The sequence below is a fragment of the Oceanobacillus profundus genome, from assembly GCF_003515705.1.
Lineage (GTDB): Bacteria > Bacillota > Bacilli > Bacillales > Amphibacillaceae > Oceanobacillus > Oceanobacillus profundus.
In genome coordinates, this window is record NZ_QWEH01000001.1 from 1 (window position 1) to 57,671 (window position 57,671).

Sequence of the window (57,671 nt, forward strand, 5' to 3'; positions counted from 1 at the left end):
GTCCTCTCTCATTGATAGTTTGGTCACTTTCAATAATAAGAGAGGTTATTAAAATTTGGAATCGAGTGGCTCATTTTTTATGCGATCAATACCCTAAAAACGGCTCAATTTTAGATTATCAAATACACACGGGTTTATTAAAAAAAGAGAAGTATTCACATCAAGAGGTTAGAAGACTTCAATTATTACTAAATGAACCAGATAAGGCTAAGAATGTATTTTTTAAATCCCCTAGAACAAGTGAAAAGAAAGTTGATAAATATGGAGTTGTTTTTAGCTAATATGACTTACTACACTAGTTATAACAAACTAACTATATATGCATCTTTTCTGAGAAACCATTAAAAGAAGGACTTATTAGTCTGCCTTTGATGTTTTTTTAATATAATTTAATTTATCACTGGCGCGTAATTATGTTAGGTGCATATATATAAATTTAAATTGAGCGTTGAAATTTGTTTTTAAGTGTTATATACTCAAAATAACAAAAACGCGCCAGTGAATATTTATTAACAGTAAAATGGGGGGTTTCGCTGAAATGGATAAATCTATGGTGAAGTATTGGAGAGTGATTTGTCGTTATGGTCATGTAGGAAAAAGAAATGAAGTAAGTGTTTCTAGATACCTACAAACAGAGAGCACTTGCAATTTGATTGATGTTTTAGCTATTGTTTCCGAAATGCCCGGAGTTAAGAAAGGGAATAATATTGTTCATTCAGTGATAAAAGCAGAAAGGATTAACAGAGAACAATATGAGAACGGAAAAGAAGAGGAAGGAAAAAATTTATATTTACAAAAATTAATGGCCTTTAAACCAAGAGCAACAACAAATATTGCCTAAGGAGCGTGGATTGCAGTGAATTTATCGGAAATAGAATTATTAGAACGGGTAGAGGAAGATTTAAAAAGAAAGGGACTTCCTATCGTAAAGAAAGACGTAAAAATTGGTCGACTTCGACCAGACATGGTTGCTTATAAAGTAAATGAAAATGAGGAGTTATCTGCTGAAGTAGTTGTAGAGATTAAGTCAGATTCCAGTTTAGTGATGATGGCCCAACAGCAACTAATGAAATATGTTAAAGAATTAAATACATCTTATGCATTATTGGTGACTAATGAAAAAAATTATTGGTTTGATGGTAAAACATTTTTACCCATTGATGAGCCTGAATTTGATAGTCAATATCTTATTAATGATGAAGATATGGAACAGGTGATCAGAGGAGTTATCGATAAATTTAATGGTCACATGAGATATGAACAAATAGCAACTGTGTTAGCGTATAATCTGCTGATTAGGTCTTATCTTAGTGATAATAATCAGATGGATCTTTGGTGGAACATTAAAAATGAGGATGATTTAATCGGTTGGATTAACGAAGCAAATAAATTTTACTCAATAGATATTAATCCACTAAAACAAGGATTAAACGAAGAATTGGTTCAATTTTCTATAACAAACTTAAGCGCATTGCCTCCTAAAAGTGCAGTTATACAAAATGTATTTTTGAAAGTCTGGGAAATCAGCAGAACAACTGGTCAATATTTATCGCCGGACCACTTGAGAAAACTTTTTGCGAATATAATAAAGCATTTATCGTTTGATAAAGATAAAGTAGTTGATCTTGCAGCAGGATTAGGGTCAATAGCCTTAGAAGTAATGAAAGTTAATAAAGTTAATTATATGGTGGCTTTTGAAATACAAAAGGAAACATCCAATCTTTTCAAGATCTTATCAATTATAAGTGGTTATGGTCAGATTAACACAGTTTTAGCTGACTCATTGCAAGAGAATGAACTTTTACAGGATAATACCTATGCGCTTTCGTTGGTCGATCCACCACTACGATATAAATATAAACTATCCGAGGACCAAATCAGTAGGTTTCAAGTAGCTAGTAATCGAAAAAATGTGGATATAAATGATTTATTTATAGAAAGAGCTATTCAGGTGACAGAACCGGGCGGGTATATCTTGGCTATTGTACCAGAAAACGTTCTTTTCTCTGTACCTTCTCAAGTAACGAGAGACTTAATAAAAGATAAGACTATTATCGAAGCGATTATTAGCTTGCCACCGCATACATTAAAGCCCTATGCAGCAGTTAAATTGAGTTTATTGGTATTGAGAAAGAAGAAAGCTACTGATGAAACAGCTAATGAGTTGTTTATAGCTATGGCTGAAAGTATTGATGAGTTCGATGAAATTGTAAGTGGATTTTCTGTTTGGAAAAAAGGAGGAGATGCTCGTGGTTAAAATGGGGGCTTTACCGTATAATGTGCTAGATGTAAATGAATGGCCAGTAACCGCACTATTTGCTGAAGAGGAAATAAACGTATTAGATGGAACTCCGCTAAAGGAAATAGCTGATTTTAATCCTGAAGGAATCAATCTAGACGAAATTCAGTCTGACATGGTATATCGGTATATAGATTTGACCTGCATCTCTTCTGATGTAGGATTAATAACAAAATTTAAAAATATAAAAGGTGAAGAACTTCCTGCTAGAGCTAAATTAAGGGTTCGGGAAGGCGACATACTTCTTTCCACTGTAAGGCCTGAGCGTAATTTAATTGCGCCTGTAACAAAGGATTTTGACGGTTGTATTGTTAACACATCTTTTGCAGTAATACGCCCGAAGGAATTTTCACAAGCTGTATTGTATTTTATATTACGTAACCAGACAATAAAGGAATTACTGAATGCAAAAGCGAAAGGAACTGCAGTCCCAACAGTGAAAATAAAGGATTTAAAAGAAATAGAAATACCCCTAGAACACTTGAATGAAGATAACATTGATAAATCAGAAAAGATGTTTTATCAATGGGTTGAAAATAATCGTTCAGTAAGAACAGTAAAAGATATAGTAGAAGACCAATTTATAGAAAACGAAATCATCAGTGGATCTTATACGGAACAACAAAAAAGTAATATTATTATTTTCCCGTATGAGAATCTGAAAAACAGACTGGATGTCGCCTGTTACATGGATAAACAATCGCAGGACTGGCTAGTTCCGGTTCATTCATTATCTGATATAGCTAAAGATTTCAGATCTGGCATCGCTATACCAGCTAAGGAATATAAAGTTGAAGGTTTAGCTTACGTGCGAATTAAAGATATGGATAAAAATAAGATTTCACATGAAGAATTGGTTTATGTTGATAAGCATTTTAAAGATAAAAGTCCAAGTAGCAATCTGACCTTAAATGATGTATTGATTTCACGGGTGGGGACAATTGGGAAAGCAGCCCTGGTTGATAGGAGTATGGATGGGTCCATCGTTAATCAGCATATAACTATTGTTAGAACAGATGAGAAAATTATTATTCCTGAGTATCTAGTTTATTATTTAAATACACGCTGGGCTCTGGAACAATTTGAACAAAGATCGGGCGGTTCAGCCCAACGATTTATTAAACTTGGAGATATAAAGGAAATTAAAGTACCTTTACCTTCAATAAATATACAAGAGGAGATTGTAAAAAGAGTGAACTTTGAGATGAAACAAAATGATAACTCAAGTCTAGAACAAGAAATTAATACATTAATAAAATCAATATTAGTCTAATTTGTCTTATTATTTCGTTTAAAAATTTTTATCAACTTTTATGATAACTAATTAAAAAAATGGGGGAATATTCGTATGTCAAAAAAAGATATTGAAATTCTAAATCAAATTGAAAGTGAATTAAACGATGAAGAAGAGAACATCACAGGAGATGATGAGGAAACCAGCGAGAAAAAAGCAGCAAAAAAAAGAAAAGCAGACGCTTTATGGAAGGCTGTTCAAATGGGAGAAAATAAACATTTGACTACTAGGGTAGCTAATATATTGAATAGATACCCTGAAACCAGAAACTCAGATATTACACTTCAAATAAAGTATTGGCAAGTTTATGATCAGTTAACTTCTAATTTTTTAGATTTAACAAGGTTATATAAGTTGGAGCGTTTGACTTCAATCTCAAGGGCTCGTGCGAAAATTCAAAATGAATACAAATTATTCATAGCAGATTCTGAGGTTAGACGGAAAAGAAGAACGTTAGAAGAAGATGAAAAGGAAGCCCAATTATTAGATAAGCCATCTTATGGAACAATAAATGTTTTTGCAGATGAAACAGGTAAAACAGAGAAATTTGTAATAGTAGCAGGAGTTTGGTCACTTAGTGAACAATTAGCATCAAAAGTCTATAGGGATTTTATTCAATGGTCACGTAGAAAAGAAGAACAAGGCATAAAGTTACCGGAAGAGTTTCATTTTAAAAATTTAAATAATAAGAATAACCAAGAGTTGGAGCTTTATAAAGAATTTTTTAATCTCATAATAAGTAATGGAGAAATGATTAGCTTTAAGGGAGTGGCAGTTAATAAGAGTAAGATTAACAGAATTTCTATTACAGATTTGGTAATAAAACTTTATTATCAGTTCATCCGACTAGGTATTAACCATGAGATAAATTCTAATAGAGTTCAGTTACCAAAAAAGATCAATTTAACAAAGGATGAAGAAGAAGGAGAAAGTGCATTAGTCCTTGAGACGGTAAAGCAGAATTTAGCAGATAATTTTAAAATTCACCATGATGATAATTTAATAATGGATCAACTAATTTCTATGCCATCTCATAAGCATATATTTTTACAATTTGCTGACTTATTTGTAGCAGCGCTTAATAGAAAATATAATAATCCTGGGAACAATAACAAAGATAGACTAGCTGAATATATTTTGGAAACTGTCCAGCTAAAAGAGGTAAAGTTTTCGGCAAGTCAAGTAGAATTAGATGAAGAAAAAAATACAGAGGATATTGACCATTCAGTATTATTTATATTTGATTAATAAGGGGACAATTAGCTATTGACAGGAGATTGTCGGGATAGAGGTAATTGTGGTATTATTTCCTAATGTAACGGTCCTCTCATTATTTACTGCAATCTTATGGAATATAAAATAAAGAAAAATGTGACTTATAATTATAATTAATACTAACCCAACGATTAGAAATCTATCAGTTCTTTGACCAAATGCCGAATTTATTCTCAACTAATTCCACTTTCCTTTTTAGCTTTATCTCATTTAATGGATTTTCATTAGAGAAAAAGAAGAATAAAATGAGAACTTGATGAGAATATAAAACTCATTACTTCACTAAACTAACCTTCTCATTTTAATATAAAAACCCGTCTAAATTTAGACGGGTTTTATTTCCATAATTACGGTCATTTTAATGTCATTTGGGTTGTATTTTTTGAAAATGCACATCAAAACGGAACCCTTTACTTGAAAAGGTCGTTCTTTTTTACAAAGGCTACGTTAAAAGGTAAAATTAAAAGTTGAATACAGTTTTTATACTAATATTTATACTAACAATATTAATGTGATGAACTTTATATCGAAAAGAGGATGAAGTATGCAACTATCAGATATATTAAAGGATTCGAACTACAAGTTAACACAGTTCAGCCAGGATAAAATAGATTTTATTGAGAGTCATATTTTTGAAAAAGAAGTACGTGGAAAAATTGTCCCATATTTTAACTGCCATGTCAGAAAGAGGGAAATTAAACTGACATCAGAAGAAGTTATACGCCAATTATACATAATGGTCTTAACACAAGATTTGGGCTATCCAACAGACAGAATGGAAGTAGAATATGCTGTTTCTTTTGGAAGAGAGAAGAAACGAGCAGATATCGTAATTTTTGATAAAGATCAAACTACATCTCCTTACATAATGGTTGAATTGAAAAAACCAAAATTAAAAGATGGAAAAGAACAGCTAAAGTCATATTGTAATGCAACCGGTGCGCCTATTGGTGTTTGGAGTAATGGTGAATCAATATCTTACTACCATCGAAAAGATCCAAATTATTTCGAGGATATTCCAGGGATACCAAGAGCTGACCAAAAGCTTTCTGACATATTAGAAGAACGCTGGACTATTGAGGATCTAGTGGAAAGAGATAAGCTCGTAACGGAACGTAAATCATTAAAGGATTTAATTTTAGAACTGGAAGATGAGGTTTTGGCAAATGCCGGTGTTGATGTATTTGAAGAGGTATTTAAGTTAATCTTCACTAAGTTATATGATGAAATGGAAAGTGGTAGAAACCATAATCGACATTTAGAATTTAGAAATTATGGTGATACAGAAAGTGAATTAAAAGAAAAAGTCCAACGATTATTTAATAGAGCCAAAAATAAGTGGGAAGGTGTATTCACTCATGATGCACAAATAATGCTCACCCCTTCTCACTTATCTATTTGTGTTTCATCATTACAAGATGTGAAATTATTTAATTCTAACCTTGATGTAGTAGATGAAGCCTTTGAATACCTAATATCCAAAAGTAGTAAAGGAGAAAAGGGACAATATTTCACACCTCGATATGTTATCGATATGTGTGTGAAAATGCTCAATCCACAAGAACATGAGACTATGATTGATACAGCAGCTGGTAGTAGTGGGTTTCCGGTACATACGATATTCCATGTTTGGGAGCAAATTATGAAAGATGAAGGTTTGGATAAGAGTCATCTGTTCACATCTGAAGTAAAGTCACCTCGTTGTGTTGATTATGTTGAAGATAATGTTTTCGCCATTGATTTTGATGAAAAAACCGTTCGTGTTGCTAGAACGCTGAACTTAATTGCTGGAGACGGTCAAACTAATGTCCTACACTTAAACACATTAGATTATGAACGTTGGGACGAAAGAACAGATGATGAACACTGGCAAGATATATATTTTAAAGGATGGAGAAAGTTAAAGAAACTTAGAGTTAAAAGAGATAGTAATCGTGATTTCGAATTTGATGTACTTATGGCTAACCCACCTTTTGCCGGTGATATTAAAGAGAGTAGGATTATCTCAAAATACGAATTAGGTAAAAAGCCAAATGGTAAATACCAAAATAAGGTAGGACGAGATACTCTGTTTATTGAACGTAATTTAGATTTCTTAAAGCCTGGCGGTAGAATGGCTATTGTTTTACCACAGGGCAGGTTTAACAACAGTGGTGATAAGAGAATTAGGGAGTATATTGCAGAACAATGCCGTATTCTTGGTGTCGTAGGATTGCACGGTAACGTATTTAAACCCCACACTGGAACAAAAACAAGTGTTTTACTTGTACAAAAGTGGGATGATGAATTATGTCCAAAAGTAGAAGACTACCCAATTTTCTTTGCAACTATGCAAGAACCAAGTAAGGATAATAGTGGCGATAAGATTTTCGTTCGTAAAAAGGATTATCCTAACGTAGAGCAAAATATTAATGAAGCAGCTAATCCAACAGATAGTTACAATGATGTATCAGAAGACTTGGACCAATATTTGTTAGATAGTCATGGCCACTTGATTGTTAAGCACGATCTATTCAACCATGATGGTTTAACACAGGACGGTATTGCCGAGGCATTTATTGAATTTGCTAAGAAAGAAGGACTTTCTTTCTGGGGAAAGTAGATAGCCCTTTCGATGAAGAGGAATACAATGCTTTTGTGGAAGGGCTTGAAGTAAGTATCATTAATAAATCTGATTTAGAACGAACACTAAGGTTTGATTCGGAGTTTTATTCCGAAGAAAATTTAGTAATTCAAGATATACTAAATAAACATAAGACTGCTAAAATATCAGATCTGACATATGTTTCAGATGGGAACCACATGAGTATCAGTGACCGATTTGCAGAAAAAGGGATACCATATTATAGAGGGCAAGACATTCATAACTTCTTTATTGAGCAATCGAATCCAATCTGTATTGATGAGGAAGCATATAATCTTCCAACTATGAAACGCTCTCACTTGAAAAAAGGTGATGTTTTACTCTCGATTGTCGGAACGATTGGTGGAGTATCATTAGTAAGTAAAGAAGAACCAGCTACATGTAATTGTAAGTTAGCTATATTGCGCCCTAATCATATCGATGGATTTTATCTTTCTGTATTTTTACAGTCAAAATTTGGGCAAAACCAGATTAAAAAGTTTACACGAGGAGCTGTACAAAAAGGGCTAATTTTAGAAGATATGGACCAAATATTTGTTCCGGTCCTTTCTATAGACTTCCAGAATGAAATTCATTCATTATTAGACCTAGCATATAAAAAGTTAGAAAGATCTAAAAAAATATATAAACATAGTGAAGATGTAATATTAGATATAATAGGATTAAATAGCAGTGAACTAAACAAAGATTCTTTAAATATTAAGAACCTTAAGGAATCTTTTCTCGAATCTGGAAGATTAGATGCTGAATATTACCAGCCTAAATATGACGATTACTTACAATTGATTTATAATTATTCAAATGGATATAAACCTTTGTATGAAGTATGTAACATAAAAGATAAAAATTTTAAACTGGTGGATAAAAAGCAATACAATTATATTGAGTTATCCGATATTGGAAAATCTGGTGAAGTTAAAAGTTGTACAACTGATTTTGGCTCTGAATTACCTACGAGAGCTAGAAGAAAAGTAAGTACAAATGATGTAATCATTTCATCGATTGAGGGATCTTTGGAAAGTTGTGCTTTAATTTCAAGCGAATATGATAATGCTCTTTGTTCGACTGGATTTTATGTAATTAATTCTGAAATAATCAATGCTGAAACGCTATTGGTACTATTTAAATCAGAGCTAATGCAGAATATCTTAAAACAAAATTGTTCAGGGACAATTCTCACATCTATTAGTAAAAATGAATTTATAAATATTCCAGTACCAATTATTGATGAAAAAACACAAGAAAAGATCCAATCAAAGATAACAGAGAGCTTCCAATTAAGAACAGAATCAGAGGAATTATTAGAAGCTGCAAAACAAGCAGTTGAATTAGCAATTGAACAAGGCGAAACAGCTGCAACTGATTTTATTAATAACAATTATGGGGATAAATTCTGATGGTAATCAGGTATGGATGTATCATCACGAAGTAGAAGAAATAGATCTTTCAGAGGAAATATTACTGCTAGCAGGGAAAGAAGGTTAATAAACAAAGGGTGCATTAACAACAACAGGGTTTGTCAAATTAGGTGTGTAGTTGAAACTAACACACTTAATTTGACAACCCTATCTTTTAGCTTTTCGTAGAGGAGGAGTTGGTTCATAACCATTGACCTGCTATTTTCTTATAGATCCCTGACACTTCTGGTTTAGAAGGATAGAATTGGCTTAAATAAGAAGCTAGAACTAGAAAAAGTAAATCTAAAAATGTGTCAAGGAAATAGAAGTGACTTTTTAAGTGTTTTTAACTTGATTCTGGACGCAATTATAGATGTTAGTTAATTATCTTAAATTTGAATACGGGAAAATTAGCGCTTTACTTTAAAAAACTATATTTGCATGAAAAGAAAATCAATTTTTAGGTGGTGAAAAATATAAAACGACTTTTGAAGGGGGAAAACAGTGAAAGATGGTTAAACGTGAACAGGAACAGGAACGTCTAAAATCTTAGAACAAACGCTTCTTGGCGCATCTGTATTCCATTGAATTTGAAAGAAAAATAATTAGGCCAATCATTTTCAATTTGATTAAGTTATACCAACAAAATCTGGAAGATAGCTTACTTAGATTCCAAAAAGTCATCAGCCTTGATCAGCACAATCCCTGTAATAGAGGAGCATCCCAAATCCGGAATGATCCTCCCTTTAAACTTCCAAGAATTCAGGATAAACAACGAAGTCCACATATTATCAAACATCATTCTCCCTATACACAGAAGGAGAATACCCCGTCACTTTCTTAAACACCCTTCCAAAATACGAAGCATCTTTATACCCAACAATCCAAGCAATCTCATTAACCGGCAGGCTTTCTGTTCTTAATAAATGCTTCGCTTGACTGATTCGAAGCTCTTGCTGATATTCCGTAATCGTCATCCCTGTTTCTTTTTTAAACCTTCTTGATAAATTTCCTGGGTGCGTGTGGGATAATGCAGCTAATTCGGCTTTATCTATTTCCTGATCATAATAGCTCATTACATGCTCGGTGACCTGTTGTATCATCTGGGAATAATTCCGCAACGAGTTTGACTTTACTAAGTCACAGTATTCTCGAATCATATCATCCTGAATGGTGCGTAACACGGCTATATTTTCGCCATTTTCAATGTCAAAGGAAAATCGTTCAGAGATACGATGGATTAATATCGCTGGAACATGACTGTTTCTGGCGGCACTGCGCAATAAAGTATTCAAAACAATGTTTAAATTTTTTACTCGACGCAAGGGCTGATTGGGAAACCGCTCGGAAAAAGAGAATAGCGTATTATCTGAACTGATTAGTTTTAATGCCTCTTCTTTATTCCCATTTTCAACTGCATGCATAAAATCTTTTTCAATACGGTACCTCCGTGTCACCAGATCCGCCTCATTGTCCACTTTAGCATCCCTATTTTTGTTTCTTCCTTTCTTTTCCTTGGAGTAAATCACCAAAGGGTTTGTTTCCGCTTCTTTCATCGCTTCAAACTGTTGAAGCACTGCCTCATAACTGCTTAATTGCTCAGTGGTGACAACGTTTACCTTTTCGAGAATACTTCTCAAATCAGCGCTTTCTTGCATGGTGAGATTGTATTGCAGTACTAACCCGTATACATCCGGAATGACTTCAAAATACGGTCCAATGATGATAGCGTAAAAGTCGCCTTCTTCCAAAAAAGAATAACCTAAATAGGATAGTCCCCAAGGATTAATATAGGTATAGACTTGATTTGTTTTTTTCATCTTATAGTAAAACTCTAAAACATCCTTTTGCTTAGCGCCGGGCATGTACGCAGGTATGGAGACTTTTTCATCATGATAGACGAGATCTCCATCCTTAACTACTACATATGTATTTAATTGCGTAAGATGTGAAATTTTTATTGCGGTAGAAACGATTTTTGAGTACACCATTATTTTTCCTCTCTCATGAAAAATACATCAAATGTGTGATTTTTATCCGTTCAATGTTAATTATATCCTATGAATAAACAAAAAGTAGATTTAAAATAGAGATAATTTCAGAATACAATTTTAATCTATATTAATTGTATTTCATAAAAAGTACTACTTTTTGATTTGTAAGCGCATTATTTGGGTTGAGAAAATAGCAAATTAAATATCCTTGCTTCTCCATTCAAGTAGGAAAGAAAGGAGCAACACGATGAGTCAGAATGATGTCGAAAAAAAGGAATCGAAGTTATCTAAAGTTCTTGAAGTGATCTCCGGAAGTTTTGCCCCAATTATTGGTGTACTTGCTGGTGCAGGATTGTTAAAAGCAGCCCTATCCGTCTTAAGTCAACTTGGCTGGCTTTCAAGTGAAAGCGGTACCTATATCGTTTTATCTGCTGCTGGGAATTCTATATTTTATTTCCTTCCCGTTTTTCTTGGTATTACCATTGCAATAAAGCTAGGCGGAAATGGTTATGTCGGCGGAGCAATTGGAGCAGCTCTTTTAACTCCTGAAATTATTAACCTTGTCGATGCCGGTGTTGAAACCGTTAACTTTTTAGGTCTACCAGTCAACTTGGCAGACTATTCATCAACTGTATTTCCGATTTTTATTGCCATGTTTGTTTATGCAGCATTAGAGAAATTTTTGAAAAGAATTATATATAAAGATATCCAAATGTTTATCAACCCGCTTGTCTCTTTAGTTATCCTGGTTCCATTAACGATGCTTATCTTTGGTCCTTTTGGTAATCTAGTTGGAGAAGGTCTTGGTAGCATTATAACTTTCCTTAGTGATAAAAGTGGACTGTTGGCAGGAGCGGTTCTCGGTGGTACATGGACATTCCTTACAATCGCAGGATTGCACTGGACAATCATTCCACTTGCTATTGCCAACCTGGCGAATGGTCCTGATCCGATCATCGGCATGGCAGCACCAGCTGTATTTGCTCAAATCGCGGTCGCAATCGCCATCTTTATCAAAACGAAGGACAATAAACTGAAGTCACTTGCTGCAAGCTGGATTCTGCCAGGTTCACTTGCTGGTACGACAGAGGCAATTTACTACGGAATTCTCTTGCGCTTCAGAAAAACGATTATTTATGTCGTTATTGCCGGTGCAGTTGGAGGAGCAATTAATGGAACATTTGGTGTCGTGATGAATGACTTTGTTCTTCCAAGTGTCCTGTCCATACCCGCATTCTCGCCTATCAGTCAGCATTTAGTCGGAATCGGAGTAGCCTTTGTGTTAGGATTAATCTTCCCATTTATACTGGGTTATCAAGGGAAAAATGATGTTACTGCTCATCTGAAAGTAATCAAGCCAGAAACAATTACTAGTCCATTAAAAGGGAATGTTATCCCTTTAACGGAAGTAAATGAGCAACTCTTTGCTACAAATACAGTCGGAAAAGGAGCTGCAATCCAGCCGATCGAAGGGAAAGTCTATGCCCCTGCGGATGGCGAGGTTACGACTTTATTCCCTACACAGCATGCGATTGGAATCACGTCGAACAATGGCGCGGAAATTTTAATTTACGTCGGTATAGATACCGTGAAGCTGAATGGGCAATATTTCAATGTCCACGTCAAGCAAGGGGATCAGGTGGAAAAGGGTAATCTATTATTAGAGTTTGATATAAAAAACATTGAAAAAGCTGGATATGACATCACCACACCTGTTGTCATTACAAATACAGAGGAATATACCAATATCGATGTTACCAAAGAAGCGTCCGTATCATCGGAAAGCAGTTTAATGAAACTGGATCTATAACAAGATGTTGAATGGGACTTCTGCGATTAGACGATGAAACTGTTTATTTTAACTGAATCGTATTCAAATCAGAATTAAAAAATAGAGGAGGAAATTCACATGGCACAAAAACAACCTAAACTAGAAGTGAGAAACAAGCAGCTTATTGAAGAAGGCGGTTTAACATTCAAAGATTTAAATAACAATGGAAAGCTTGACCCTTACGAGGATTGGCGATTAAGCCCTGAAGAGCGGGCGAAAAATCTAGTTTCTTTAATGAATATCGATGAAAAAATTGGGATGATGCTAATTAACACGCGCAGGATGGGTCTTTATCAAGAGGATAAGAGCAAAACAAGTCATGATGGTGTGTTAGATGAAGCTATTGTGGAAAAGGGAGAAAGTATCTTTGCCACCAGTAAAGTATATGGAACGACCCATACAATCGAGGATAGACATTTACGTCATTTCATTTTACGAGATAATTTTAGCCCAGCAGAAACAGCAGAATGGATTAATACGATGAATGAAGTTGCAGAGGAAACACGCTTAGGCATTCCAGTTATCGTTACGTCCAACTCAAGAAACGAAAATGGTGAATCTATCTTTGGAATGAATGATGCAATTGGTATTTTCTCTACATGGCCAGGCACATTGGGTCTTGCAGCAGCAGCGATGGGTGATATTAAAAAGGGCGAGGATGCTTCCATCATCAGTGAATTTGCCAAAATCGCCCATAAGGAATGGAATGCTACCGGTTTAAGGAAAGGGTATATGTATATGGCTGATGTTGTCACAGATCCAAGATGGCAGCGGACATACGGAACATTTGGTGAAGATCCAGAATTTATCGCCGACGCCATTGGCCGAATTATTGAAGCATTCCAAGGAAAAACTTTAGGCAAAGACAGCATTGCGATGACAACCAAACATTTCCCTGGCGGTGGACCAAGGGAAAATGGATTTGACCCGCATTATAAAGAAGGAAAATGGAATCTTTACCCAACTCCGGGAAGTTTAGAAAAGTATCATCTTCCACCGTTTAGAGCGGCTGTTGAACATGGAACGTCTTCCATCATGCCATATTACTCAATTCCGAGCATAAAGAAGAGTGTGTATCAGGAATTTGAAGGTGAAGATATTCCATTCGAAGAGGTTGGATTTGCATTCAATCATTATTTCCTTCAACATATTCTGCGCGGGAAACTGGGCTTCAAAGGCTATATTAACAGTGACAGCGGTATTGTTAACAATATGAGCTGGGGCGTTGAGGATTTGAGTGTGGCAGAGCGTTTTGCTAAGGCTGTTAATGCAGGAACAGATATCATTGCAGACACAAATGATATTGAAAACCTGAAAGAAGCAGTAGATAATGGCTGGATCAGTGAAAAGCGGATTAATGAAGCAAATGAAAGATTGCTTACCGAAATGTTTGCATTAGGTCTGTTCGATGACCGTACGTACAATGCACCAGAAAATGCGGATAAGGTAGTAAGTACACCTGCGCACTGGGATGCAGCGTATGAAGCACATAAAAAATCAGTTACCATTTTGAAAAACTCAGAAGAAACACTGCCATTAACAGCGGACAAGCTGGAAGGTAAAAAAGTGTATATGAAAGCCTACCATAAGGACACAGAACATGCTGCGACGTATACGGAGCAAGCATTGGCTGCTGCAAAGGAATTGGGTCAATTTGAATTAACGGATGCATATGAAGAAGCGGATATCGCTATCTTGTTCCTGCAGCCGAAATCTGGAACTTATTTTAATGCAACACCAGGATTGCTGGAGCTCGGTTTATGTGAAAATAAATCCTTAAAAGCGTTGGATGGTGCTCCGTACACAGAAACGACGTTAAGTGAAATCGAGCATTTGAATAAAGTAGCAGAGAACATCCGCAGCCGCGGCGGCAAAGTTATTATCAGTGTCAATGTGATCTTGCCATGGATTCTTGGAAATGTAGAACCATTGGCAGATGCCCTGGTTGCCGGGTACGATACATTCTTCAAAGCACAGCTTGAAGTAATGGCTGGAAACCATCAGCCAACAGGTGCCCTGCCTTTGACATTACCAGCAAGTGAAGAAGTGATTGCCGTCGATGAAGATGGTAATTGTACATCAAGAAATGATGTACCTGGCTATGACAAGGATAAATATATGCCAGAAGGAATGAGCTATGCCTATAAAGACAGAGACGGAAATGTGTATAAACTAGGACATGGTTTACAGTATAATGGATGAGGATAGTGAGAGGGGCTGACCGGTTCAGTTCCCCTCCACGAGTTTAAATAGCTGCAGATTAAGCAAGAGTAAATCGTATTGTATAGAATACGGTTTACTCTTTTTTGGTAATAAATTATTGTAAAAAAACAAACATTTTCACATTTGCCTATTGAACCAAACGTAACGTGTTGTTTTATACTTAAGATAAATAAAAAGGGGTGAGGAAAATATACACGATTGGGAAACTATCCAAGAACACAGGGGTAACCGTCAGAACACTGGATTACTATGATGAAATTGGTTTGATCAAACCATCATCAAAAACGAGTGGAGGACATCGTTTATACAATGAAGATGATGTAATGAAGTTAGAACGAGTTTTAGCATTGAAATATATGGGATTCTCGCTGGACCAAATTAAAGATATATTGGAGAATTCAACGTCGAACTGGCAGGACTCAATCCAACACCAATTAGAACTGGTTAAACGAGAACAGGAACGTTTAAAAATGTTAGAACAAGCACTTCTTGGTGTATCGTATTCCATTGAATTTGAAGGGGAAATCAATTGGCCAGTCATTTTCAGCATTATCCAGTTGTATCAACACGATCCCGGAGATGTCTTAGAGCAATATAAAGCATACCTAAACGAAGATGAAATGAAGAAGATTATCGACATGAATGCTGCAAACATGAGTGAGGAAGACATCAAGGAATGGTTAAAGGTTATTGGTGATATCCGAAATAACCTTCATCTTGATCCAAACTCAGAAGAGGCGGAGCAGCTCGTCCTATGCTGGGCAAACCAAGCAGATAAAATGTTTGGGCAGGATGAAGAATTGCTTGGAAGCATGTGGGAAGCGCTGCAAAACCTACAGGAGGGTATCGCATTTTATCCAATGGACAAAGATGTGATTGATTTTATTAAACGTGTCGCTATTGTAAAGGGGGAGTCAACGAATGATTCTTAATGTAGAGGCTGTAACAAAAGGATATACAGGTCGTCGGAAAAACAAGATGATCGCTAATGATAATATCTCCCTTCATATTGATGAAGGTGAAATATATGGGCTTCTCGGCCAGAATGGAGCGGGGAAAACGACGTTAGTGAATCAAATTTTAGGGCTAATCACCCCTGATTCTGGTGATATTCAGCTGTTGGGGAAATCGGTACTTCAGTCACCAGCAAGGGCACGATCCATTTGCTCTGTCCAGCCACAATCCCAAGTACCACTCGGTTTTCTTACCCCGAAGCAGGCAGTTACACTGATTGGAAAAATGCGTGCAGGGAAAAAGTTTGACGCAAAGCGTTTAGATACACTTTTTGAGGCATTGGATATGGGGGAGTGGGCAAATAAGGAAGGCGAGAAATTATCGGGTGGTGCACGAAGACTGACGGCTTTTTGTATGGCAGTCATTGCCCCTGGTAAATTAGTGATTCTGGATGAACCTACAAACGATGTAGACCCAGTTCGCAGGCGTTACCTTTGGCAGGTGATACGCAATCTAACCAATGATGGCACTTCGGTTATTTTAGTCACGCATAATGTGCTGGAAGCTGAAAAAGCGGTTGATCGGGTGGCAATCATCAATAAGGGGAGAATTCTCACGCAAGGGACACCTTCTGAAGTGAAAAGTTCAGTAAGTAACCAAATGCGTATCGAACTAAGTTTAGCTAGTGAGTTAGATATCGAGATTCCTAGCTGGGCGCTTTCCTCTCATAAGAATGGCTCTCGACTATTTTTTGCTATAGATCCTCAAGAAGTAACAGCAACGATAGAATGGGCAAAGCGGCAAGTTGATTTAGGGCTCATTATAGACTATTCCTTGTCTCCTGCGACAATTGAGGATGCTTATATCGAGTTGACTTCTAAAAAGGCGGTGGGATTATAATGAATGTATTAAGCCATTACAAGTACGTTTTTCAGATGCAATTTCTTAGAAACGCAGGTTTTTTAGTGTTTATGATTCTTATTCAAATCTTGATATCCATCGGCATTGTGATCGGCTTTACCTATCTTCTCCCAGCCCCAGATACAAATTCGATTCTTTTTCTAGCTACAGGAGCACCAACGATCATTCTAATTTTTACGGGCTTAGTAATTTTGCCACAGCAGGTTGGTACTGCCAAATCAGATGGCTATATGGAATTTATGCGTACATGGCCAGTTAATCGCGGTGTCATTCTTGGAGCAGATACAACTATTTGGCTAATCATCACGCTGCCAGGAATTATCATTTCATCCATTGTGGCACACCTCATGTTTAGTCCAGGGTATGACATCTCTTGGACGGTAATTCCAGCCTTACTCATGATTGCATTAACATCTATTGGTGTTGGATACGGATTTTCCTATCTCTTGTCACCGACAGCTTCCCTTGCTCTTTCACAAGTCATTGTTTTTGGAGCACTCATGTTTTCACCGGTAAATTTCCCATTGGAGCGGCTGCCAGAATGGCTTCAAGCCCTTCATCAGGTACTTCCGATTTATTCGATGGCAGAAGTAATGCGGGCGTCGCTTGCTGCTTCGACCTTTGAGGCGACGGCAGGAAATTATATTAACTTATTGATTTGGTGTGTGCTGGGGTATGGTGGAGCTATATTTATTTTGAATAGGAAGTGATGTGCTTAAGGTTGTGATTATTCGATTCGGCTGCCAAGCTTGTTATGACGTGCTTTCCATGTGAGTTTTTCATCATTAAATCCCGAAAATACGTCACCTTCACATTTTTATTAGAGTATTGTATAATGATAACTGTTAATTAGATTTCAATGAATAAAACGATAAATTAATTCGAGGTGCTTTTTGTGAGTGCGGTAGGTTCTAAATAGGAAAAATTAAATGAAATAAGTTTGTGGACTAAAGGGGATTTTTTTAGAAATCAGACCCTTCGTTTAGTCATGGATTTATTTCAATACCTATGAAGATACCTACCATACTTTATAAAGCGTGTAATATAGGAGTTAGCTATACTTTTTTAGATAGCTTATTTCCATGTATTTGCATATTACACATGCCTTGTAAATGTAAAGAAAGCTGCGGTATCTCCGCAGCTTTTTTGTGTTTATTTTTATTATGTAAAGCTTCATTGAAATCTAATGGGTAGGTATCTTCATGTATGATAAAAATAAGTCATAGTGAGGAGCATGGAAAGTGAATAAGATGACGTTTGAAAAACTGCAATATAACGAGTTAAAAGATATAATTAAATCTTATTGTGTAAGTGGATTAGGGAAGAAAATGTTAGATAAGTTGAGACCAAGCTCAGATATGAAAGTAGTTAAAAATCGTTTAAATGAAACGACTGAGGCACGCGCAATATTAGATGCAGTAGACCATGTGCCATTTTTCGGGGTTTCGAATATTGAGCATATCCTTCAAAATCTCGAAAAGGGCATGATTCTTGATCCGAGCGAATTGGTTAGTGTATCGGATTTCTTAAGAGGCTGCAGGAAAATTAAAAAGTTTATGCTGGATAAAGCATTTTTTGCACCAGTAATCGCGTCGTATGCGAATTCAATGTCCGAGTTCAAAAATGTGGAAGAAGAGGTTGATTATTCAATCAAAGGAAATCGTGTAGATTCCGCTGCAAGTAAAGAATTAAGACGAATACGAAGAAGTATTGAATCAGTCGAAGAGAAAATTAAAGAGCGCTTAAATAAGTTTTTAAATAGCAGTACCAATAAAAAGTATATTCAAGAAACCTTTATTAGTAAGAAAGGCGATCGATATACAATACCAATTAAAGCTTCCTATAAAAATCAAGTACCAGGGACAATTATTGAAGTTTCTTCTAAAGGATCAACGGTCTTTATAGAACCGGATACAGTGACAAAATTAAACGGAGAACTCGCAAGCCTGCAAGCTGAAGAAGCAATCGAGGAATACCAAATATTAGCTGCTTTATCAGGAATGGTCTTAGAGAACATGTATGAGATCAAGATTAATCTCGAACTTATCAGCCAATATGATATGGTATTTGCAAAAGCAAAATTCAGCAAACATATTGGTGGAGTAGAGCCCAAATTAAATGATTATGGGTATATCAAATTAGTTCATTGCAAACACCCACTTTTATCAGGAGAAGTTGTACCGCTTGATTTTGAAATCGGAGAAAATTATCGTAGCTTAATTGTTACCGGACCAAATGCTGGCGGGAAAACGATTGTCCTCAAAACAATAGGATTATTAACTTTGGCGACGATGTCAGGCTTTCACATTAATGCAGATAAGCAAACGGAAATTTCGGTTTTTGAAAACATCTTCGTAGATATTGGTGACAACCAAAGTATAGAAAATGCACTAAGTACATTTTCATCTCATATGAAAAACCTATCGGAAATAATGATGGGATCCAATAATCATACACTTTTACTATTTGATGAAATCGGAAGTGGTACGGAACCGAATGAAGGAGCGGCACTTGCAATTTCTATTTTAGAAGAGTTTTATCATATGGGTTGTATCACGGTTGCGACAACACACTATGGAGAAATTAAACGCTTTTCGGAAATGCATCATGACTTTATGAATGCAGCAATGCAATTTAATAGTGAAACATTGGAACCAAAGTATAAGTTAATGATAGGTAAATCAGGGGAAAGTAATGCCCTTTGGATTTCTAAAAAAATGAATATACGAGAAAGTGTCCTGCAAAGAGCGAAAGACTATATGGAAAATAAAGACTATCGTTTAGAAAGTTTAGTTGAAAGTAAGAAAAGGAAGCCAAAGATTGATAAAGAGACAACCAAAGAGAAGTATGAATATAAAAAAGGGGATCGTGTAAATTTATTGGACCATGATGACTTTGGAATTGTATATGAAGGGATAGACAATTTCTATAATGTTGTCGTGTTCTACAAAGGGGAATTTATGAAAGTAAATGTGAAGCGCCTCTCCTTAGAGCTACAGGCGCAGGAATTATATCCAGAAGGATATGATTTAGAAACATTGTTTAGCGATTATAATACACGAAAAATGCAGCATGATATAGAGCGTGGTTCGAAAAAGGCACTTCGCAAAATCCAAAAAGAAATACGACAGAACAGGGAGTAATTTAACATGAATCGTATGATTAGACAAGAACTTCCAAAAGATTATAGAACGACAGAAGAAGTTGTAAAACAAGCATTTTTAAATGAACAATATAGTGACGGGAAAGAACATCAACTTGTAAATCGAATTAGAAAATCAAAGGCATTTATTCCTGAGCTTTCATTAGTCGCAATAGATGAAGACAAGGCGATGATTGGTCACATTCTGTTATCTAAAATTTCTATTGTATATAATGATCAATCGGTGGAATCGTTAGCACTTGCTCCCGTGTCTGTGGTACCTCAGTATCAGAAAAAGGGAATCGGAAGTCAATTAATTCACGAGGGGTTAAAGAAAGCAAAAGCACTTGGTTATCATTCAGTTATTGTATTAGGTCATAAATACTACTATCCAAAGTTTGGATTTAAACAAGCACAATTATGGAATATAAAAGCGCCATTCGAAGTACCTGACGAAGCATTTATGGCTTTAGAACTAACGGAAGATTCTCTTGAAACGGTTCAAGGTGTCGTTCATTATCCGAAAGCATTTTCTGAGTAAATGATCATAGAGTCAGATTCTAAATCTACAATAGTTTAGAATCTGGCTTTAAACAAGGATTGACAATCAATCGACATTAATATCCTCGTCCCAATAGGATTGATTAGACTTGTTAAGATTCTTGGTTAACAGTTCAACCAAGAATTGAAAAGGAAAGAATTGGAGAATCAGAAGCTGTCATTCGATATAGATACGGATTTTCCTTTTTATTGAGTTATTTGTATTTCAACTATGTATCTATCAAATTTCTTTTTCAACAGAACAATATGCCTCCCCCGCCGCAAAGACACCATTCTCGAAATTAACGCACCATCTCCCGTCGCTAAGACACCATACCCAAAATTAACGCACCATCTCCCGCTACTAAGACACCATACCCAAAATTAACGCACCATCCCCCGTTGCTAAGACACCATACCCAAAATTAACGCACCATCTCCCGCTACTAAGACACCATTCTCGAAATTAACGCACCATCCCCCGTCGCTAAGACACCATCCCCAAAATTAACGCACCATCTCCCGCTACTAAGACACCATCCCCAAAATTAACGCACCATCTCCCGCTACTAAGACACCATCCCCAAAATTAACGCACCATCTCCCGCTACTAAGACACCATACTCGAAATTAACGCACCATCTCCCGCTACTAAGACACCATCCCCAAAATTAACGCACCATCCCCCGCCGCAAAGACACCACTCTCAAAATCAGCTCCTACCTTTACATCTATATTTCAATTCTATTAAAGCCTACAGAAGAAATACCCTGCTATGCGTATTCTATATTAATTACACATAGGAGGCATTACAATGAAATACTTAACACTAATCACACTAGTAACTTTAGGATTAATCTTATTTACGAACGAAGTACATGCAAGCAGTCAGTATACGGTGCAATCAGGAGATGTTTTATCCGAGATTTCAAGGAATCATAATGTAAGTGTGGATTCATTGCTTGAATTTAACACTTTTCTTTCAGACCCAGATATCATTTATGCGGGTCAGACGCTTACCATTCCAGATGCAAAGGGAGAGACGTTTACAGTAACTGCTTATACAGCAGGCTATGAATCTACTGGAAAAGAACATGGAGATCCAGGATATGGTATTACAGCATCCGGTACGGAAGTGCAGGAGGGTCAAACAATCGCCTGTCCAGATTCATTATCATTCGGAACCAAGTTGTATATTCCTTATTTTGATAAAACATTTACATGTGAAGATAGAGGAAGTGCTGTTACTGAAGGTCGATTGGATGTATATATGGAAGATTTAGATGAAGCATTAGAGTTTGGCGTTAAAGATTTACAAGTACACTATTAGATTAACAGTTGGGGAGAAGTAGACTTTTCCATTTAGTGATGGTGAACATTTCTTAATTTAAAAAATTCATCATTTAGGAGTTGGAATTAAGCTGACTTGGCTTCATAAGCCTCGTCAACTTTTTTATGTTAAAAAGGGCAGGGGAATGACAACAATTGCCTGAGCAGGCATCAGAATCTGTTGGAAATGCTTGATGAACGAATGTTTACAGCTATCCAATTGAACCAGTGCTGCCCATACCCTTTTTAATCCTTGCTCCATATCCGTGTGTTGAGATTCAAGTCATTAATGATACGGAAGAATAATATCAAATCATCATAAACAAGCTTAGACTGCTTTTCCATTGAGTCAAAAATACTCGGTTCGAAATAGTCCTTTTTATTGTATAAAAATAAACTGATAAATCGTTTTTTAAAAGCTATATCAATTGGGTTTCGATTTCTTTTTCGAAATGCAACTAAATCTTCCATTAAGTTGGCCGAAAGAATGTAGCGTGCTTCGAATTCACTTGTCGTTCGTACTTTAAAGTACTTATTGAATTCATCATTTTCCATTTTAATCGTAATTAATTTCTTTCCGCTCAGCATACGGTGGAAATGGTGCCTGAAATAACGCTTTAGATGCTGGAAACTAAAAAGCTTTCTATCACGTAAGACGGTATGCCCTTTAAAATGTTTATGGAAGTCTGCAAGATACAGGACGCCTTGATATCTTGTTTTTAACTTCGTATTTGATCTTCCTCTATAGTCCCTTACTTGTTTGAAGAGCTTTAGTTCAGAGAAATAGAAATCAGTAGAGCCTATTTTACCCTTTATTAAATCTTCACCAGATACGCGATCAATCCGATTTAAATAGAATAAGCCAGATTCACCAATTAAGAGATTATTAATTTTACCTTGGCTGGAGTATCCCCATTTCATCTCATAATTAGGGTTATCCTCTGGCAGGTTAGCAGTTTCAAATAACGCTTTTAACAGACTCCTTACTACTTTGCGTTTAAAGGCCATACGAAACGTTCCTAGTGTTTTAAAGAAACTAACAATACTTGCTATCGTTCCGAAGAAAAAAATAAAAGCAGCCAGCCATTGGATACCTGCGTTAGGAATAGAGAGGCCAAAAATAGCAGGGATGATAATACTAGCAAAAAGGAAAATCCAGCCAAATATGTACTTTAGTAACGTTTTGAATCTGATTTTATTCATTTCATTTATATCATCTTTTAATAGATAAGAGATTTCATCATAGCTAGAAAACATGTGGTTAACCCCTTAGAATTTTGGCTATATCAACATCTTGCTTTTTGCTGTTATCAATGTGCAATAGCTCTCTTTTTTCTAGTTTCATGAAGAATTTAAATAGATTTGTAGGAAACTGCTGCAACATGGTATTGAATTTCGCAACCCTTGCGTTAAAGGTTCTTCTCGATGCAGCCAGCCTTTCTTCCAGTTCATTAATACTTTTCTGTAAGTGCAGATAATTTTCATTTGCCTTTAATTCCGGATAATTTTCGACTTGAACTTGTAAACCACTTACAAGTCTTGATAGTTCATTTGACGTTTTTACTTTTTCATTCTCATTTTGGTTGTCAAATTGACTGCGGAGCTTTGCTACTTCTGTATGGACTTCTTTTTCATGTTTCGTATAAGCGGCAATCGTCTCTGCTATTCTTGTGAGGGAGTCAAAACGCTGTGCTAACGTAATATCAATATGTTTAAAGGATTCTTCTATACTGTTTTTTAAGGAAATAAAACGGTTATAGGTAAATAGTGCCCATAATAAAACAAGAACGGCAATAGCTGTGCCTATCATCCACGGTTCAATGTTCAAGAAATTTCAGCTCCTTTTTTACTATTTACAACTATTATATAGTTATCGTTTTGTACTATCCAGTTACTTTTGATTCATATCTAACACAAGATAAGTATCTCATTGCACAGTATGATGATTGACAAAGGGAGAGCAGCAAACCCTGTCAAAGGTAGTAAGGGATGTGTCGCTGATTCCGATGTGTAATAGATGCTTTTTAAGGGATGAAACTAACTGGTTCTGTTTCCTGTCACAATTTCTCCAATTTAATGTTTATTCCTATGAATACCGGGAAGGAAATTAATAACAAATCTTTATAAAAGTGAAGCGTAATAATGAGAAAGTTTGTTGTAGGTTTACTAGCCCGTACTCTACTTCTAGATGTAAATTTCGGTTTTACAACTAATGCATAAACTGCGACAGGAGATCCGGATAGCAAGAAAAAGAAGGAATGGTTACTTACGATGTATATGAAATCAATTATTATTTCTCACCAAGCAAAACTAAAGAAATCGTTCAACATTATGAAGACAGAGATAACACGACAAACCAAGTTATGAGATATATTGAAAGTTCCCATCCAGTTGTAGGTTTTATGCTTTTGGCTGGGAGCATTTTCATCTGCTGATATGATAAACTTTTCCAATTTGCTGAAGCATAAGGTAAAGGAGTTAGAACAAAATATGAATATTGGAAAGGAAACATTATCAAAATTTAAATTTAAACTAAAACAAATCATTATTCTTTTGTTTTTTGTTGCAATAGCAGTAACTTTTAGAATTACGTTAGGGTTCTCACCTCTAGTAGATAATCTTGTTATGATTTTCTTTATCTTATTAGGGTGTTGGTTCACTTACCAAAATTATAAAAAAAAAGAGACAGAGACTAAACGTCACGGAATTGAATGAAAAAATAAGTGTGCTATACAGCATACTTATTTTTTTATTTCAAAAGGTATTCATTACTGTTTAATAAAGCCTTAACATGGTCCTTTACTTCATCCGTTGCTTTTTCATAATCAAAATAGTCTCCAAGGAGTACCCTGAATTATAAGCTCCTCCGATTAATCTGCAACGGTGAATACTTTGATAGGTCTATGAAGGAAAGGTTGAGAATATCCCGTTTATTCCTGTCTGATTTAGGGGACACAACTTATAAATGCTGATAGAAGGATGTGAACCAAATGAAGGCCGTAACATTTCAAGGTGAAAAAGCGATGGAAACAAAAAATGTTGATGACCCGAAAATTCAGGAAAACAGTGATATGATCGTACGAATTACCGCGAGCGGCATCTGCGGATCAGATCTTCACTTATATCATGGCGGAATTGTCCCGAAAGAGGATTACGTCGTTGGACATGAGCCAATGGGTATTGTCGAGGAAGTTGGTTCAGATGTGAAAAATCTCAAAAAAGGTGACCGTGTCGTAATTCCTTTTAATATTGGGTGTGGAGAATGCTTCTTCTGTAATAATCAGATGGAGAGTCAATGCGATAATTCCAATCCACATGGTGAGCCAGGTGGATTATTCGGATTCGCTGATGATTTCGGTAATCACCCTGGTGGTCAAGCAGAATATTTACGTGTTCCGTATGCCGATTTTACGTCCTTTAAAGTTCCGAAAAATAGTGAATTGGATGATGAGCAGGTATTATTCTTATCGGATGTCATCCCGACTGCGTATTGGAGCGTGGAGCATGGGGGCGTCAAAGAAGGGGACACGGTAATAATTTTAGGGAGTGGTCCAATCGGGCTCATGGCTCAAAAATTCGCTTGGCTGAAAGGCGCAAAGCGTGTTATTACCGTCGACCAGGTAGAGCACCGACTAGACCATGCGAAGAAAACGAATAATGTGGAAACGTATAACTTTAAAGAAAACGAAAACATCGGCGAACTTTTGCATGAAGAAACAAAAGGTGGAGCAGACGTCGTGATTGATTGTGTTGGGATGGATGGTACAGTTCCGCCAAACACAGAATTCGGATCAAAAGGCGATAATCAATTCGGAACCATCAGTCCAATCATTACCGCATCGCAAGCTGTACGGAAGTTCGGAACGGTCCAAATAACCGGTGTTTATGGTACAGAGGCAAATGGCTTCCCACTAGGCGACTTTTTCACTCGAAATGTTTCATTGAAAATGGGACAAGCTCCTGTGATTAACATTATGCCAAAACTGTATGACATGATTGAGAATAAAGAGTTTGATCCAACAGATATTATTACACATCGCGTTAATTTGGATGATGCTGCAATAGCTTATGATATTTTTGATAAGAAAGAGGATGAATCCATTAAGGTGATTTTCAAGCCTTAATATTAATGAAACAAATAGATGTAATATAAAATGGTCCACAGGGATGAGCCGTGGACCATTTTATATTACCGAACAACAATAGATATCATCACCATAATATATACATTCACCACGAACAAGCAGCTTATCAGAAAAGTTACCACTATCGATGCCTTTTTGTAAATCGATAATAATATTAATCCTACTAATAATAGAGCTAGGAAAAAGAAATAAACGATATCTAGGTTGATCGTCAAGCCGACGGTGCTGCTGGAATCAATGATGCCGCCATGAAATAACTGGAATAAAGGTGATATTGCATCATCCGTTAAATAATTTCCGTGAGGAGGGGATTGCTGGGTGAAAAAAGCTGTCATCGCAAAAATGACAAATAAAACAATACCCTCTAAACGAATCCATGGAATTGGATTAAACGCAGCATCTTTTGACAGGAAATATTTCACAACCAAGCCGTTTAATAAGGCATAGAAAACGAGTGGAATCAAGAATAGGTGTTTGATTAATAATCCTTGTCCATACGAAACCATCCATGAATCTGTATACCCATCGACCATGACATCCATCAGTAGGATCCCGCTAAGTCCTGTAGCAACTAAACAGCCGATAGCGACCTTGGAAAACCAGCTTAAAAATGTAAGCCAATTATCATGGTTGGTTGCAAACCAGCCGACAACAAGTACAACACCAACCCAAATGCTGATCGCAGCTAGATGGACAAAGTGGCCGGTAATTCCCTTGAATGGCTCCATAGCGCCTGCATGGCTTGACCAAGCAATGGTTAACATGAGTCCGAATGTTAATGCCAATACGATAGAAGTAGAAATACGATTTCCCATAGACCGCATTAATACAATTATGAGTACTAATAAAATAGAACCAATAAGGGTAAAGTTCCACGCGTTTCCAACCGTATAGGTTAGTAAAACGACTTTTAATGCTTCACCAAACCCTAGCCGTGGGGCGATAAATAAGGTAGTATCAAGAACCGGAATGAAAGCAAAAATCGGTACCATGATGGAGCTGATCAAAAAGTAATACGGTGCGATTTTTATGTCCGGACGATAGGTGCTTGGAATAAGCAAAAGCAGAAAACCTCCTGCTAAAACCGCAAAGCATACATATAATAGCACCTGACTAATCATTACGAGTATGTCCATTTACTATCTCTTTCTTTTCATAAATAAGATGTAGCCAACGATTGCAAGAATAGCTAAACCAACAATGACCATAATCATGGTGGAAGATGATTCTTCGCCTTCATCTATTTGTTCAGCGGATTCTGTTGCTGAATCATCTTGGGTCGTTTCTGTTTCCGCTTGTTCTTCGGGTTCTTCATCTTCAACTGTTTCTGTTTCAGCCTGTTCTTCCTCTTCCACAGCTTCAGGAACCTCGGCATCAACGGTAAATGTGAATTCACCTTCTAGTGGGTGACCATCTGCACTAATAATACTCCAATTTACTTGATATTCATCATTTGCAAGCGGCTCAGCAACCGTACCTGTTAATGTACCTTCACCGATCTCGATATCTTGTACTTCCACAGCTTCACCTGCTGTCGTTGTTACCTCTATAAAACTGCCTTGTTCAATTCCACCATCAAATTCAAGAACAATTTCTTCCAATGGCTCTGTTACAACATCGCCATCTGCTGGATTCGATCCTTGAATATGTGAGTGAGCAAACGCGCTAGTAGAAAAGCACGTTACGAGTATGACTACTATTGCCGCGCTGAATATTCGTTTCATTAACATAATTCCTCCCTTACATGTCTCAGTAACTACTTCTAAAATAGGATGCGAGTTACCTGTGTATATTATAAATCCAATGCTAAATCTTGCATAATACCTCGAAGGAGTGATTTTAACGGAAATTTGCTATAAAAGGGTGATTAAATGATAAAATATAGACACATTTTATATTTAGAAATGCGGTGAAGATATGAAGTATAACCAAATTAAATGGCTTATTTTATTTTTGCCAACGATTACAATCGCCCTTTGGGAGTATGTTCGGCATGAATTTCTCCTTTCATACATTTCCATGGACATGGGGAACTTTCTTTCTCCTATATTAGTCTTTATTGTCACGCTTGTCTTTTTGCGGCATTTATTTTCCATTTTAGAAAAAATGCAAGAAGAGTTAAGAGCGGCAAGGGCTAAGAAAGCAGCGCTTATCGAGAGGGAGAAGCTCGCAAGGGAGCTACATGACGGCATTGCCCAATCACTATTTCTATTGTCCGTTAAAATGAATAAGTTTGGCAGAAAGAATGATCTGGAGCAGGATGCTGATTTTCAAAAAATAAAGCAAACCTTACAGCATGTCCACGAGGATACACGTCAGGCGATTACAAACCTGAAATATGTACCAAATGAGGATACGTTTAGCTGGACAGAAACGATCTACCAGTATGTAACGGAGCTGAAACAACAGCATTTTATGGATGTTCAGCTGGAATGGGGAATTCCAGAAGATGCATTGTCATCGAAAGAGAAGGTAGAGCTGTTCGCCTGTGTAAAAGAAGCTGTGATGAATGTTATTAAACACGCAAAAACAAATGAGGTATGGATTGTAGCAAAGGAAATAGAAAATGGATGGATATGCCAAATTAAGGATCGGGGAATAGGATTCACAAACGATACGATTCAAGATAGTACAGGCTATGGACTTCAGATTATTCAAGATAGAACGATAGATATGGAATGGGAATTTTCGATTAATAAAATTGAGAATGAAACGATCCTGGAAATAAAAAAGGAGGGAAACTAAATGCAACCTTTTCGAATCGTAATCGTGGATGATCACGCGCATGCAAGAGAAGCCATCCGGGAAATTTTAGAGGAGCACGAAGATCTTCTTATTGTAGGAGAAGGGAAGAATGGCGAGGAAGCGATAAAGCTTACGGAAGAATTAATGCCTGACATTATTCTGATGGACATTCAAATGCCGGTGATGGATGGGCTAGAGGCGACGAAACGTATCAAGCTTCACTTCCCTTACGTCAAGATTGTGATGATTACCGTTTCGGATGATATCACCGATTTGTTTGATGCATTAAAACAAGGAGCACAGGGCTATTTATTAAAAAATATCCAGTCGGAAGCATGGGTCGATCATTTAAGAGCCTTTGCCGTAGATGAAGTCCCAATGTCTAAAGAAATAGCCTTTCAAATTCTTAAGGAATTTCCACAAAGTAAAGCAGTTACAAAGGAGAATACGCCTTTATCTACAAGGGAGTTAGAAGTGCTGCAATTGGTCGCGAAAGGGATGTCCAATCGGGAAATTTCAGATACCCTGTTTATTTCAGAGCATACGGTGAAAAGTCATCTGAAAAACATTTTGAGTAAGCTGCATTTAGATAATCGGGTGCAGCTGACGAGTTATGCGTTTCAGAAAGGGCTGATGGATTAATGGGAGATTCCTTCTGTGGGTCTGGCAATGACTGGACTAATAAGCAAGAACGAGCACAATGTCCTTATTCTGGATTTGTGCTCGATTCTTGAACAAGACAAAGGATTTCAATAGCCATCTGATATTTTTTTAAAACCATCCATGCTGCTGGACCAATACGCTATCAGAAAAAGGAATAGATAAATAAAAAAGTCATAAATAGTTGACCATCCTTTTGGGTTATAAAAATCAATCATTTCAAAAAAGTTCATGCCTATGAAAGCTCCAAGAGCACTAAATATAGCTCCTTTTAAAAGGGGATTAGCTTTTGGCTTAATTTGCAGTGTAAACATAATGGCAACAGGAGCTAAAGAAAAATGGTAGGGGAGAAATAACAATGGGCCTATAGGTGAGAATATCATTGGGTAAGACCAAAGCCCGCTCGATAAGGCAATAAGGTCAATCATTAAGGATAAAATGATGGTGATAAATCCCCCCATAAGAAGTCTGCCTGTACTTTGCCTGTTTCTAAATAAAACCCATATAAACCAAGGAATAATAAATAGTCCAATCCCAAACCACCATTGCCATGTAAACATAAAGGCGTTAATCACTGTTTCGGACATCAATCTATCCGCATCTATTAGCTGTTCATTGATCCTCTCAACTTGTTTTATACCTTCTTTAAATGTCATTCATGAACCGCCTCCATTTATACCGAACATTATTGATGTGCTTTATGAGTATCTTTTGTAATTTATTTACGTTTTATGTGTATAAAGATTTATAACGGTTTCTATACTTACGCTGATTGATTGTAATTTCAAACGATCCTTTTATACTTTCCATATCAACAAATAAAGGGTGAAAACGTGACATTTGAAGAATTTTTACCGTGGAGAGAAGATTACTCGCGAAGGTTGGCCAGACACAGAGTTATATGTGAAATTAGTTGGCGAAAGTGAAGTAGAAAAGGAGAAAAAGAGATCTAGCCCTAAATTAAAAACCCATGCAGCAATCTGTACATGGGTTTTGTGCTACTATAAAAACATTATCATAGACAATATAAACATAAATATTACACCGGATAGGATTGGAACGGAGGTTCTCTTAATAATATTAATTGGATCGACTTTCAGGGTTGCTGCAATAATTAATACTACAGCAGCGACTGGAGAAACCGATCGAAACAAGTTTCCGGCTAGTCCCATAGGAATACTAACTGCGATTGGATTAATTCCAGCGGCTTCGGCTAAAGGAACCATCAGTGGTATCATTGCAAAGAATAAAGCAATGCCACTTCCACTTAGTATTACAATTAATGCGGTAAATCCGACCAGAACCAATGGTAATACATAATCAAAGCCTTGTCCTTGGATGTTTTCCATTGATGCTTGCAGTGTGTCAATCAGCCCAATAGACTGCAAACCTGCAACAAATACTGAAGCAGCTACTAAGAGAACCACAACTGAAATCATACTGCCCATACCTGTAAAGAATTTTTCCGTATTGGATAACACATCTTTACTATTTTTATTGCGAATAAGCTCACAAATGATTGCTAAGATAAATGAGATTAATACTGCAATTTCAACACTAATTGAAACAGATATCTGGGTTGTGAGGTCTAATATAAATGATACCAATAAAATAATAATTGGGAATACTGGCAAGATAGCATAGACGGTTTTAAATAATATACTGCCTTCTATTTCCTTGAAATCTTCTAATTTAACCTCTTTAGCAGATTCTGTAATCTCAGCTTTTTTATCCATTCTCTTTTGCCAGAAGTAGTGAACGATCGCCATGAATAATATGGTTGGCAATGAAACAATGGCATGGTAGCTAAAAACATATTGTGTAACCGTTAAATCACTAAATGCTGCATATTTCGCTAACTCCTCTGCAATTGCCACATTATCACTTCCAAGTGGAGTAGGAATGATTGTTGCAGAAGTAGCTATAACTGCTGCTATACTAAGAGTAGACATGCCTGCATTTTTCATTACCGGATAAAGTGTGGCTAATAATAAGATAGCTAGTGTAGAAGCACTCGGTATAACCAAGGATAAAACGTTACCTAATAAAAATATAATAGGAACTAGCAGATAGACAGATTTTATTTTGCTAACTGGTTTTGTTAACATTTGAACGGTTAAATCGTTAGCTCCGATTGATGACATATAGGCTGTATATCCACCTAGTATTAAAATAATTAGCCCTGCTGAGGACAATGTTGACTTGAATTGCTGCACAACAACTTGCAAAGGGTCTAAGAGTGCAGATCCGGTCGGGGTAAAGTCACTAAATACAATCTCGTTACCCATTACGATACTAATTAATAGTAAAATGATACCCATAAGAAATAAGGGGATTTTAATGTCCATTTTCTTAATAAGCATATAAACAATTACTGCAACCGCTAACAAAGCTGAGCTATACATGATAAGGTTGTCCAACATCGATGATTCCTCCCTGAAAAATGGATAAATGCTTACTTACATTTTCTTAAATTTTCCATTAACCACTTTTTAAACGCAGGTGCATTAATATCTACACAAACTTTTACATTGCTTTCTTGCTTCATATAACCTTTTAAATCTACTATTGTAGCTCCTTTTGTCAATCCGCCGTTCAATTCAACATCTACGTAGGTATCTACAGTTGTAAATAAATCTGGTTTTAATAGATAGGCTACTGCACAACTATCATACATTTTTAGTCCGCTATTAAAGCTACCGCCTCTATATTTTTTGAATAAATGATAAATCATATTACCAGTATCATTCATTCCTTTCAGTACTTCACTATCTTCTGGATAAACCAAGGCTTTCATACCGACATCGAGTCCAGCCATCACGATTGGTAAGCCGCTTGAAAATACGATTTTCGCTGCTTCGGGATCAGCATAGATGTTAAACTCTGCCATAACAGAAGCGTTTCCGCGACCTGTCGAACCACCCATTAAGATAATTTCAGCTATGTTTTCTTTAACTTCAGGATAAAGTTTAAAAAGCAGAGCAATATTTGTTAAAGGGCCGATTGGAAGGAGCGTGATTTTCTCCTTACTACTCATAATTTCTTTATACATAGCATTTACGGCGTGCTCGTCCAATAATAAACTTTCATCAGGTTCTTCAAAGTTGTAGCCATCCATCCCTGTTTCACCGTGAATATCACTTGCATCAACTGGATCTACGATTAATGGCGTGGAGGCACCTTTGGCAACAGGGATTTCTTTATCAAAAAACTTTAGAAGTCGTAACATATTATAGGTTACTTTTTCAAGACTCACATTTCCATTAACAGTTGTAATTAAGCGGACATCCAGTTCCTCGCTAAATAATGCTATTGCTAATGCCACCGCATCATCAATTCCTGGATCTGTATCAATAATTATAGGTTTTTTATTCATATTCGTTCCTCCTCGTTTTTGCTTTTTCAATAAAGGTTATAATTTCCTTCCTATCGGGAATACCACCTTGGGCACCAAATCGTTCTACAGATAAAGCTGCTGCTGCATTAGCAAACAGAATTGATTGATCTAAATCTCCTGTTCTAGCTAACTCTGTTGCCAGAGCACCGTTAAAAGTATCTCCAGCCCCAGTTGTGTCTTTGACATTTACCTTAAATCCAGGTATAGTTTTCGGTTCTCCAGACTTTGATATGAATTCAACTCCATGCTCTCCTTTGGTTATAATCATTTTTTCTTTAATTGATTCTGTTAATGGCATTTCAGATAGTGATACAGATTCAACTTCATTTGGTGTTAGATACGTTACTTTTTCTAATATGTCTTCTGGTATAAATTGAAACGGTGCAGGATTGAGAATAACAGGTATTTTATGTTTATAAGCAAATTCAACAGTATATTGCACAGTTTCCATTGGTATTTCAAGTTGTAATAGAATAATGTCACTAGCTATAATTACGTCTTGAGCTTCATCAAGTATTTTGGGATTCACTTTTGAATTAGCACCTGGAGAAACAATAATTCGGTTGTCATTTTCCGAGACTGTTATTGCTGCAACTCCCGTAGAAATGTCTGGTACAATACTAATCCCTTTTTGGCTAATACCTTCTGATTTGAAATGTTCTAGAAGGGCTTTCCCAAAGGTATCGTTTCCAACTGCACCAATCATCGATACATCTGCCCCTAGTCTAGCGGATGTTACTGCCTGATTCGCCCCTTTTCCACCGGGAAAAGTTTCAAATCTCTCTCCTAATACAGTTTCACCTTTCTTAGGTATTTTTTTAGTTGTAGTCACTAAATCCATATTAATGCTTCCTATAACGCAAACGCGGGGATGACTGTTCATCATCTTAGCTCCTTTTCATGTTGATTCTCTAGTAGTTAATTTAACCTTGTGCTCTTCTGATTTAATAACTGTATTAGGATGTTCAATCTTTTGAATAAGTATCTCAGCTGCTCTTTTCCCAATACTATAAATCGGTTGTGCCATAGTAGTTAGAGAAGGAGATGTGATGTTTCCCAGCTCTATCCCGTCAAATCCAATAACGGATAACTCATTTGGTATCTTAATCTTTAACGATTCAGCAGCCTTTAACACACCAACACCCATTAAATCATTTGCTACAAAAATTCCGTCTATTTCAGGATTCCTCTTTAACAAATTCTTTGTTGCTTCAAAAGCTTCATTCACAGCATAATTTCCTACACATATGAAGTCACTATGGAACCATTCTTCATCCCTAACTTCGTCTAAATAACCTTTAAATCGTTCTCTGGCATTACTTATATTCTCAGGGCCAGAAACGTGAGCGATTCGTTTGCAGCCTTGATTTTTTAAATATTGAACTGCCTGTCTGGCTCCTTCATAGTTATTTACGGTAACAGAAATTAAATCGGGATTGATCTTTCGGTCAAGTGCTATCACTGGGACTTTCATATCTTTAACTTGATTTGTTGTCATCGTACTTGAAACTAGAATGATGCCATCAATAGATTTTTGCAAAAGAGCATTAAGGTAAGCTATTTCTTTATCATTCTGATTATCTGTATTACATAAAATAAATGTGTAGCCATGCTTATTGGAAATGTCTTCCACAGCTCGAGCTAATTCAGGGAAGAAGGGGTTCATAATGTCAGGAACAAACAAAGCAATCATCTTTGATTTACCTTTGAAAAGACTGCGGGCAACATCATTTGGACGATAGTTCAATTGCTCAATCGCCTGTCGAACTCTTTGCATGGTGCTTTCATTAACATAACCATTTTTATTTATCACTCGAGATACTGTTGCTACTGAAACATTTGCTAATTTAGCAACATCTCTAATAGTTGCCATAAGCATACTCCTTTTTAAGTAATATATGTAACGGGTTACATGCCGGATAAAAATAAAAAACGGAATGTGTAACCCGTTACATAAATAATAAAGCGATTTCATTATAAAGTCAATAGGAAATAAAAGATAATTTCATCATTTAATTGCTATAACAATGATTTTCTATATTAGATGTAATCAAAATGCGAGATTAAACAGTATAAAAAAGGTTTTGCAACCAAAACTAAAAAGAAAAGGAAGGGGAACCTCAGATTGGAATGGCATTTATTATGTTATGGAAGGCCATAATCATTATCGTTGGCGGAACATTTTTATTACGAATTGCAGGTAGAAAATCAATCTCCCAAATGACGCTCACACAAACTGTAATCATGATTGGAATTGGTTCATTACTTATACAGCCAATAGCAGGTGAAGATATATGGAGTACGTTACTCGTTGGGCTAATCCTTGTTTTGACATTGGTTGTAATGGAGTTTCTTCAAATCAAAGGGGATGTATTCGAAAAAATTATTACAGGTAAATCGAAAGTATTAATTAATAATGGTATCTTACAAGAACAGAATTTAAAAAAGTTAAGGATGACAGTTGATCAGCTAGAAATGGAATTGCGCCAACAAGGTGTTCAACGATTGGATGATGTTCAATGGGCGACATTAGAACCGAATGGGCAGGTTGGATTAGTCTTGAAAGAAGATGTCCAGCCAGTGACAAAGAAGGAATTTAAGCAATTAACAGGCTTGATTGAGGACCTACAAAATCAGCTGCATCAACAAATACAGTACAATGAACAACCAAGACAATTAAATAGGGAACAACTATCACCCGAACAGCAAGAAACTATTTTTGCTGAATTACAAAAGAAGTCACATAAAAATACCCTACCTGAACATTTACGATAGTTGATGTCTTTCAAAGCAACCACTATAATAAGGCTATCTAATGTTGAAGGGACTGAATTATGCGCAGATGGCAATATTTTTTCATCCAACTGATTTAAAATTATTGGAGGTAAAAGTATTGAAAAAAGAACTATTCACGAAGAGGTTGCATTTACGTAAAATAAAAGTGTCCGATTCAGCAGCCTTATTTAACATCTGGACTGACGCAGATGTTACAAAATTCATGAACATTTCTCGTTTTACAAATGAAACACAGGCAAAAGAAATGATTGAATTACTCGATGAATTATCTCAGACAAACCAAGCGATCCGCTACATTATGATCGATTTAAAAACCTATGAAATTATTGGAACGTGTGGTTTTAATTCTATTGATTTCGAGAACGCCCGAGCAGAAATAGGGTATGATATTGCTAAAATCCATTGGGGGTTGGGCTATGCACCGGAAGGAATTCGGGCATTAATAAACCTTGCTTTTGGAAATTTACAGCTCAATAGAATAGAAGCAAAGGTAGAACCAGCAAATATAAATTCCATACACGTACTGCAAAAATTGAACTTCACATTTGAGGGGACATTAAGACAATACGAAAAATCAAAAGGAAACTTTGTTGATATCAATATATATTCACTGTTAAAAACAGATTTATCTTACGAATAATTATGGAAAAGTGGATTTGACATCTTCAAATCCACTTTTTTGCGCTTATTAATAAGCGGGTATTTATTTTATTGCGTCATACGCTCAAAAAATGCTTGCATTTTTTCCACATCCGTTACATGCTGATTACATTCTTGGCTATCCGCACAAATATAATTACTATGATTTTTGAACGTACCAGCGACTCGTCCTTTTACAGATGTAGTAAATAGATTAACATCGGATAGACGGTTACAAATGGAACATACCCCTTTAATTGTATTGGTAGAGAAAGTCCCCTTAATCGCTTTAAGTTGATCATCTTGTTCAATAATGACATATCTTCGGTGAGTCCCCAGATCATTCCAAGCCAAGTAACAAACCTGCTGGAAATCTATTTCTTCAAGCTTTGGCAACTTTAGCTTTTTTTCCTTTTTAAATAGGCTTTTCACTGCATTTGCAGTGACAGCTTTAAAAGGGACGACGTAAGGTTTTAATTGCTCTAAATAAGCTTCACCTTGTTCACGACTAGTCACATTGGAAACCTGCCTGATTAGCTGTTCTTCTGCCTCAGAAAGCATTAATGTTGCTGTAATATCACCATCAACAATATCACGAACAGCAGAGATGACATCTTTATCTTTCGTTGTTGCAAGTGCTTGTAGAATTTTATGCATTTGCTGCTCGATAAAATGATAGTTTGCGACTGTTAAAAACGGCTGAATTGTTTGTTTTTCCATTTGAAATCACTCCATTGTAGTAGGCTTTATATATAGGTATAGGCCTAAAGAGATCATTCATTATTTATCATCGTTTCCTAGACCTCTTTGACCTGTAAAGGTTGTGGTCTAGAGTAAGCATTACAAAAGAATGCGTCCATTTTGATGCCTCCTTGGAAAGAAAACTATTATTAGTATAGCATCTTTTCGAAATTTGTTGAATAAGAAGAAAGCTTAACTTCATTTGTAATATGATATATAGCTGACATTTACAAATTGAGCGCAAGACAAGGAAATATATTACTCGATTTATAACCCGTTATCATATTGAAATACTTCTTCAGTCTGAATTCCTGCCTTAAGCCTATATACAGCTGTATTAATAGAAAATAAGTCCACTCACACTAGTAATTCAATGATTAAAACAACTGTAATAACTTTTAATTGGATTAACATCGATAATTCAAACTCTCTTTACATTCATAGATTAGGATAGGAGTGTAACAAAATAAAACGAGGAGGTATTCAAAATGAAAAAGTGGAAGAAGCATGCTATTCCATCAATCGCTGTTGTAATGATTGGAACTGCAGCAACTGGTATGACTGTGTCGGCTGATTCGGATGATCGCTATGAGGAATTGCAGGAAGTCAATATAACGGTAGAGGAAAGTAAAGAGATTGCATTAACAAGAGTACCTGGAACGGTAGAAGAAGTTGAATTGGAAGATGAGGATGGCTACCTTTTCTATGAAGTGGAAGTAGATGCAAGAGATGGAAATGAATATGAGATCTTAATTGATGCAGAAACAGGAGATGTAATTGCTGTTGAGAGTGAAGACGAAGATGATCGTGACGATGATGACAACGGCGATGGAGACGACGAAGAAGATGACGATAATGAACATGATGATGATTAAGTTGCAGCGCTAAAAATTAAAGCTTTTCAGAAGTCCTCTATGTGGTAGAGGGCTTCTTGATGTGCCAATACATACATTAAATTTAAAATTTACAAGAAAATAATATTCATAATCTTTTATATTGGTTGAATAATCTCCTGCGTTCATTATAATAATAATGAGAGGCACCAATTCTAGTGCGTACAGTTTGATAGAAGAAAACCAAATACGAAAAATGGAGGCTGCTATGGGGAGATTAATTCATTTCGAAATTCATGTGGATGATATGGAAAGAGCGAAGAAGTTTTATGGTGAGGTATTCGGATGGACATTTGAAGATTGGAGTGACTATGCTGGGATGCCTTACTTCGGAGCAGTGACTGGCGATGATAATGAACTTGGTATTAATGGAGCTTTGATGCAGCGTCAAAGTGCTTCGCCAGAAATCAACCAGGCTTTGAATGCTTATGCTTGTACAATGGGTGTTGAAGATTATGATTCAACGGATACGAAAATTATTAATAATGGAGGCAAGGTAGCAAGGCCAAAGCATGCCCTTCCCGGTATGGCATGGCAAGGCTACTATCATGATACGGAGGGAAATATATTTGGAATCCATCAACCAGATGAGAATGCCAAGTAGCATCTATTCGTAATAACCCTAGTAAGCCTTTTGCTTTGTATGTAATGATACTGGGCAAAAGGCTTTTTTATTTACTGTATTTCTATCGATGTTGATCTACAAGGATCTGATTTCCGTCTGGATCTTCAATGGTGAAATGTGCAGGCCCTTCACTTGCCTCGTCGGCTTCGGTTGTCAATTTTATCCCTTTTTCCTTAAGCTGCTTCTGAAGCTCTCGGACGTCTGTAAATGAATCGAGATTTTTTGCATTTTGATCCCAACCAGGATTAAAGGTTAAAATATTCTTCTCAAACATGCCCTGAAAAAGTCCGATTACGCAATCTCCATTTTTCATAATAAGCCAATTTTGTGTAATATCCCCACCGAGTGTTTTAAATCCAAGATTCTCGTAAAAGGATTTTGATACTTGAATGTCTTTAACCGTTAAACTTACAGAAAATGCGCCTAGCTTCATACTTTTTCCTCCTCTTTTGTTCCTTAAATACATAGACGAAACCTTTTGATAATTTTAGTATAAGTGATTGATTTGAAACAAACAAGATTTACCAAATTACGAGAGAAAACGTACCAGGGGGGATCCTTAAAATCTTTATATGGACGTGTTATACTTCTAATAGCTGATTCTTAAATGAAAGAGTGGGTATCTTGATGACAATTATCAACAAGTTAAATTTAAATAAATACGTAAACATGGCTGTTCTTGGCGAGCCGGACGATTATGCTATTTTTGATGGATACAAAACGACATTGGCTGGAGAACATGATGCGATTTTTGTCTTTGTAGAAACAATTGACGAGATGGTAGAGCATACACGATGTATCATTAAAGAAGAGCAATTACTCGAAAAAGGCTACTTGTTTTTTGCGTATCCGAAAAAGGGAAATAAGCGCTATGAAAGCTTTGTGCATCGGGATGAAATCTTTCCTGCTTTGAAAGTGGACGAAGATGGATATGCGGAAAACAGCGATTTGAAATTTTCTCGGATGGTAAGTATGGATGATGTGTTTACTGTTGTAGGGTTAAAACGAGACAAAAAGAGCACTAAAAAGACTTCTGCTGCAAGTCAGTGTGTAGCAGATTATAAGGATAATGTGAAAGACATAGAAAGAATTTTAGGAGATTATCCAAATGAACTCCAGTTTTACAAGGGGTTAACCCCGGGTTATCAAAAAGATTGGGCTCGCTATATCTTTTCTACGAAGCAACAGAAAACACGGGATAAACGCCAAGCGCAAATGGTTGATATCTTATCTCAAGGGTATAAGTCGATTGATTTATTTCGATTGAAAAAGAATTAGGAATAGGGGACAGTGGATCTGTCCCCGCTGTCCATTTAGCCATTATTCTAATCATCAGCCTCAATTAGAAAGGTTTTTTCATCAAAGCCTCCACGTTTAGCTGCTTTATCAGCCCGGATTTGTTCTAATTCATCAAAAGAAGCTCCGTGTATACCTAGAAGGGAATGGACTAATTCCAAAATATCCGCCAGTTCTTCCAACTCTTCTTCCTTCGTTGAAGCACTCTGATATTCTCCTACTTCCTCACTTAATTTTTTCTTGAGTTCAAGAATATAACGATCATGATTTAGTGTTTCTGTTTTTAGGTCCTTGCCAGCGTTTTTTAAGATTTCAGGGATTCGGTCTCGAACTAGTTTGTTGTATGTTGGCATGTGAGCACTCCTTTGTTAGTTTAATATTTTTACCTGGGGACTTTCCCTTAACACGTCGCTCTGCATACTGGAAATTGATCAATTTCAACTGTACGTTTTGAGGAATTGTAAATCACTGCTAGATTCATTAATTATTGCATTCCCTTTCATTTTAATTACAAAACTTTAGGGTGAATTTAAGATAATTATAGAAGTTTGCCAGTATGGAAAGGGGATAACTAGAGGGAGGGTGTCCATGAACAAGAAATGGGGACAGGTAAACGGACCCTGCCCCCTTCATATATTACAGCTTGGAACAATCTATACCCAACTGACTCTGCTATAAATTAAATAGATTTGGTAAGAACAGGGAAAGCTGCGGAATAAAGGTTACAAGTAACAATACGATAATGACAGCCACAAAGTATGGAATTAATGTTCCAATAACTTGTTCAATTCTTACGTTCGCTACAGATGCTCCAACAAATAAGGCACTGCCAACAGGTGGTGTCATATTACCAATACAAAGGGCGAAGCATAGAATCATTCCAAAATGAACAGGATCCATTCCGAACGTTTCTGCAACCGGCAAAAAGATAGGAGTAAAGATCAGTACTGCTGGCGTAATATCCATAAAGGTCCCTACTAAAAGCAGAATTAGAATCATAATTAAGAGAATCCCAATTTGATTTTCTGTTATGGATAATAATGCGTTACTAATAGCCTCTGGTAAGCCTAAATACGACATGACAAGTGAGAATAAAGCAGATGACGTAATAAGGAAAAGAATCATCCCCGTTATTTCAATGGTTTCCTTTAGTATAGCTGGGATATCCCTCCATTTCAGCCCCTTATAAATAATTGCTAGTATCGTGGAATAGAGAACGGCAACTGCTGCGCCTTCTGTAGCGGTGAATATTCCGGCAACTATACCACCAATTACAATGACAATTAAAAAGAGACTAGGGATAGCGCTACCAATTATATATAAAATATCTTTAATGCTAGGTAATGTAGAAACAGGGTAATTTTCTTTTTTTGCCATGAAATAGGCAACAATCATAACTGCTATACCCCATAGAATACCTGGGATGTACCCAGCCATAAATAATGCAGCAACTGAAGTTCCGCCACTGACGAGTGAATAAACAATTACGACAGAGCTTGGTGGAATAATCAACCCTGTTGGAGCGGATGCGATATTAACAGCTGCTGAGTATGTCTTCTTGTATCCTTGCTTTTCTTGCATTGGACCCATAATCCGTCCCATTGCCGCTGCGGCTGCCACACTAGAACCAGCGATGGAGCCGAATAGCATATTCCCAACAGCATTCGTATGTGCTAAAGATCCAGGCAACTTACCTACTAATACTTTAGCAAAGTTCACGAGACGAAATGCAATCCCACCGTTATTCATAATAATCCCAGCTAATACAAATAGAGGGATTGCCAGCATTGTAAAGTTATCAATTCCAGTAATCATTCGTTGGGCAGATGTCATTAATGCGACGTCAAAAGGCAGCACAGTGAAAAAAGTGATGACAGAACTTAATATAATCGCAATTGCGATGGGAGCTCCAACTAATAATAAAAGAATAAAACTTATAAAAAGAATCGTACCTGCAATCGCCATCATTATACTCCCACCTCCTGATTCTCCTTGATTTTATTGGTTAACATACCATGGATCGTGTAAAAGATGATAAATAAGCCACTTAATGGTAACGACATGTAAACAAATGCCATTGAAATCCCCGTTGCCGGAGCAGTTTGGGCAATAGTAAGCATGACGACTTTAATTCCACCATAAACCATAAGGATAGATGCAACCAATATAACTAGTGTGTCCGTTATTCTTTCGATAGAGATTTGCGTTTTAGCAGCAAATTTTTCTCTAAAGAAGAGAATAGCAATATGTTTTTTAGCTCCAAATACATAGGAAGCAGCTAATAGTCCAAACCAGATAAGCATAAATCTCGTTATTTCCTCGGTAGCTGGGGAAGGAATGCTGAGTACATACCTTGCTACCACTTGCCAAATCGAAAGCACAACCATGGCAATGATTAACAGAGAGGAGAGGCTTAGTAAGAGCTTGTCGACCCATTTTTTTGCTTTATTCATCTTGTTTCGCCTCCTGTATTAATTGGTAAATTTCCTTTGTCTTTTCGTCCTTAGCAAACTGTTCGTGAAGCGGTTGCACAGCATCGATAAATGGGGTTTTATCCACTTCAATAAAATTAACACCCATTTCATCCTTTGCTATCTCTGTTTGTTCTTCAATGGTTTTTGCCCATACATCTTCATGATATAGCGTGGATTCCTGAGCAGCTTCTTTAATAACCTGTTGATGGTCATCGGATAATTGATTAAATTTAGTTGCATTCATGATAAACATGTCAGGTACAATTTGATGGCCAGTATACATAAAGTATTTTGCAACCTCACCATGGTTGTTTCCTACTAATGCGGTTTCATTATTTTCAGCTGCATCGATAACACCAGATTGTATAGCGGTATACACTTCACCATAATCCATTGCTGTTGGGATCCCGCCAAAAGCATTAATCATTTGAACGCTCGTTTGACTGGGTTGTACCCGCACTTTCAGACCTCTCATGTCGTTCACATCATGTACTTCTCTATCTTTCGTATAAAGGTGTCTTTGTCCTGCATTATAATAAGTTAACGCGATAAAGCCTATATCTTCTGTTTGGTTATACAATTTATCTGTTACTTTTTCATTATTCATGACTTTTTCATAGGTCTCGTAATCTTCAAAGATATATGGAAGGCTAAAAATCGAATAATCGGATTCAAACCCTTCTAATTGACTTGCGCTCACTTTCGCTAAATCAACCGCACCGGTTTGTGTTAATTCAATTACTTCTCGTTCACTGCCTAATTGCGCATTTGGGTAAATTTTTACCTTTATTTCCTCGCTGGATTTTTCTTCTACAAGTCTCGCAAATTCTGCTAGCGATAAATGGACGGGGTGTTCAAGCGGTAAGTTATGCGCTAGTTTCAGTTCAATAGCTTTAGTTTGATCAGAATCACCTTGACATCCTGCAAGTATAAACAATAGTAATACTGTAAATAACGTAATGACAGATTTCTTCACCATATACCCTCCCTGGATTTTTTCGTGTTGTTTGTGTTCTAATGAACGGTTTTCTCACGCTTTTCTCACGCTTTTATTGGTTGAGATTACGAAAGCGATAACATTTATAGTTTAGCGCTTACATCTAGTAGGTTAAATTACCCCTGTCGTGATGTTCGCTAATAGTTTGACAACCAAACAAACTATACAACCATGATACTTGTATATTCGAAATAATTCAACCATGTCTCCTCAGGAGATAATAATGAAAATTTATTCCCAACAGGAGATATCTGCGTTCGTCTTTTTAATGGATTGGTTTGACACAAAAAAAGACTTGGATATTCCAAGTCTTTAACTATTCAATCTAATTTTCTTAGGCTGCGCTTTCTTTCTTCCTTCTCTTTTGCTTCACCTGCCCCTTCAAAGAAAAATAACTGCCAATCCGCATGATCTTTTCAAACGGTCCCGTTCTAAAGCACTTCAAGTAAAGCTGGCTGAAAACAATTTGCAAAACGAAAATAACGAACGCTAACAGAATGCCCAGGAAAACTCCCATCTTCGCAAAGAGCCCTAGTCCATATCCATAAAAAATAACTGTACAGATAATACTTTGTGTTAGGTAATTTGTAAGAGATAATTGCCCGACTTTTTCAAAGGAGGACAGGAATTTCCCTGCTTCCTTTGTATAAAGAATCGCAAAGCCGAAAATATAACCAAGCGCTAAGAAGATTGCCCCGATACTGTAAGCACCTTCCGTCCAACTAGGATCATGGATAATATAATGGGAGCTTTTGAGCAATAAACCTGTTATTCCAAACCCCATTGCACCTCGAATATACCATTTTCTCTCCTGTTTTGGATTCGTAAACCAATTGCGCTTTGCGGCGTACATTCCAAGTAACGTAAGTGGCGCAATTAAAAGGGGAGTGAGAACAAGCATTAGCACATAAAAGAATTCCGGTAAATCAAAAGGCAATTCTCCGCTTTGTCGAAATGCGAATGCATCGGCATAACGATCGCTTGAATAAGCCTCCGTTTCCTCCAGGATATAAGATTCCATGAGTTGTATGTCTTTTTCCGTTTGTTCAATCTCACCGAATCCCATGAGAGAGGTTAAGACGAATAGCACAATCGCCCAAACGAGCAAGGTTTTCTTTTTCCGATTTATAAAAAGTAGCATTAAAAAGCCGATCAAACTATACGCCCCCAGGATATCCCCTTCCCAAATGAAAATGGAATGGAACAGTCCAAACGCAAAGAATAGGAGAAACCGTCGTACGAGATGTCTTTTTACTTTTAACTGATTTCTTTCTAGCTTTTCTTTTAGCTTAATCAAGGAATAGCCAAATAAAAACATGAAAATAGGCAGGAAGCTTCCTTCTACAAAAATCTTTGTCCACACATAGGCAACCGTATCGGGTGAAGATAGTTGAAAATGCTCAGGACTATCCTTGCCAAATATCCCATATTGGAAAATCAGCATATTCGCGATCAGAATTCCGAGTAAACTAAAACCTCTTAATCCATCAATTGTACTTATTCTTCGTTTCATGCACGTACTTCCTCTCTGTTCGTTATACATTTAAGGTATCAGTCTTAAATTTCCCGTAATTGAACAGAATCTTAACAATTTATAACGTATTCCTTAATATTGTTCAACTAATCGTAAACTTTCCGTGGTAGAATGTCGTTGAGGTGGAAAATATGGGAAATGAGACACATATTTTAATTGTGGATGATGAAAAAGCCATCGTAAAAATGTTGGAGTTAATGTTAAGAAAAGAAGGATTTGAACATATATATACCGCTTTTACAGGAAAGGAAGCATTATCCTTTGTTGCGGAGCATCCTATTGACATTATTATTTTGGACGTGATGCTTCCAGATGGCAGTGGATTTGATCTCAGTCCGAAAATGAGAGAGCTAACGAGCGCGTATATTCTCTTTCTGACGGCACGAGTTTCTGACTTGGATGTCCTTACCGGTTTTGCAACGGGTGGAGACGACTATGTAACAAAGCCATTTAATCCATTGGAGGTAGCAGCAAGAATCAAGGCGCATCTTAGAAGAACTGAATCTCATCCAAAGGCAGAAAAAAATACAATGCCAACCAAGCGGTATGATTTTGGTCGCTTTGTACTGGATGAACAAGCAGGGGAGCTAATCGTGAATGAAAAAGTTGTGTCCTGCCCGACACAGGTATATTTGCTATTACTTTACCTTTGTAAACATCCGAATCAGGTTTTTTCAAAGTCAGCACTACTCGATGCAGTATGGGGGTTCGACCACTATGTCGATGAAAATACAGTGTCTGTACATATTAGAAGAATCAGAGAGAGAATTGAAGAAAATCCAAGTAAGCCAACCTATTTAACAACGGTTCGAGGATTAGGATACAAGCTAGTGAAGGAACATGTTAGATGAAAAAGCTTAGAAGACGTCTGTTTATGCATTTTTCCATTCAATTTATTTCGATTGCCATTTTAATGGTAATTGTTGTTGCAATTACATTAGTACTTACCATTGGATTGATGACAGAGGATCAAGCTGGACATAATTATTATTATACAATGCTTGAAGAAATTTCCATGCTGGATGCTGGTGAATCATTTCGAGACTTGGAAATGCGTGAGGGGTGGAGTGAAGGGCTTGATGAAGATATTTGGGTGCAGATCATTAATAAACAAGGTGACGTAATTGATGCTGGAAATGTACCGAATGATTTCCCGGATCATTATAGTATGCATGATTTACTGCTCATGAAAGAAAACGAATCCTATAAGGGGTATGAGCTAACCTTTTATTTGGAGACGTTTTATGAGACGGATTATTTATTTGTTTTGGGGCATGAACCGGAATCAGGCATCTCACTGGATGAACTTGTTGAGACATATAACGATAATGGGACGATCGCCAAGCAGGACACTGCTGCAGTAAATGAAAAGTTATTAGAGGTCGAAGGAACCCTTGAGATTTATGGGAGTAATGGGGAACAGAGAATATCGCTTGGGGAAGCAGAACGTGAAGAGGAATTACCGTTAGATGCTTTTAAACGAGGTATATCTCCAGATATGTATTCGACCAAGCAGCAGACATATCGTGATACCGAGACAGGTGATTTATGGGTTCTGTATACACCAAATGTGCATAAAGGAGAAATTAATCTAAAAACGTATCAAGCAACGTTAATCGGTCTGCTTATTACGGCAGCAATTGTACTGCTTATTACAATTGTAATTTCCATTTGGAATGGTTTCAGATATGGGAATCCATTATTGGTTTTTGCAAACTGGCTAGGCAGAATGGGAAATGGCCAATATGATGAGGTTTTAACAGAGCGTGAGAAGAAGCATATTTTTAGGAAAAATGGAAAGATCAAGTGGCGTTACAGGTTGTATCGAGAAGTCTTCTATGCCTTTTATGATATGGCACAAAAGCTTGATGCTTCGAAAAAAGAACGCGAGCAATTGGAAAAGACGAGAGAGGAATGGATGGCAGGCATTTCCCATGACCTGCGTACCCCACTTACGACAATGGAAGGATATGGGAGATTATTAGAAAGTGGAGAATACGAGTGGTCCCAGCAAGAGCTAAAAGATATTGGAAAAACAATCTATGAAAAAAGTGATTATATGGTAAAGCTGATTGAAGACTTTACCCTTAGCTTCCAACTGAAGAATAATGCTGCACTTGTTTCACTCCAAACGGTGGAGATTAATTCGTTTTTGGAGAAGGTAATAAGAAAATTTACCAATGACATCACGTTCCAAGAATATTCCATTTCGTTTAAGCCATTGAAATCGAATCGAGTTGTACAAATGAATGAACGATTGTTTGAGCGAATGATCGATAACTTAATTTATAATGCGATGAAGCATAACCCGCCAGGAACCTCCGTCGTAATTCGCGTAGATGAAACAGCAAATAATCAAGAGCTTAAAATTAGGGTGATTGATAATGGTCTAGGTATGGATGAGGAGACGAAGGAGAATTTATTTAGTCGGTACTATCGTGGAACGAATACAGAAGAGAGTATGGAAGGTACTGGTCTTGGTATGAGCATTGCATTGCAAATTGCAAAGCTGCATCAAGGTTCAATCCTTGTGGAATCTGAAGAAAATACAGGAACTATTGTAACGGTGGTATTTTCCCAGGTAGAAGTACCAGACAAGAGGGCAGTTTCATAGTGAAAAAGAAAGCGAGGGGAGAAGATTGAAGGAGATTGGAAAACATATCATAAAGCGGGTAAGGAAAGGAAATGTTAAAGCGTTTGAAAAGCTTGTTCAGCACTACCAGCAATCGGTTTATAATCTCTGTATCTTGTTGATGGGCAACGAGGAGAAAGCGGAAGAGATTGCCAATGAGACATTTCTGTACGTTTATGCTCACATGGATGATTATTTTACTGAGGATAAAAAATTTTCAATATGGTTATATCAATCAATGGTTTGTCTAACACAAGAACAATTTATGGAAGGCTTTAGTACGGGCGAAGTGAATTCTGCTAAAGGTATTCTCCCCTTGCTGCAGCACGTTCCTTTTAACAAACGGGTGGCTGTCATTCTAGAGACTTGGTATCACTTATCTGACCAGGAGATTAGTGAAGTTCTCCATACTACTAAATCCGAAGTGCGTACCTCTATTTATCAGGCGAGAGAGAAGCTGAGCGAAGCATTAAAGAGTATGGATTCTACTGAAAAAGAGAACGTATTATTTCGTATTGGGTAGAGATTGTTGAAGTTAAAGTGTGAAGTTTCCGAGAAAAAGGCTCGTAACCCTAGCTAGATGAAGGTTACGGCCTTTTGTACGTTTTGCCTGTTAAATAAATTGAATTCCTTAAATAAAGTAAAACCCAAATCCCATAATCACATACGCTGCAAGTAAGGCAAGTCCATCAAACCAATTGGAATCCCCGTCATTGGATAACGTAATCATTAATAACACAGCTGTCACCATACTGATTAATTCCGGCCATGTGAAAACGAGTGGCATGGGCGTCGGAAAGAACAGGGATAGCAAAACAAGAATCGGCAAAACAAACATGGCGACTTGGAGGGTGGAGCCAACGGCAATTTCGACCGCAACATCCATTTTATTTTTATACGCCATGATAATTGCTGAGGCATGCTCTGCAGCATTTCCAACAATCGCAACAATAATAATCCCAATAAATAATTCGGACCAGCCAAATGTCGCTCCGACGATATCAAATGTGGACACTAAATGTTCCGAAACATAAGCAACGGCAACTGTTGCAAGTGCCAGAATTACGATTGCTTTTGTTTTCCCCCATTCTGGTTCTTCCTCATGAACGACTTCACTTTGTGTTTCATCTGCTTGGTAAACCCCGCGGTGGGTGACAAATTTAAATAACAATGCCGCCAAATAGAGGACGATTAAAATAATGGAAATCCCAACACTTAAAACCATTGTGTCTTTCTCATTCATCGTATGTGTAAACACCTCAGGAATTACAAAGGCGACAATGACTGCAAAGATTAACAGCCCTGCATTATGACGTGCTTCGTAGATATTAAAGGATTGCCGTTTATATTTCAGACCACCAACAAAGAAAGATAGCCCACCGACAAGCAGTAAGTTACCTAATACAGAGCCTGTTAACGAAGCGAGCACAATTCCAATAAGCCCGGCTTTTAATGCGAAAATAGAAATAATAAGTTCAACTGCATTTCCAAAGGTTGCATTTAGCAGACCACCAGCTCTTGGCCCTAAAACAATTGCCAGGCTCTCGGTGGCACGGCCGATAAAGCCAGCTAAGGCAACAATTGTCAAACAATAAATGATAAACATCATGATGGCAGACCAATGAAAGATCGAGCCAATGATAGAAAGTGGTATTCCAAGGACAACGAAAATCGCAAATAATTTATTTATGTTGAAGACCTCCGTTTCTTTATTTAGATAATTATAGATTACCCGTATTTATTGGAATTTATTTCTGAAAAGGTTTTAGGGAAAACGGAGATAGTGTGTGGTTTTGAATGATAATGAATAAGGGGGATAAGGAGGATGATATTTATAGCAAGAAGAAGAGAGAACCCAAATGGATTTTAATACCTTAGCTTAGGACTAGTGACAGTGTTTGACCTGTTTTTACGCTATAGGGAATCTGATATATTACAGCTTTTACAATATCAACCATCGGGCTTTCTTGGTAAAATACTGGCACTATCTACAAAGAATAAATATCCTCTAGAATTGATCTGACTGTAGCGAGCTCAAGTCTAGCGCTTGTTGAATCTTCTTCCAGAACTGCAGCGATTAGAATGTTGATGCTTATATGCAGTTCCTCATACTCACCTTCATCACCTAGCAGCTGTATTTTCCATCTATTTTTTTTGTACATCTTTTTTAACTCATCTGTTTGGACCGCAATCTTGTCCCAATTTGATTGGTCTATTTCCTGTTCAATCTGATCAATGTGGTTAAAGAAATAATCTCCTCCGACTTGATTGGTGCAGCCAGCTAGCAGAATAGCTAAAAATGCTAATAGGATTTTTATCTTTTTCATACCTAATTGCCCCTCCGTATTTGATGAATGGTTATACATAGATTGCCCATAATACGAATATATATTTGAATTTTAGAAAGGCGGGAGATTGGATCATGCCTGAGGTCGTCTTGATTCTTATTCGGTCAATAGTTGCTTTCTTTTTATTATTACTAATGACTAGGGTTATGGGAAAGAAGCAAATTTCACAGCTTACTTTTTTTGATTATTGTGTTGGAATAACGATTGGTTCAATAGCTGCAACCCTGTCAATTGATCAAAACGTTAAAATTGTGAACGGACTAGTGTCCTTAACGATTTGGGGGTTATTTCCAATTATTTTAGCCTATGTTGGTATGAAATCAATAATCTTTTCTAATATTACAGACGGTAAAGCAACTATCTTAATACAGAACGGGGAGATATTGCATAAGAATTTAAAAAAGAATTTGCTAACAGTCAATGAATTATTATTGCTATTAAGAGAAAAAGGCACTTTTAAAGTATCAGATGTAGAGATGGCAGTTTTTGAAACAAATGGTCAGCTAAGTGTATTGTTGAAAACAAACCAACAGCCAGTTACACCCCAAATACTAGGAATTCCACTGGAAAAGGAGCATGGTCCCACCATCTTGATAATGGATGGAAAGATATTAAAAAAGAGCTTGGAGAATCTTGGCTATTCAAAGGAATGGTTAGAAGGAGAAGTACAGAAGCAAGGAGCCAAAAGTATTAAGGATGTCTTTTTAGCTCAAATAGATTCGCGGGGCAATATGTATGTGGATTTATATGAGGATCAATATAGAAGACCTGTTGTAGAAGAGAGGCCGCTTGTGGCTGCAACGCTCAAAAAGATCCAGGCAGATTTGGAGAGCTTTTCTCTGGAAACAGATAATCCTGAAGCGAAGAAGCTATACGCTCAACAGGCATCAGAGCTAAAAAAAACCTTGGATACGATTTTGCCTTATTTGAAGTAGGAGGGACTGTTTATAGAAGGCAGGTGCACGATACATAGCGGGACTAGTACTGGTTTCTCCGTTCTATATACTGTTGGCGTATAAGTCTTTAGCTGTGATAAATTCCAGGATGTTTTTAATAATGTCAGAATACGGTAAAATTATCTAAAAGGCAAAAGGGGAGGGAAACTACTTGAATCAAAAAGACTGGAATATTCTATCGATGATCAAAACGGGATTGTATTTACAAAGGAGGGGGAGTACTTAGCCAAGAAGGCAATGGAGATAGATGCTACATTAAATCGGATCAAAGAGAATACAGAAAACATGAATACGTATATGAAAGGTAAATTAAATATCGGTGTCACAAATCATTTTGCAAAATACCACCTTCCTCCGATTTTGCGTGACTTCCAATCTGCTTATCCGGAAATAGAGTTTAATATTCGAAGTGGCTGGGGGAAGGAGATTTCGCATCTCATCAACACGGAGAACATTCATATTGGATTTATTCGAGAAGATTATGAATGGGCAGGAAGTAAATATTTATTTTTTAAAGATCCAATGTGTTTATTTTCAAGAAATGAGATTGATCTACATGCACTTCCTGATTACCTTAGAATTGATTATCAAACAGGTTCGGTTGTTAATGCGCTCATTGATTCGTGGTGGAGTGACCATTATGAAATAGCCCCAACAATTGGCATGATGGTGGACAGTGTGGAAGCATGTAAGGAAATGGTTATCAAAGGCTTGGGGTATGCGCTGTTACCTGCTTCGATGCTAGAAGGGAATACGGATATCTATCGGGTTGATCTTTTGATAAGCATCAAGCTCAGGTGGATATTAATACGTGGATGTATTATTCAGAAGCATTGTTAGATACAAAGATTGTTGCAGAGTTTGTTGATTTCGTAAAAAAACATAACAATAAAACGAGAGGGGAAGTAAGATGACAGTGAATTATGTAGAGGAGTTTGCTAAGCTTCCAGCCACCTGTGTTTCGGATGGGTTAGCAGGGCAAAATGCGATGGATTTTGCGATAAAACCATTAGCTCATCACCATAAGATTGCGGGTAGAGCACATACGGTAAAAATCCCAAAAGGACAGAACAAGGAATTCCTAAAGGCAATAAGAGAAGCGAATGCTGGGGATGTACTTGTCGTTGATGCTGAGGACGACACGTCAAAAGCAATTGCAGGGGATTTTATATTAGGAATGGCCAAAACATTAGGTATTAAAGGAGTGGTCACCAATGGGGTAGTTCGGGATGTGGAAGGAATTCTGGAGTTGGATTTTCCTGTGTTCTGCCGGGGGACAACAACCGTCGCTGGCAGTAAGTCGGATACAGGGTATTCCAACATAGCAATCAGTTGTGGCGGTGTAGTTGTCAGACAAGGGGATATTATCGTAGGTGATCGTGACGGTGTTGTCGTCGTTCCAAAAGAAAAGGAGAAAGAAGTATTGGAACAAGCACAAAAGAAGCTGAGAAAGGATGAGGAAAAAGAATCGAGAGTGGCAGGCGATATAGAGGCTATTTATAAGCACATTGATGAGGTTTTGGAGAGATAGACCAAATTTTCCAGTTATTAATATTAAAGGAGAAACATATTTTACGAAAATAAGAGAGGAATTTGTCATGAAAATCTATGTGTTGTTACTTGTCGGGCTTTCATAATTCTTGTTTACGGATTGATTATGCTACTGTCTGCTTCGCTTGGTTGACAGAGGTGCTCTCATTATGTTCAGAGTAGTATATAAGATTAATATATCTATAACGCTTTCCCTTGTCAGATGGTAAAATAAATATACTTCAATTCAAGAAGAATAGATGATAAGGGGATGCTGCTCAGTGGGAATTTGGCCAGAGGTCTTAGACAGAATTCGTGAAAAAATCTCGGAACCTAGTTTTGATACCTGGATTAAGGATACTTCGATTGAAGTGAAAGATGACACCATTACCGTATATGCGCCAAATGAGTTTGGAAGAGACTGGATTGAAACGCAGTATAATGATTTAATTTCTGAAATAGTAGAGTTGGTAACTGGAAAATCTTATAAGTTCGAATACGCTTGCTCTGAGAAAGTAAATAAGTATGCCTATAGCTCTTGGACTGAAACTTCTAACTCCAGACAGAAAAGAGAACTTGAACCATTTGAACTTTGGTTAGAGGTGCTAAACAGAATTACTACTAAGGTAAGTTTGAAAAGTTTTGATACCTGGTTTTCAAATACAACAATTGAAATGGAAAGTGAAACGATTACGGTGCATGCAGGAACATCATTTGCTAGGAAATGGCTTGAGCACAACGCTCATACATTAATATCTGAAACAGTTGAAGAAGTAACTGGAAAACAATATAATATCAAGTTCACCTGTCCTCCCGAAGTAGTAAAGGGCGAAGGGGATGGGTTTGAGCTCTGGGATGAGGTAATAAACAAACTTGGTAAAAGGATACTTAAATTAGAGGTTAATGCGTGGTTTTCAAATACAATGATAGAAGTCGAAAATGATACGATTCACGTAATAACACCTGATTGGACCACAGCGAATAAACTTGCGGAGACATATGAAGAATTAATAGCTGAGACAGTGAAGGAAATCACTGGTAAAACCTATACCTTTACTTACTTTGATCTTCAAAATAAAGAGGAATACACATACACACGTCTACCTTATATGAATAGCAATCACTCCGTGCAAGATCCCATTGTGAATAAATTACAAAAGAGAATCGAACAATTAGAAGCTAGAGTTCGTAAGTTAGAAAAAAGAGTCTAACCCTAGAGTTTTCTATACAAGTTCCCTTATAGAAACCATCTCTTCTATAAGGGGATTTTTTAATTGCAGTAAAAAGCTATCTAACAATTTTTATAAACACCATTGTATAAATATTCATTATTAGTTATAATTATAACAACTTGATGTAATTATAGGAGAGATTGCTATGGAAACTAAGAATATAATTATTATAGGTGCGGCCGGAAGAGATTTTCATAATTTTAATACGTATTACCGTGATAATGAAGCATATAACGTTGTTGCTTTTACAGCAGCGCAGATTCCAGACATTGATGGACGAAAGTATCCGAGTGAATTAGCGGGCAAATTCTATCCCAATGGGATTCCGATTTATTCACAGGACCAATTACCAGCGTTGATTGAAGAGTTAAAGGTAAACGAGTGTGTGTTTGCATTTAGTGATATTAGTTACGAAGAAGTGATGGGCATCGGAGCGATTGTAAATGCAGCAGGTGCTGATTTCAAATTGCTCGGTCCGAATAACACGATGTTAAAAAGTAAAAAGCCGGTCATTTCAGTTTGTGCTGTACGAACAGGAACTGGAAAAAGTCAAACGTCCAGAAAAATTATTGAAACATTATTAGAACAGGGCTTAAAAGTTATTGCGGTGAGACATCCAATGCCTTACGGTGATTTAAATGCACAGCGTGTGCAACGCTTTGCGTCTGTTGAAGACTTGAAGAAACATCATTGTACAATTGAAGAAATGGAAGAATATGAGCCACATGTTTCACGTGGAAACATTGTGTATGCCGGCGTTGATTATGCAGAAATATTGGCAGCGGCAGAAAATGACCCTGATGGCTGTGATGTGATTTTATGGGATGGGGGAAATAATGACTTTTCCTTTTTTGAGCCTGATTTAGCTGTTACAGTCTTGGACCCACATCGCCCGGGACATGAGCTGAAGTATTATCCAGGTGAGGTGTGTCTGCGAACAACTGATGTGTCCATCATTAACAAAGTGGATAGTGCATCAGAAGAAGCTATTGAAATTGTAGAAAATAATATCAAAGCTGCAAGTCCAAACAGCACGATTATTAAAGCTGAATCGACAATTACGGTTGATAAACCAGAACTTATTGCTGGAAAACGTGTGTTGGTCGTGGAAGATGGCCCAACACTTACGCATGGGGAAATGAAGCTTGGTGCAGGAACAGTTGCAGCAGAGCGTTTAGGTGCTGCTGAAATCATTGATCCACGTCCATTTGCTGTTGGTACACTGCAAGACACATTTAAGAAATATCAGCATGTTGAAAACGTACTTCCGGCGATGGGCTATGGTGACCAGCAATTAAAGGATCTGGAAAAAACGATTAATAATGCTGACTGTGATGCAGTAATTATCGGAACCCCAATCGATTTAACACGTGTTATTTCCATTAACAAGCCGTCTGCCCGTGTATATTACGATTTAGACGAAGTGGAAGGGCCGAATTTGAATGATGTATTAGAAGATTTTATTGAAGAACATAAACTAGTGAATGATAAACAATCGGCGTATTAGACAGATGGGTAAAGACTAGCGACAAATGTTGCTAGTCTTTTATTGGTAGATAAGAAAGTATAAAATTTCTATCTGCATAAGTCAACTAGTGCATTTGCCTAAAGGCATGGCAAAGACCAAGCTTTCTAATGTTAGGGGAAATGCTGCAGACCAGTCTCAGGGTTGAATAGAAACTAGCTACGAGTACGTTTACGGTCTCTAAAACTGATATAAATCGTCAGCAGAATACAAAGAAAAAGTGTCACATGGAATATCGTATGAAGTGTGTTCGGAACAATTCCATGCATTACAGGTAAAAAGGAATGTGTGTTTCCGAACATCGTCTGGTATCTTTCCGCCTTTTCCTCCGCGCCAAGCCCAAAGAAATATGGTATCCACCAAGCCATTAGTACCCCTGCAAAAATACATGAAGGATGAATAATGAGCCAAATCTTTGCCTAAATCGGGTATCTTTTCCCAATAAAACATAGGATGAGAACCATTAAAATGACAATTTGCACCACACCAATCAACGTGACAACAATCAATTCCCTAGTAGAGTTCTCTTGGGCGATTGCTTGAATGTCATTTAATGGACCCAAAGTACCCAATTCTGAACAAACATAAACAATAAAATCAAACCGTATCCAGCAATTAAAAACTTTTCCTGAACACGAATTTCTCTCTTCAAGATGCTGACTTCCCTTCGTATTGATGGTTAGGATGAAGTTCCAATTTATGATAACACGAAAACAATTTTATCTGTGTTAATCTTTTGTAGTTTCAAACAATAAAACAACATTGCTATACGGTGTGGTCTGTATGGATTGGAACCTTAATTAATGGGTATTATTAACCGAAAATATAGTAAACTTAGAATGTGAGATTGCTAATATTGATAAAACTTAATCCGATTGTTCAAGTAGGAGGATGAATTTCAATGAAGGAGTTACTTTTAAAGTATATGGATACATTTACCTCACTAAGCGAAAGGGAGCAACAGGAAATTGTCGACACGATTGTTTTAGAAGAGTATCCGAAGGGATCTTATCTTATGAAACAAGGGGATAAGCCTACGTCTAAATGTTATTTTACATTGCAAGGGTGTGTAAGACAGTTTTATGTAGATGAGGCAGGGAAAGAGGTAACATCCAATTTTTACACCGAGGAACAGGCAATTTTGGGATTTAATACGTTAGCAAAAGACGACCATACGTCCGACTTCTCGTTAATTTGCATGGAGGATTGTGTACTTGTTGTTGGTGATCTGGATAATGAAGAAAAGATGTTCCACAAGTATACTCAATTAGAGACAATGACTAGAAAGATGATGGAAATTTATCTAAGTGAAGCCCAAGAAGAACGCGCCGTCTTTATTCACTCTAAACCTGAAGAACGCTATAAAATCATGGTACAGAAACGCCCTCACCTCGTTAATCGAGTTCCTCAACATCAACTTGCAAGCTATCTTGGTATGACGCCGGAGTCATTAAGTAGAATTAAAAGACGAATGAACAATGAATTGGTAAAAGATCTGGAATCTTAACTTAAGTCAATGACAGGTTCTCCATTAGCTCCTAAACTAAAGGTAAAAAAAGGAGCTTTTGTATGACCAATTTAGAAAAAGAGTGTTCTAATCAACGGACTGTGGCTATAGCAGGTGGGATAGCTATTATTATCATGGCGCTTGCTGCAGGATTTTCCTATGGCTTTGTTTTGGAGCAGATTGCAATTCAAGGTGATACCGATGCTACATTTCAAAACCTGCTTTCTTCCGAAGGGCTATTTATTGCTGGAATCGCAGGATGGCTCGTGATTCTTCTATGTGATATTGTCGTAGCTTGGAGTCTTTATATTGTTCTTCAACCACTTCATAAAAATCTATCATTGCTCGCTATGTTGCTCCGTTTTGCATATGCTGGGATCTTGGGGATAGCAATTCTTAATCTAATTATTGTGACGATCCTTATAAACAACAGGGCTTCTTTTTTGACGACAGATAGTTTTCCTGTAATGGCAAATGTATTTCTTATAGCGTTTGAGATGACCTGGTGGATTGGTTTAATTATTTTTGGAGCGCATTTATTAATTGTCGGTTATTTAGCCTTTCAATCGGACTTCATTCCAAAACTGGTTAGTATCTTGTTATGGATAGCGGCCTTGGCATATATGCTGATACATGCTTTTTATTTCTTTCTCCCCCACTGGAATGCTTTCACATCTGTTTTGGAGGCGGTGTTAACAATTCCAATGGTTTTTGGTGAATTGGGGTTAGGGATTTGGCTGCTTATGAAAGGTGGTAAAAGTTCAGACGTTCGGGATAAGGCTGCTATAAAGTAAAGAATTAGGTGCGTGTGTAGTAATTGGTTGGTGAATGGTTGTTAACTTTACTAAGAAAAGAACTAGTCAGCGTGTCTAGTTCTTTTCTATTTAAATAGTAATGCACCACATAACTATTACTTTTTATAATATGCTTGTAAAGTTTCAATAAATAATCTAGATACATTTGTAATAGAAGTATTCCTTTTATAAACAACTGCTAATTCCCAGAAGAGAACTGGGTCGTCTAATGAATAAACAGCTATATTATCAGGAAGCTGTTTCCCCTTTACTCCACCTTCTGGAATGAAGGTAAAACCCATTCCTGCTGAAACTAAATTGATTGCTGTCGTTAGATTTGCGGTCTCTAATTTATTGCTAGG

Annotated in this window: 55 protein-coding genes (1 of these 55 running past the window's edge); 34 read left to right on the forward strand and 21 right to left on the reverse strand. The window is 36.9% G+C overall.

Annotated features, from left to right (window positions below; all coding sequences use genetic code 11):
- The 7 genes from D1B32_RS00005 to D1B32_RS00035 form a co-directional block, all read left to right on the forward strand.
- Positions 1-281 (forward strand): hypothetical protein (locus tag D1B32_RS00005; RefSeq protein WP_187393120.1); only part of this gene is annotated, 281 nt, incomplete at its 5' end.
- Positions 282-538: 257 nt separating this feature from the next.
- On the forward strand, positions 539-841 hold the full coding sequence (locus D1B32_RS00010) for a hypothetical protein (protein WP_118888260.1): 303 nt from the start codon (positions 539-541) through the stop codon (positions 839-841).
- A 15-nt stretch (positions 842-856) separates the two neighbouring features.
- On the forward strand, positions 857-2,257 hold the full coding sequence (locus D1B32_RS00015; protein WP_118888261.1) for an N-6 DNA methylase: 1,401 nt from the start codon (positions 857-859) through the stop codon (positions 2,255-2,257).
- Position 2,258: 1 nt separating this feature from the next.
- Positions 2,259-3,572, forward strand: coding sequence for a restriction endonuclease subunit S (locus tag D1B32_RS00020; RefSeq protein ID WP_240033709.1), 1,314 nt, complete (start codon positions 2,259-2,261; stop codon positions 3,570-3,572).
- Between the two features lie 75 nt (positions 3,573-3,647).
- On the forward strand, positions 3,648-4,841 hold the full coding sequence (locus D1B32_RS00025) for a DUF3800 domain-containing protein (protein ID WP_118888263.1): 1,194 nt from the start codon (positions 3,648-3,650) through the stop codon (positions 4,839-4,841).
- A 571-nt stretch (positions 4,842-5,412) separates the two neighbouring features.
- Positions 5,413-7,470 carry a type I restriction-modification system subunit M gene (locus D1B32_RS00030; RefSeq protein WP_118888264.1) on the forward strand — a complete coding sequence of 686 codons (2,058 nt, stop codon included), beginning with the start codon at positions 5,413-5,415 and terminating at the stop codon, positions 7,468-7,470.
- A 35-nt stretch (positions 7,471-7,505) separates the two neighbouring features.
- A complete protein-coding gene (locus D1B32_RS00035) occupies positions 7,506-8,909 on the forward strand; it encodes a restriction endonuclease subunit S (protein ID WP_158586179.1) in 1,404 nt (467 codons plus the stop codon).
- A 791-nt stretch (positions 8,910-9,700) separates the two neighbouring features.
- Here D1B32_RS00035 and D1B32_RS00040 read toward each other — a convergent pair.
- Positions 9,701-10,900, reverse strand: coding sequence for a helix-turn-helix domain-containing protein (locus tag D1B32_RS00040; protein WP_118888266.1), 1,200 nt, complete (start codon positions 10,898-10,900; stop codon positions 9,701-9,703).
- Between the two features lie 250 nt (positions 10,901-11,150).
- Here D1B32_RS00040 and D1B32_RS00045 point away from each other — a divergent pair, with 250 nt between their 5' ends.
- The 8 genes from D1B32_RS00045 to D1B32_RS00080 all read left to right on the forward strand — a co-directional run bounded on the left by D1B32_RS00045 (position 11,151) and on the right by D1B32_RS00080 (position 21,844).
- The gene (locus D1B32_RS00045) at positions 11,151-12,713 is read left to right on the forward strand and encodes a glucose PTS transporter subunit IIA (protein WP_118888267.1); all 1,563 of its coding nucleotides are present in this window, start codon (positions 11,151-11,153) and stop codon (positions 12,711-12,713) included.
- 99 nt (positions 12,714-12,812) lie between these two features.
- Entirely contained in the window at positions 12,813-14,936 is a 2,124-nt protein-coding gene (locus tag D1B32_RS00050; protein WP_118888268.1) for a glycoside hydrolase family 3 protein, read from the forward strand.
- A gap of 200 nt (positions 14,937-15,136) precedes the next feature.
- Entirely contained in the window at positions 15,137-15,889 is a 753-nt protein-coding gene (locus tag D1B32_RS00055; RefSeq protein ID WP_240033687.1) for a MerR family transcriptional regulator, read from the forward strand.
- Positions 15,879-16,811 (forward strand): ABC transporter ATP-binding protein, encoded by a 933-nt coding sequence (locus D1B32_RS00060; protein WP_118888269.1) that lies wholly within the window; start codon positions 15,879-15,881, stop codon positions 16,809-16,811. The genes D1B32_RS00055 and D1B32_RS00060 overlap by 11 nt, the downstream gene beginning before the upstream one ends.
- On the forward strand, positions 16,811-17,542 hold the full coding sequence (locus D1B32_RS00065; protein ID WP_095310227.1) for an ABC transporter permease: 732 nt from the start codon (positions 16,811-16,813) through the stop codon (positions 17,540-17,542). Before D1B32_RS00060 ends, D1B32_RS00065 begins: the two co-directional genes overlap by 1 nt.
- Before the next feature lie 531 nt (positions 17,543-18,073).
- The gene (locus tag D1B32_RS00070; protein WP_118888270.1) at positions 18,074-19,975 is read left to right on the forward strand and encodes an endonuclease MutS2; all 1,902 of its coding nucleotides are present in this window, start codon (positions 18,074-18,076) and stop codon (positions 19,973-19,975) included.
- Between the two features lie 6 nt (positions 19,976-19,981).
- Positions 19,982-20,515, forward strand: a complete 534-nt coding sequence (locus tag D1B32_RS00075) for a GNAT family N-acetyltransferase (RefSeq protein ID WP_118888271.1) — start codon at positions 19,982-19,984, stop codon at positions 20,513-20,515.
- An 813-nt stretch (positions 20,516-21,328) separates the two neighbouring features.
- A complete protein-coding gene (locus D1B32_RS00080; protein WP_118888272.1) occupies positions 21,329-21,844 on the forward strand; it encodes a LysM peptidoglycan-binding domain-containing protein in 516 nt (171 codons plus the stop codon).
- Positions 21,845-22,089: 245 nt separating this feature from the next.
- Here D1B32_RS00080 and D1B32_RS00085 read toward each other — a convergent pair whose 3' ends face one another.
- Both D1B32_RS00085 and D1B32_RS00090 read right to left on the reverse strand, forming a co-directional pair.
- Positions 22,090-23,100 carry a DUF3137 domain-containing protein gene (locus D1B32_RS00085; RefSeq protein WP_118888273.1) on the reverse strand — a complete coding sequence of 337 codons (1,011 nt, stop codon included), beginning with the start codon at positions 23,098-23,100 and terminating at the stop codon, positions 22,090-22,092.
- 4 nt (positions 23,101-23,104) lie between these two features.
- Positions 23,105-23,671 carry a LemA family protein gene (locus D1B32_RS00090; RefSeq protein ID WP_118888274.1) on the reverse strand — a complete coding sequence of 189 codons (567 nt, stop codon included), beginning with the start codon at positions 23,669-23,671 and terminating at the stop codon, positions 23,105-23,107.
- Between the two features lie 662 nt (positions 23,672-24,333).
- Here D1B32_RS00090 and D1B32_RS00095 point away from each other — a divergent pair.
- Both D1B32_RS00095 and D1B32_RS00100 read left to right on the forward strand, forming a co-directional pair.
- A complete protein-coding gene (locus D1B32_RS00095; protein WP_095310257.1) occupies positions 24,334-24,558 on the forward strand; it encodes a hypothetical protein in 225 nt (74 codons plus the stop codon).
- Between the two features lie 275 nt (positions 24,559-24,833).
- The gene (locus tag D1B32_RS00100) at positions 24,834-25,967 is read left to right on the forward strand and encodes a zinc-dependent alcohol dehydrogenase (RefSeq protein ID WP_095310259.1); all 1,134 of its coding nucleotides are present in this window, start codon (positions 24,834-24,836) and stop codon (positions 25,965-25,967) included.
- Between the two features lie 65 nt (positions 25,968-26,032).
- Here the strand turns inward: D1B32_RS00100 and D1B32_RS00105 are convergent, their stop codons facing one another.
- Both D1B32_RS00105 and D1B32_RS00110 read right to left on the reverse strand, forming a co-directional pair.
- A complete protein-coding gene (locus D1B32_RS00105) occupies positions 26,033-27,124 on the reverse strand; it encodes a CopD family protein (protein ID WP_095310260.1) in 1,092 nt (363 codons plus the stop codon).
- A 3-nt stretch (positions 27,125-27,127) separates the two neighbouring features.
- Positions 27,128-27,712, reverse strand: coding sequence for a copper resistance protein CopC (locus D1B32_RS00110; RefSeq protein WP_158586180.1), 585 nt, complete (start codon positions 27,710-27,712; stop codon positions 27,128-27,130).
- A gap of 193 nt (positions 27,713-27,905) precedes the next feature.
- Between D1B32_RS00110 and D1B32_RS00115 the strand changes: the two genes are divergently transcribed.
- Both D1B32_RS00115 and D1B32_RS00120 read left to right on the forward strand, forming a co-directional pair.
- The gene (locus tag D1B32_RS00115; protein WP_095310264.1) at positions 27,906-28,733 is read left to right on the forward strand and encodes a sensor histidine kinase; all 828 of its coding nucleotides are present in this window, start codon (positions 27,906-27,908) and stop codon (positions 28,731-28,733) included.
- The gene (locus tag D1B32_RS00120) at positions 28,734-29,375 is read left to right on the forward strand and encodes a response regulator (RefSeq protein WP_095310265.1); all 642 of its coding nucleotides are present in this window, start codon (positions 28,734-28,736) and stop codon (positions 29,373-29,375) included.
- A 107-nt stretch (positions 29,376-29,482) separates the two neighbouring features.
- Here the strand turns inward: D1B32_RS00120 and D1B32_RS00125 are convergent, their stop codons facing one another.
- The 5 genes from D1B32_RS00125 to D1B32_RS00150 form a co-directional block, all read right to left on the reverse strand.
- Entirely contained in the window at positions 29,483-30,049 is a 567-nt protein-coding gene (locus D1B32_RS00125) for a CBO0543 family protein (RefSeq protein ID WP_118888276.1), read from the reverse strand.
- 345 nt (positions 30,050-30,394) lie between these two features.
- On the reverse strand, positions 30,395-31,816 hold the full coding sequence (gene dcuC, locus D1B32_RS00135) for a C4-dicarboxylate transporter DcuC (RefSeq protein WP_095310268.1): 1,422 nt from the start codon (positions 31,814-31,816) through the stop codon (positions 30,395-30,397).
- A gap of 32 nt (positions 31,817-31,848) precedes the next feature.
- Entirely contained in the window at positions 31,849-32,769 is a 921-nt protein-coding gene (gene rihC, locus D1B32_RS00140; RefSeq protein ID WP_095310270.1) for a ribonucleoside hydrolase RihC, read from the reverse strand.
- On the reverse strand, positions 32,762-33,673 hold the full coding sequence (rbsK, locus tag D1B32_RS00145; protein WP_095310272.1) for a ribokinase: 912 nt from the start codon (positions 33,671-33,673) through the stop codon (positions 32,762-32,764). Before rbsK ends, rihC begins: the two co-directional genes overlap by 8 nt.
- A gap of 15 nt (positions 33,674-33,688) precedes the next feature.
- Positions 33,689-34,663 (reverse strand): LacI family DNA-binding transcriptional regulator, encoded by a 975-nt coding sequence (locus D1B32_RS00150; RefSeq protein WP_095310274.1) that lies wholly within the window; start codon positions 34,661-34,663, stop codon positions 33,689-33,691.
- A gap of 257 nt (positions 34,664-34,920) precedes the next feature.
- On the opposite strand from D1B32_RS00150, the gene D1B32_RS00155 reads away from it, so the two are divergent.
- Positions 34,921-35,565: a DUF421 domain-containing protein gene (locus tag D1B32_RS00155; RefSeq protein ID WP_118888277.1), complete on the forward strand. Its 645-nt coding sequence runs from the start codon at positions 34,921-34,923 to the stop codon at positions 35,563-35,565.
- A 118-nt stretch (positions 35,566-35,683) separates the two neighbouring features.
- A complete protein-coding gene (locus D1B32_RS00160) occupies positions 35,684-36,226 on the forward strand; it encodes a GNAT family N-acetyltransferase (protein ID WP_095310331.1) in 543 nt (180 codons plus the stop codon).
- 68 nt (positions 36,227-36,294) lie between these two features.
- Here the strand turns inward: D1B32_RS00160 and D1B32_RS00165 are convergent, their stop codons facing one another.
- Positions 36,295-36,945, reverse strand: coding sequence for a FusB/FusC family EF-G-binding protein (locus D1B32_RS00165; RefSeq protein WP_095310276.1), 651 nt, complete (start codon positions 36,943-36,945; stop codon positions 36,295-36,297).
- A gap of 509 nt (positions 36,946-37,454) precedes the next feature.
- On the opposite strand from D1B32_RS00165, the gene D1B32_RS00170 reads away from it, so the two are divergent.
- Both D1B32_RS00170 and D1B32_RS00175 read left to right on the forward strand, forming a co-directional pair.
- Positions 37,455-37,841, forward strand: coding sequence for a PepSY domain-containing protein (locus D1B32_RS00170; RefSeq protein WP_118888278.1), 387 nt, complete (start codon positions 37,455-37,457; stop codon positions 37,839-37,841).
- Positions 37,842-38,067: 226 nt separating this feature from the next.
- Positions 38,068-38,463 carry a VOC family protein gene (locus D1B32_RS00175; protein WP_095310280.1) on the forward strand — a complete coding sequence of 132 codons (396 nt, stop codon included), beginning with the start codon at positions 38,068-38,070 and terminating at the stop codon, positions 38,461-38,463.
- 82 nt (positions 38,464-38,545) lie between these two features.
- On the opposite strand, the gene D1B32_RS00180 is transcribed toward D1B32_RS00175, so the two are convergent.
- Positions 38,546-38,917, reverse strand: a complete 372-nt coding sequence (locus D1B32_RS00180) for a VOC family protein (RefSeq protein ID WP_118888279.1) — start codon at positions 38,915-38,917, stop codon at positions 38,546-38,548.
- Between the two features lie 194 nt (positions 38,918-39,111).
- On the opposite strand from D1B32_RS00180, the gene D1B32_RS00185 reads away from it, so the two are divergent.
- Positions 39,112-39,762, forward strand: a complete 651-nt coding sequence (locus D1B32_RS00185; protein ID WP_118888280.1) for a YdeI/OmpD-associated family protein — start codon at positions 39,112-39,114, stop codon at positions 39,760-39,762.
- A gap of 47 nt (positions 39,763-39,809) precedes the next feature.
- Here the strand turns inward: D1B32_RS00185 and D1B32_RS00190 are convergent, their stop codons facing one another.
- The 5 genes from D1B32_RS00190 to D1B32_RS00210 all read right to left on the reverse strand — a co-directional run bounded on the left by D1B32_RS00190 (position 39,810) and on the right by D1B32_RS00210 (position 44,764).
- The gene (locus D1B32_RS00190) at positions 39,810-40,133 is read right to left on the reverse strand and encodes a nucleoside triphosphate pyrophosphohydrolase (protein WP_095310284.1); all 324 of its coding nucleotides are present in this window, start codon (positions 40,131-40,133) and stop codon (positions 39,810-39,812) included.
- Between the two features lie 319 nt (positions 40,134-40,452).
- Entirely contained in the window at positions 40,453-41,748 is a 1,296-nt protein-coding gene (locus D1B32_RS00195) for a TRAP transporter large permease (RefSeq protein WP_118888281.1), read from the reverse strand.
- The gene (locus D1B32_RS00200; RefSeq protein WP_118888282.1) at positions 41,748-42,233 is read right to left on the reverse strand and encodes a TRAP transporter small permease; all 486 of its coding nucleotides are present in this window, start codon (positions 42,231-42,233) and stop codon (positions 41,748-41,750) included. Before D1B32_RS00200 ends, D1B32_RS00195 begins: the two co-directional genes overlap by 1 nt.
- Positions 42,226-43,230, reverse strand: a complete 1,005-nt coding sequence (locus D1B32_RS00205; protein WP_187393119.1) for a TRAP transporter substrate-binding protein — start codon at positions 43,228-43,230, stop codon at positions 42,226-42,228. The genes D1B32_RS00200 and D1B32_RS00205 overlap by 8 nt, the downstream gene beginning before the upstream one ends.
- A 355-nt stretch (positions 43,231-43,585) precedes the next feature.
- The gene (locus D1B32_RS00210) at positions 43,586-44,764 is read right to left on the reverse strand and encodes a DUF418 domain-containing protein (RefSeq protein ID WP_118888283.1); all 1,179 of its coding nucleotides are present in this window, start codon (positions 44,762-44,764) and stop codon (positions 43,586-43,588) included.
- A 152-nt stretch (positions 44,765-44,916) separates the two neighbouring features.
- On the opposite strand from D1B32_RS00210, the gene D1B32_RS00215 reads away from it, so the two are divergent.
- From D1B32_RS00215 to D1B32_RS00225, 3 genes are read left to right on the forward strand one after another with little or no spacing between them, the layout of a single operon-like run.
- Entirely contained in the window at positions 44,917-45,636 is a 720-nt protein-coding gene (locus D1B32_RS00215) for a response regulator transcription factor (RefSeq protein ID WP_118888284.1), read from the forward strand.
- Positions 45,633-47,399 carry a sensor histidine kinase gene (locus D1B32_RS00220; RefSeq protein ID WP_118888285.1) on the forward strand — a complete coding sequence of 589 codons (1,767 nt, stop codon included), beginning with the start codon at positions 45,633-45,635 and terminating at the stop codon, positions 47,397-47,399. Before D1B32_RS00215 ends, D1B32_RS00220 begins: the two co-directional genes overlap by 4 nt.
- Before the next feature lie 25 nt (positions 47,400-47,424).
- Positions 47,425-47,940, forward strand: a complete 516-nt coding sequence (locus D1B32_RS00225; RefSeq protein ID WP_095310298.1) for an RNA polymerase sigma factor — start codon at positions 47,425-47,427, stop codon at positions 47,938-47,940.
- Positions 47,941-48,048: 108 nt separating this feature from the next.
- Here D1B32_RS00225 and cax read toward each other — a convergent pair whose 3' ends face one another.
- Both cax and D1B32_RS00235 read right to left on the reverse strand, forming a co-directional pair.
- A complete protein-coding gene (gene cax, locus D1B32_RS00230) occupies positions 48,049-49,146 on the reverse strand; it encodes a calcium/proton exchanger (RefSeq protein ID WP_118888286.1) in 1,098 nt (365 codons plus the stop codon).
- 259 nt (positions 49,147-49,405) lie between these two features.
- Entirely contained in the window at positions 49,406-49,744 is a 339-nt protein-coding gene (locus tag D1B32_RS00235; protein ID WP_158586181.1) for a DUF4363 family protein, read from the reverse strand.
- 95 nt (positions 49,745-49,839) lie between these two features.
- Here D1B32_RS00235 and D1B32_RS00240 point away from each other — a divergent pair, with 95 nt between their 5' ends.
- From D1B32_RS00240 to D1B32_RS00260, 5 genes are all read left to right on the forward strand, one after another.
- Positions 49,840-50,700, forward strand: a complete 861-nt coding sequence (locus D1B32_RS00240) for a DUF421 domain-containing protein (RefSeq protein ID WP_095310304.1) — start codon at positions 49,840-49,842, stop codon at positions 50,698-50,700.
- 258 nt (positions 50,701-50,958) lie between these two features.
- On the forward strand, positions 50,959-51,561 hold the full coding sequence (locus tag D1B32_RS00245) for a substrate-binding domain-containing protein (RefSeq protein ID WP_118888288.1): 603 nt from the start codon (positions 50,959-50,961) through the stop codon (positions 51,559-51,561).
- A 70-nt stretch (positions 51,562-51,631) separates the two neighbouring features.
- Entirely contained in the window at positions 51,632-52,252 is a 621-nt protein-coding gene (locus tag D1B32_RS00250) for an RraA family protein (RefSeq protein ID WP_118888289.1), read from the forward strand.
- A gap of 280 nt (positions 52,253-52,532) precedes the next feature.
- Positions 52,533-53,462, forward strand: a complete 930-nt coding sequence (locus D1B32_RS00255) for a DnaA N-terminal domain-containing protein (RefSeq protein ID WP_158586182.1) — start codon at positions 52,533-52,535, stop codon at positions 53,460-53,462.
- Positions 53,463-53,628: 166 nt separating this feature from the next.
- Complete coding sequence (locus D1B32_RS00260) at positions 53,629-54,990, forward strand: cyclic 2,3-diphosphoglycerate synthase (protein WP_118888291.1); 1,362 nt, start codon at positions 53,629-53,631, stop codon at positions 54,988-54,990.
- Positions 54,991-55,163: 173 nt separating this feature from the next.
- Here the strand turns inward: D1B32_RS00260 and D1B32_RS24505 are convergent, their stop codons facing one another.
- Positions 55,164-55,376, reverse strand: coding sequence for a hypothetical protein (locus tag D1B32_RS24505; RefSeq protein ID WP_316246650.1), 213 nt, complete (start codon positions 55,374-55,376; stop codon positions 55,164-55,166).
- A gap of 533 nt (positions 55,377-55,909) precedes the next feature.
- On the opposite strand from D1B32_RS24505, the gene D1B32_RS00270 reads away from it, so the two are divergent.
- On the forward strand, positions 55,910-56,515 hold the full coding sequence (locus D1B32_RS00270; protein ID WP_095310314.1) for a Crp/Fnr family transcriptional regulator: 606 nt from the start codon (positions 55,910-55,912) through the stop codon (positions 56,513-56,515).
- Positions 56,516-56,577: 62 nt separating this feature from the next.
- Entirely contained in the window at positions 56,578-57,309 is a 732-nt protein-coding gene (locus D1B32_RS00275; RefSeq protein WP_118888292.1) for a DUF4386 domain-containing protein, read from the forward strand.
- Between the two features lie 116 nt (positions 57,310-57,425).
- Here D1B32_RS00275 and D1B32_RS00280 read toward each other — a convergent pair whose 3' ends face one another.
- On the reverse strand, positions 57,426-57,671 hold the 3' end of the coding sequence (locus D1B32_RS00280; protein ID WP_118888293.1) for a LysR family transcriptional regulator. The gene runs 681 nt beyond the window's last position; the window shows 246 of its 927 coding nt (coding positions 682-927); its start codon lies beyond the right edge, outside the window; its stop codon occupies positions 57,426-57,428.

Bases quoted from the DNA above. Each gene is read 5' to 3' on its own strand.
- D1B32_RS00010 (WP_118888260.1), top strand. From the start codon at position 539: ATGGATAAATCTATGGTGAAGTATTGGAGAGTGATTTGTCGTTATGGT.
- D1B32_RS00020 (WP_240033709.1), top strand. From the start codon at position 2,259: ATGGGGGCTTTACCGTATAATGTGCTAGATGTAAATGAATGGCCAGTA.
- D1B32_RS00025 (WP_118888263.1), top strand. From the start codon at position 3,648: ATGTCAAAAAAAGATATTGAAATTCTAAATCAAATTGAAAGTGAATTA.
- D1B32_RS00030 (WP_118888264.1), top strand. From the start codon at position 5,413: ATGCAACTATCAGATATATTAAAGGATTCGAACTACAAGTTAACACAG.
- D1B32_RS00040 (WP_118888266.1), bottom strand. From the start codon at position 10,900: ATGGTGTACTCAAAAATCGTTTCTACCGCAATAAAAATTTCACATCTT.
- D1B32_RS00045 (WP_118888267.1), top strand. From the start codon at position 11,151: ATGAGTCAGAATGATGTCGAAAAAAAGGAATCGAAGTTATCTAAAGTT.
- D1B32_RS00050 (WP_118888268.1), top strand. From the start codon at position 12,813: ATGGCACAAAAACAACCTAAACTAGAAGTGAGAAACAAGCAGCTTATT.
- D1B32_RS00060 (WP_118888269.1), top strand. From the start codon at position 15,879: ATGATTCTTAATGTAGAGGCTGTAACAAAAGGATATACAGGTCGTCGG.
- D1B32_RS00065 (WP_095310227.1), top strand. From the start codon at position 16,811: ATGAATGTATTAAGCCATTACAAGTACGTTTTTCAGATGCAATTTCTT.
- D1B32_RS00075 (WP_118888271.1), top strand. From the start codon at position 19,982: ATGAATCGTATGATTAGACAAGAACTTCCAAAAGATTATAGAACGACA.
- D1B32_RS00080 (WP_118888272.1), top strand. From the start codon at position 21,329: ATGAAATACTTAACACTAATCACACTAGTAACTTTAGGATTAATCTTA.
- D1B32_RS00085 (WP_118888273.1), bottom strand. From the start codon at position 23,100: ATGTTTTCTAGCTATGATGAAATCTCTTATCTATTAAAAGATGATATA.
- D1B32_RS00095 (WP_095310257.1), top strand. From the start codon at position 24,334: ATGAATATTGGAAAGGAAACATTATCAAAATTTAAATTTAAACTAAAA.
- D1B32_RS00100 (WP_095310259.1), top strand. From the start codon at position 24,834: ATGAAGGCCGTAACATTTCAAGGTGAAAAAGCGATGGAAACAAAAAAT.
- D1B32_RS00105 (WP_095310260.1), bottom strand. From the start codon at position 27,124: ATGGACATACTCGTAATGATTAGTCAGGTGCTATTATATGTATGCTTT.
- D1B32_RS00110 (WP_158586180.1), bottom strand. From the start codon at position 27,712: ATGAAACGAATATTCAGCGCGGCAATAGTAGTCATACTCGTAACGTGC.
- D1B32_RS00115 (WP_095310264.1), top strand. From the start codon at position 27,906: ATGAAGTATAACCAAATTAAATGGCTTATTTTATTTTTGCCAACGATT.
- D1B32_RS00120 (WP_095310265.1), top strand. From the start codon at position 28,734: ATGCAACCTTTTCGAATCGTAATCGTGGATGATCACGCGCATGCAAGA.
- D1B32_RS00125 (WP_118888276.1), bottom strand. From the start codon at position 30,049: ATGACATTTAAAGAAGGTATAAAACAAGTTGAGAGGATCAATGAACAG.
- dcuC (WP_095310268.1), bottom strand. From the start codon at position 31,816: ATGTTGGACAACCTTATCATGTATAGCTCAGCTTTGTTAGCGGTTGCA.
- rihC (WP_095310270.1), bottom strand. From the start codon at position 32,769: ATGAATAAAAAACCTATAATTATTGATACAGATCCAGGAATTGATGAT.
- rbsK (WP_095310272.1), bottom strand. From the start codon at position 33,673: ATGAACAGTCATCCCCGCGTTTGCGTTATAGGAAGCATTAATATGGAT.
- D1B32_RS00150 (WP_095310274.1), bottom strand. From the start codon at position 34,663: ATGGCAACTATTAGAGATGTTGCTAAATTAGCAAATGTTTCAGTAGCA.
- D1B32_RS00155 (WP_118888277.1), top strand. From the start codon at position 34,921: ATGGCATTTATTATGTTATGGAAGGCCATAATCATTATCGTTGGCGGA.
- D1B32_RS00165 (WP_095310276.1), bottom strand. From the start codon at position 36,945: ATGGAAAAACAAACAATTCAGCCGTTTTTAACAGTCGCAAACTATCAT.
- D1B32_RS00170 (WP_118888278.1), top strand. From the start codon at position 37,455: ATGAAAAAGTGGAAGAAGCATGCTATTCCATCAATCGCTGTTGTAATG.
- D1B32_RS00175 (WP_095310280.1), top strand. From the start codon at position 38,068: ATGGGGAGATTAATTCATTTCGAAATTCATGTGGATGATATGGAAAGA.
- D1B32_RS00180 (WP_118888279.1), bottom strand. From the start codon at position 38,917: ATGAAGCTAGGCGCATTTTCTGTAAGTTTAACGGTTAAAGACATTCAA.
- D1B32_RS00185 (WP_118888280.1), top strand. From the start codon at position 39,112: ATGACAATTATCAACAAGTTAAATTTAAATAAATACGTAAACATGGCT.
- D1B32_RS00190 (WP_095310284.1), bottom strand. From the start codon at position 40,133: ATGCCAACATACAACAAACTAGTTCGAGACCGAATCCCTGAAATCTTA.
- D1B32_RS00195 (WP_118888281.1), bottom strand. From the start codon at position 41,748: ATGATGGCGATTGCAGGTACGATTCTTTTTATAAGTTTTATTCTTTTA.
- D1B32_RS00200 (WP_118888282.1), bottom strand. From the start codon at position 42,233: ATGAATAAAGCAAAAAAATGGGTCGACAAGCTCTTACTAAGCCTCTCC.
- D1B32_RS00210 (WP_118888283.1), bottom strand. From the start codon at position 44,764: ATGAAACGAAGAATAAGTACAATTGATGGATTAAGAGGTTTTAGTTTA.
- D1B32_RS00215 (WP_118888284.1), top strand. From the start codon at position 44,917: ATGGGAAATGAGACACATATTTTAATTGTGGATGATGAAAAAGCCATC.
- D1B32_RS00220 (WP_118888285.1), top strand. From the start codon at position 45,633: ATGAAAAAGCTTAGAAGACGTCTGTTTATGCATTTTTCCATTCAATTT.
- D1B32_RS00235 (WP_158586181.1), bottom strand. From the start codon at position 49,744: ATGAAAAAGATAAAAATCCTATTAGCATTTTTAGCTATTCTGCTAGCT.
- D1B32_RS00240 (WP_095310304.1), top strand. From the start codon at position 49,840: ATGCCTGAGGTCGTCTTGATTCTTATTCGGTCAATAGTTGCTTTCTTT.
- D1B32_RS00245 (WP_118888288.1), top strand. From the start codon at position 50,959: ATGGAGATAGATGCTACATTAAATCGGATCAAAGAGAATACAGAAAAC.
- D1B32_RS00250 (WP_118888289.1), top strand. From the start codon at position 51,632: ATGACAGTGAATTATGTAGAGGAGTTTGCTAAGCTTCCAGCCACCTGT.
- D1B32_RS00260 (WP_118888291.1), top strand. From the start codon at position 53,629: ATGGAAACTAAGAATATAATTATTATAGGTGCGGCCGGAAGAGATTTT.
- D1B32_RS24505 (WP_316246650.1), bottom strand. From the start codon at position 55,376: ATGGCTTGGTGGATACCATATTTCTTTGGGCTTGGCGCGGAGGAAAAG.
- D1B32_RS00270 (WP_095310314.1), top strand. From the start codon at position 55,910: ATGAAGGAGTTACTTTTAAAGTATATGGATACATTTACCTCACTAAGC.
- D1B32_RS00275 (WP_118888292.1), top strand. From the start codon at position 56,578: ATGACCAATTTAGAAAAAGAGTGTTCTAATCAACGGACTGTGGCTATA.